We start from the raw sequence: 57,671 nt of genomic DNA on the forward strand, positions 1-57,671 counted from the left end.
CTGGTTGCTGAAGTTGGCAAACCTAAGTGGGATTGGCAGCCAGAAGTGGTTAATGCTGACCTGCAAGCTCGCATTGCGGCTAAATCTGAAGCGCTGCTGGGCGACGCTTACCGTATCACCGACAAGCAAGAGCGTTACGCTCGCGTTGACGCCATCAAAGATGAAGTTACCGCTGCACTGCTTGCCGAAGACGAAACCTTGGACGCTGGTGAGATCTCCGATCTGCTGGGCGCTATCGAGAAAAACGTCGTACGTAGCCGCGTTCTGAGTGGCGCACCGCGTATCGATGGTCGTGAAAAAGACATGATCCGTGGTCTTGATGTTCGTACTGGCGTACTGCCACGTACTCACGGCTCTTCACTGTTTACTCGTGGTGAGACTCAGGCACTGGTTACCGCAACGCTGGGGACTACCCGTGATGCGCAGAGCCTGGACGAACTGATGGGTGCCAAAACTGACACCTTCCTGTTCCACTACAACTTCCCTCCGTACTCCGTGGGTGAAACAGGTATGGTCGGTTCGCCTAAGCGTCGCGAAATCGGTCACGGCCGTCTTGCCAAGCGTGGCGTACTGGCAGTAATGCCTAAGTTTGAAGATTTCCCATACACCGTTCGCGTTGTATCTGAAATCACCGAATCTAACGGTTCATCTTCCATGGCTTCCGTTTGTGGCGCATCACTGGCCCTGATGGACGCAGGTGTGCCGATTAAAGCCGCCGTTGCGGGTATCGCGATGGGTCTGGTTAAAGAAGGCGAAAACTTTGTCGTTCTGTCCGACATCCTGGGTGACGAAGACCACCTTGGTGATATGGACTTCAAAGTAGCAGGCAGCAGCGAAGGTATCACTGCACTGCAAATGGATATTAAAATTGAAGGTATCACCCGCGAAATCATGCAGGCTGCTCTGAGCCAGGCCAAAGGTGCACGTCTGCACATTCTGGGCGTGATGAACCAGGCAATCAGCGAATCTCGCGGCGATATCTCACAGTTCGCTCCACGTATTCACACCATCAAAATTAACGCTGACAAGATCAAAGACGTCATCGGTAAAGGTGGTTCTGTAATCCGTGCACTGACTGAAGAAACCGGCACCACTATCGAAATCGAAGACGACGGTACTGTTAAAATTTCTGCAACCGACGGCGAAAAAGCGAAACACGCTATCCGTCGTATTGAAGAAATTACCGCCGAAATCGAAGTTGGCCGCATCTACCAGGGTAAAGTTACCCGTATCGTTGACTTTGGCGCGTTCGTTGCCATCGGTGGCGGTAAAGAAGGTCTGGTTCACATCTCTCAAATCGCTGACAAGCGCGTAGAGAAAGTGACTGACTATCTGACGATGGGTCAGGAAGTTCCGGTTAAGGTTCTGGAAGTTGATCGTCAGGGCCGTGTGCGCTTGAGCATTAAAGAAGCGACCACCCCATCTGAAGAATCGGCAACTCCAGCTGCAGAGTAATCTGTAACCTGTAGTTTACAGTCTCCCGGTCATCGGGCCGGGAGCTGTTCGTATCATGAGTGCAGGACGTACTTATGCTAAGCAAGCGGATAACAGGAAGTTTGTCCAATGTTTGTCTTCGGGAGTTGAAATGAAGCCTTTCTTGCGCTGTTGTTATGTTGCGACAACACTTTTGTTGGCAGGATGCAGCAACCATGATTGGCGCAAAAACGAAGTCCTGGCGATCCCGCTGCAGCCAACTTTGCAGCAGGAAGTGATTCTGGCGCGTATGGAACAAATACTTGCCAGCAGATCATTAACAGATGATGAACGCGCACAGCTGTTATATGAGCGCGGTGTGCTGTATGATAGTCTCGGGCTAAGAGCACTGGCGCGAAATGATTTCTCACAAGCGCTGTCTATTCGTCCTGATATGCCAGAAGTTTTTAACTACCTGGGGATTTACCTAACGCAGGCCGGCAACTACGATGCCGCCTATGAAGCGTTTGATTCTGTACTAGAGCTTGATCCAACTTACAATTACGCGCGTTTGAATCGCGGTATCGCACTGTATTACGGTGGCAGATATTCGCTAGCGCAGGATGATTTGCAGGCGTTTTATCGAGACGATCCAAATGATCCCTTCCGTTCGTTATGGCTGTATCTTGTGGAAAGAGAAATCAATCCAAAGAATGCCGAAGTAGCGCTCCAAGAGCGTTATGACAAAGCGGACAGAGGGCAATGGGGATGGAATATCGTCGAATTCTACCTTGGCAAAATCAGCGAATCCACGCTGATGGACCGCCTGAAGGCAGAAGCAACGGATAACACTTCGCTCGCTGAGCATCTCAGTGAAACTGACTTCTATTTAGGTAAGCACTACCTAAGTCTGGGGGACAAGGACAGCGCTTCTGCACTGTTCAAACTGACGGTAGCTAACAACGTTCATAATTTTGTTGAGCACCGCTATGCATTGTTGGAATTGGCGCTTTTGGGCCAAGAGCAAGACGACCTATCAGAATCGGACCAGCAATAGCTGACGAAACCAATCAGCCTGATTAACCATGGCGCTATGCCATTTTTAATCGCCTTAACGGGCGAGGGTTGCTTTGTTCGTTTTATAAACTAATTTGAGCCGGTTCACACTTTTCAATGAAAATGACTGAAAATTTTCTCGACGAGTTATGTAGACTGGCTGCCATTATTAATGAGGCACGTGTACATGACTACTGAGCTTGAAACCTCTTTTGCTGACCTGGGGCTGTCTGCTCCTATCATTTCTGCCCTGACCGATCTGGGCTACGAAAAACCATCACCGATTCAGGCCGAATGTATTCCTCACCTGTTGAGCGGTCGTGATGTTCTGGGTATGGCCCAGACCGGTAGTGGTAAAACTGCAGCATTCTCGCTGCCACTGTTGCACAACATTGATGCTTCCCTGAAAGCACCACAGATTCTTGTTTTGGCACCCACCCGCGAACTGGCGGTTCAGGTTGCTGAAGCGATGACCGATTTCTCTAAACACATGCACGGCGTGAACGTTGTTGCATTGTACGGCGGCCAACGCTATGACGTGCAGCTGCGCGCACTGCGTCAGGGTCCACAAGTTGTTGTGGGTACGCCTGGTCGTCTGCTGGACCACCTGAAACGCGGCACCCTGAACCTCTCTAACCTGAGCGGCCTGGTGCTGGACGAAGCCGATGAAATGCTGCGTATGGGCTTCATCGAAGACGTAGAAACCATCATGGCGCAGATCCCGGCTGAACATCAGACCGCGCTGTTCTCTGCAACCATGCCAGAAGCGATTCGTCGTATTACGCGTCGCTTCATGAAAGATCCACAGGAAGTTCGCATCCAGTCAAGCATCACCACGCGTCCGGACATCAGCCAGAGCTACTGGTCTGTGTACGGTATGCGTAAAAACGAAGCACTGGTTCGTTTCCTGGAAGCAGAAGATTTTGACGCAGCTATCATCTTTGTTCGCACCAAAAACGCGACCCTGGAAGTGGCTGAAGCGCTGGAGCGTAGCGGTTATAGCTCTGCGGCACTGAACGGCGACATGAACCAGGCCCTGCGTGAGCAGACTCTGGAACGTCTGAAAGACGGTCGTCTGGATATTCTGATTGCAACCGACGTGGCAGCACGTGGTCTGGACGTTGAACGTATCAGCCTGGTTGTGAACTACGATATCCCTATGGATTCAGAATCCTACGTTCACCGTATCGGCCGTACTGGTCGTGCTGGCCGTGCAGGTCGCGCGCTGTTGTTCGTTGAGAACCGCGAACGTCGTCTGCTGCGCAACGTAGAACGCACCATGAAGCTGACTATTCCAGAAGTGGAATTGCCAACTGCAGAAGTTCTGGGTCAACGTCGTCTGGCCAAGTTCGCCGCCAAAGTTCAGCAGCAGCTGGAAAGCAGCGATCTGGACCTGTACCGTGGACTGCTGGCTAAACTTCAGCCTGAAGAAGAGCTGGATATTGAAACTCTGGCTGCAGCACTGCTGAAAATGGCTCAGGGCGAACGTCCTCTGATCGTTGCCGCTGATCCCGTATTCAAAAGCCGTCCACCACGTCGTGAGTTCGAAGAGCGCGGTGACCGCAATGACCGTCGTCCAGCACGTGATGGCGATCGTCCTGCGCCGCGTGAAGGCGATCGTCCACGTCGTGAGCGTCGTGACGCGGGTGAAATGGAACTGTATCGCATTGAAGTGGGCCGTGATGATGGCGTTGAAGTTCGCCACATCGTGGGTGCTATCGCTAACGAAGGCGATATCAGCAGCCGTTACATCGGTAACATCAAGCTGTTCTCTTCACACTCAACTATCGAGCTGCCAAAAGGTATGCCGGGCGAAATTCTGTCTCATTTCACCCGTACTCGCATCCTGAATAAGCCGATGAACATGCAGTTGCTGGGCGATGCACAGCCTCAGTCAGCACGTCGTGAGCGTCCGGCTGGTGCCGCTGGTGAGCGTCGTGGTAATGGTGCTCCGCGTTCTTCTTTCAGCGGTGAGCGTCGTGAAGGTGGCCGTGGCCGTCCTTTCAACGGCGAACGTCGTGAAGGTGGTAACTCTGCTGCTGGCGAACGTCGTCCGCCAAGCCGCGCACCACGTCGTACTACTGACGCATAATCTGTCTGACCCTCGGGTCATCGGTAGATGAGCAATAAAAAACCAGCCCTCGGGCTGGTTTTTTTATGGGCGCAAAACCTCAGTATCAGTCGATGCGTGCCGGTTTCACCAGTTCGCCCTGCAGCTGCGAGACAATTTCAAAGGAGTGTAAACGGGCCTGATGGTCAAAGATCTGGCCATTAATCATCAGCTCATCCGCTTCTGTCTCACGCAGAATGGCCTGCAGGCCCTGACGAATACTCTCTTTATTACCCACCACCGACAGGCGCAGCGCCTGATCCACACCGAAACGCTCCTGGGCAGACCAAAGGCTCTCAATATTATCAACCGGAGCAGGCAATTTCCCCGGCTTACCGCGACGTAAATTGATGAACTGCTGCTGATTAGAGGTAAACATGCGGCGTGCCTCTTCGTCGGTATCGGCGGCGATAGCGTTGAGGCACACCATGGCATGAGGCTTTTGCAGCTGGGCAGAAGGCTGGAATTTACTCCGGTAAATCGCCAGCGCCTGATAGAGCATATCCGGGGCAAAATGTGAGGCGAAAGCGAAAGGCAGGCCTAATGCAGCGGCAAGCTGAGCACTGTAAAGGCTTGAGCCCAGCAGCCAGATTGGCACATGCAGCCCCTGTCCTGGCACTGCTTGTACAGGTTGCTCCGGTTGAACATCGCCGAAATAGTATTGCAGTTCCTGCACGTCCTGCGGGAAGTTATCAATCTCACCTGACATATGTCGACGCAGGGCAATCATGGTGCGCTGATCGGTGCCCGGCGCGCGTCCCAGACCCAGATCGATACGGCCTGGATACAGCGTCGCCAGCGTCCCGAACTGTTCAGCGATCACCAGCGGGGAGTGGTTTGGCAGCATAACACCACCGGATCCAACGCGGATCGTCTTGGTTCCTCCGGCAATGTGGCCGATAAGCACTGAGGTCGCGGCGCTAGCGATGCCGGTCATATTATGGTGCTCGGCTAACCAGTAGCGTTGATAGCCCCATTTTTCAGCGTGTTGTGCCAGCTCCAGTGAGGACTGGAATGCGTCGGCGGGCGTCTTGCCTTGGGGAACGGGCGCGAGATCGAGCACAGAAAAAGGCACAGCAATGTTTTTGGCGACAGCTTCAGACATATTTTTTCACCTTGTTATCTCTGACAAAATTTTGATATTTGTCAGCTAATCATAAAATCAGTATTCACCATTTATCGCTGCCTGAATACGCTATTTGAGCGGTAAAGCGTCCTGCGTCAGGTCGTTGTGAAGTAATCGTCACAATCCAATGCCTTATAAACCCTTAAAATATGTGCTAGAAATAGCTTTATTAAATAGATTAAAAGGTAAGAGAAAATATGAATAAAAGGATATTGCTGACCTTACTGCTCGTTGCTGTGGTTATTTCTCTTGCCGTCTTATTTCGCGCTAGCAATCAGTCACTTTTATTACAGGGAGAGGTCGACGCACCCGAGGTTATCGTTGCGTCGAAAGCCAAGGGGCGGATCGTTGAACGTCACGTTCAACGCGGCGATGATGTGAAAGCAGGCCAACTGTTGATAACTCTCGACAGCCCCGAGCTCATGGCACAGTTGCGATCGTTACAAGCGTCGCGCGATCAGGCCAAGGCGCAGCTCGATCTCTCGCTTAACGGTACCCGTGAAGAGAGTATTCGCAACCTGAAAGCAGCGCTGGCCCAGGCGCAGGCCGCCTACGCCAATGCGCGTGACCTCTACAATCGTAATGCCAGCGTCGCGGCGAAAGGCTATATTTCTGCTTCGGATCTCGAAGATTCGCGTGAAGCCCGCGATAGCGCCTATCAGCAGGTTCAAGCCGCGAAAGCTAACCTCGACGAAGGCGTAAATGGCGATCGTATTGAACAGCGCGAGGTGTATGCCGCCGAGCTGCGAGCTGCGGAAGAGAATCTGTTAGAGCTGAAGGCACAAACCGACGATCTTCAGGTAAGAGCGCCGGTGGATGGCGAAGTCGGACCGATTCCGACAGAAGTCGGTGAACTTGAGAGCGCGGACAGCCCACTGTTGACGCTGGTCCAACTGCCTCAGGCCTATTTCGTTTTCAATCTGCGAGAAGATATTCTGGCCGGCATTCGTAAAGGCGACAAAATTTCGCTGCGCGTGCCGGGGATTGGCAATAAACAGGTTGAAGCGGAAATCCGCTACATTGCACCGCTGGGCGATTACGCCACCAAACGCGCAACGCGCGCTACCGGCGACTTCGATTTAAAAACTTTCGAAGTTCGGCTCTATCCGCTGCAGCCGGTGGAAGGATCAAGGCAGGGGATGAGCGCGCTTTGGCAGTGGAAAGCGAGCCACTGATGGCACACGCAACTCATCGCGCCAAAGCCGCATGGCGCTGCTTCAGCCGATCCTTTACCCGTGAGGCGAACCACGCTTTTCGCCAACCGGTGATCCACTGGCTGTGCTGGTGCTTTCCGCTGATCCTGTTTACGCTGATTGCCAGTAATTTTTCTGAGGGTACGCTGCTGGATCTCCCGGTGTCAGTGGTGGACAGCGACCACAGCAAGCTATCGCAAGAGTTGATCCGCAAGCTCGACGCAGGTTCGCACGCGCACGTCGAGGCCTATGCGGGCGGACTTCCGGAGGCGGAATATCGGCTGCGTACCGCGCAGGACTACGCGCTGCTGTACATACCGCCGCGCTTTGAGGCCGACGTGCTCGCAGGACGCCAGCCGAGCGCCGTGCTGTATTACAATGCCTTGTTTTACGGCGCGGGCCTCTATTCTACTCAGGATTTTAGCGTACTGATAACCGAGCTGAACAATAGCTATCGCAGCATTATCGCCGCAGAAATCGGTAAAACTGTGCCTTCGCTTGCCAGTGTCGATCTCTCTTACGGCAGCCTGTTTAACGCCAGCGGCAGCTACATCTATTACCAGCAGTTCGCCGCAACCATCCATCTGCTGCAATTGTTCACCGTCACCTGTATGATTTACGTGATGGCGCGGAGCCAGGCGCTCCTTGCTGCCCCCTCGTTCACCTTCGGACTGCTCGGCAAGCTTGCGCCCTATACGCTGTGCTTTACCACGCTGCTGATGGTCGAAATTGCCTTGCTGGTCGGCGTGTTTGATGCGCGAGTCAGCGGCAATCCTCTGGACATGCTGCTTATCGCCTTCTTCTACGTCATTGCGGCGCAAAGCCTGGGGCTGTTGCTGTTCACCTTCACGAGCACCACTATCTCCGCCTACTCTATGATGGCTATTTTCGTGGGACTGGCGCTGACCTTCTCGGGTATGGCGGTACCCGAACTGTCGATGCCGCTGCCTGCGCGCATAATTTCCGAAATCGAGCCGTTGACCCATGCCCTAAACGCCATGTTCGACGTTTTCCTGCGCCAGGTCCCAGGCGTGCGTATCGTCAGCGTGTGCGCCATATTGTTGGTATATCCACTGATTACCGGCCTGTTGGTGCACAGCAAACTGTATATGCGCCTGAAGAAGCAGGAGCCGGGAAAATGACCACGCGCGAAGGGCTTTCAATTTACTGGCATACCTTCACGCACTCCCTGCACGGGATGCTTGAAAAGCCGATGTGGATGATGCTGCTTATCTCGCTGTGCCTGATGAGTACCGTGTACGCCAATCGCACCGTGTGGGATCTGCCGGTGGCGGTCATCGATCAGGACCACAGCAGCGCCAGCCGTCTGCTGACCCGCGACCTTGATGCAACCTCAAAGATTAAAACGGTAAGCTATGACAGCATTCCCGAGGCGCGTCGTGACCTGGGTGAGCGCAAGCTGTTTGCTGTGGTTATCATGCCCATCGATCTTGAAAAGAAGATTCTGGCGGGTGAAGACATTGTTATTCCGGTTTATGGCGATGCAACCAACCGTTTGGCCAATGGGCAGATCCAGCAAGACGTTGTCGCGGCCTATCAGAGCCTGCTGTCGCAGTATAATACGCAACTTCTTCTGGCAAGCGGGTTCAGCAATCGGCAGGCCAACGTGCTGCTCACGCCTATTGTTGGCCAGACGCTGGACCTGTTTAACCCAGGAATCAGCTTCGCGGCGATCGTTTTCCCCGGACTGCTGGTGATGCTCTTGCAGCACTCTTTGTTGATAGCCAGTGTCAGGGTCAACATTACCCTGAAAAGTGCGCCCGACGGCAAACCCGCAATCCCGGCATTTCTCGGCGGCCTGTCGGCGCTAATCCCGATTTGGCTGTTTCTGTCGATCGTGCTGTTTGTGCTGTGGCCGTGGGTGCTTGGGTACCGGCAAACCGCCAGCATTGCTGAAATTATCCTGCTGACCTTCCCGTTTTTACTGGCCGTGCTTGGCCTCGGTAAGTTTGTGACCGAGTGCCTGCGTACCGTCGAAATGATTTATCTGACGCTGTCTTTTATTACCATGCCGGTGTTTTACATTTCCGGCACCCTCTGGCCGCTACAGGCACAGCCCGGCTGGGTACGCGTCGTCTCCTCAATGCTGCCGTCGACCTGGTCGACAAAAGCGATTGCCGGCGTTAACCAGATGGGCCTGCCTTTCCACGAAGTGGGTGGGGATATCCTGATGCTGCTGTTGCTGTGCGCGTTCTATACGCTGCTCGGCATCGGGCTCGGTTTCCTGCGTGACAGCGGTCGCCTGCGGACGCTGCTGCACCGTAAGAAACCGCTGCGAAACGACTGATCTGCTTACTCGACAAGCGCTAGCCCGGCAATGTTCTGCCAATAGCCGTTGCAGTCTTCGCGTGGGCTAAGCGCCAGCGGATTAAGGCCGCGCTCGTTGGCACGAAAATCGGCTAACACGTCGAGTGTTTCCGGGCCTTGTGGAGAGATTCGGACAATATCGACCAGGCCCTGCATCGCGACCAGGTCATTGCCGAGGTTGTAGCAGGCACCGCTCTGTGTCTGGATCCCGTTGAGCACAAACACCTGCTGATTCTCCTGTGACATGACTTTTCGGCCCCGCGGATACTTCACGCAGCAGGTTTCGCAGTCGTCCTTGGCGCGGTTCTCGGCGCGGGCGGTAAAACAGCGGGCGGAATAAGCCAGCGGCAGATGCCCGTAGGCCAATACCTCGACCTCAAACTTGTCACGGATGCCAAGCGACTGACACTGCGCCAGCATATTGGCCAGCCAGTCACGTGACAGTTCGACCGGCATGCACCAGCGAACCATGCCCTGCCGATGCAGTATCTTCAGCGTGACGGCGTTGTAGCAGTTGAGCGCATGACCGGCAACAAAAGGCAGTTTGCGCTCAGCCGCCATATTTACGGTGCCGATATCGTTCGCTTCCAGCAAAAACTCGCCGTTTTCGACGTATCGCTTAAGCTCTGTCAGTTCTGACGGTGCCTGCAAAAGCGCCAGCGTTGAGAGAACCACCTGCTTGCCGCTGGCGCTCAGCTGTTTTGCCAGGTCGAGCCAGTCACCGACCTTCATCTCTCGTCGTTTGGTACAAACGTTTTCACCCAGGTAAATAATGTCGGCCTCACTGCCTTGGGCAGCCTGATAAAACGCCTCCACCTGCGCTTTCTGCCAGTAGTACTGGATGGTTCCTAATGAGTATTTCATGATATCGCCTTAATCATTGCCATTTCCGGTGGTAGGCCCCAAGAGTGGTCTGGGTGCCTTCGGACAGTTACCCCAGCTCGGTCATCCAGGCATGTTCACTGATAAAACCCTGCGGATCGCGCTGACAGCGGTCGATGGCAGCGCGCCATATCCGCGTTACCTGGCTGACATAGGCTGGGCTACGCTGGCGACCCTCGATTTTTACCGAGGCTACGTTGGCTGCGAACAGTTCGGGCAGCAGTTCGAGTGTATTAAGGCTGGTGGGCTCTTCAAGCGCGTGGTAGCACACGTCGTCCACCCGATAACGCCCCTTGCATAGCGTCGGATAACCGGCATTTTCCCCAGGTTCGTAGCGGTCGATGAGCACGTTATTCAGCCGTGACTCCATGCCCTGTGGCGTTTGCTGCCAGCGAACAAAGCGGGCGGGCGAGCAGGCTCCCGAGGTATTCGGGGATTCGCCGGTGAGGTAGGAAGACAGGAAGCATCGCCCTTCGGCCATGATGCACAGGCTGCCAAAGGCGAACACTTCCAGCGGAACCACGCTGCTGCGTGAGAGCTGGCGGACCTGATGCATCGACAGTACGCGCGGCAGCACCACGCGTGCGACGTCGAAGTGATTTTTATAGAATGCAATGGCCTGCTCATTAGTGGCCGAAGCCTGTACCGACACGTGACGTTCGACGCTGGGATAGCGGGTTGCTGCGTAGTCGAGCATCGCGATATCGGCCAGAATCAGCGCGTCGGCCCCCAGCTGCGCCGCCATATCTACGGCACGCTCCCAGCGCTGATAACCGTCGGGATGAGCGAAAGTGTTGATAGCAATATGCAGCTTGCGTCGGCGGCGATGAACGTACTCTACGGCTTCCTGTAATTTCTTCTCGGTAAAGTTCAGACCGGCAAAATGTCGGGCGTTGGTATCGTCTTTCAAACCGATATAAACCGCATCGGCACCATTATCGATCGCTGCCTTTAGCGCTGGCAGATTACCTGCCGGGCAAAGTAACTCCATAGTTATCTCCTGCTAAAACGGCTAGAGGGATGGCACGGTGTGCAACCCAATCGAGGCTCATTTTAGATAAGCTCAAACGGCAATATTTTGATTTAAGGCAGCTTATCCGCGGTTGAATGAAAGCCATTTACGGCAGAGGTTGTGTAAGGGATATTTCTGGTGCACTATTTTTGTAGGGCAATATTGATTTAGGCTGCGTTACAAAACTGCCGATATGGCAAAATGACCCGTTTTCAGCGCAATATTGTTCAGAAGACAGTTACCTAAAGGAGAAGTGCCAGTGTTGCAAAAACTACGAGCACGTATGGTGCGTCAAGGGCCGTCACTGTTAAGTGTACCGTTGAAATTTACCCCTTTTGCACTTAAGCGCCAGGTTCTGCAACAGGTGCTGTGCTGGCAATTTCAGGAGGCGCTGTCTGAAGGGGAACTCGATTTTCTGACCGGCCGTTGGCTGAAAATCGATATTACCGATCTCGGCCTACAGTGGCTAATGACCGTCGATAACGGCAGGCTGCGCGTAAGCCAACAGGGTGAGGCTGACGTAAGCTTTAGCGGCGACGCTAACGACCTGATCCTGGTTGCGGCGCGTAGGGAAGACCCCGATACGCTGTTCTTCAAGCGGCGTCTGCGAATTGAAGGGGATACTGAATTGGGCCTGAACGTTAAAAACCTGATGGACTCCATCGAACTCGACAGCATGCCCGCTTTACTGCGTCAGGGGCTTGAACGCCTGGCGACGTTTATTGAGGCTGGGCGCATTGAGACCGGCAGACAAGAGGACGGTGAGTTAGGCTCTCCGGCAGTATCATCATGTTAATTAGAGTTGAAATCCCGGTCGATGCTGCGGGCATCGATAACCTCCTGCGCAAGGCTTTTGGGCGTGATGACGAGGCCGATTTGGTGCAGCGTCTACGTGAAGACGGCCTGCTGACGCTGGGCGTCGTGGCAACGGATGATGAAGGGGGGGTCGTAGGTTATGCCGCATTCACCCCGGTCGACGTACAGGGTGAAGACCGCCAATGGGTTGGGCTGGGACCGCTGGCGGTAGAGGAATCTCTGCGCCGTCTGGGATTGGGCGAAAAGCTGGTATACGAAGGGCTGGATTCGCTCAATGAATTCGGTTACGCCGCCGTTGTCGTGCTCGGTGCGCCCGAGTACTACGGCCGATTTGGATTCAAACCCGCAGCGCAGTTTAATCTTCACTGCCGCTGGCCTGACTCCGCTGAGGCGTTCCAGCTTTATGTGCTGGCCGACGATGCTCTTGAAGGCGCAAACGGGCTGGTGGAGTATCCTCCTCATTTTAATCACAATTAAGTGAAAAAAGTCATTTAAGCTCTAAGAGCACTATTTCAAACAGGCTGATGTTCATACATCGGCCTTTTTTTATGAATAAATCGTGCTAATTTTAAAAAATAGCTTTATTTGCTAATGGAATGTAAAAAAATAAAGAATTAAGTAAGCGCAGATATGGGTGATAATTAATCGAATGAGTGAGTTACATTCGGAGGATATGTTTCCAACTCGCTGCGTAAAGGTAAAAATAAATGCAGTCTTAAAGCAGTTTTAGCACAAAAAATCCAAACTGCTGTTATTTAAAGCAATAATGCTCAACGTTGTGTTACATATTTAATTATATTGTTTTAAATAATCAAATGCAGGTCACAGAATATTACTCTGCGTGGAATAATATTGTCTTTACTGAAGTTTAAAACTGAACTTTAAGAATTATAAGGAATCTAAAGTGGCCAATTACTCCCCCCGTCGTTTTAAAAAGTTGTATCTGGCTTGTTCTGTTGGACTGCTTTTTAGCTCTGCCCAAGTATTGGCCGCAGATATGGGTCCATTCTCACCCGACTCTCCCTGGATGTTTGGTGACTGGGGCGGTGAACGTACTGCTCTGAAAGAACAAGGTATTGATTTCCAAACAAACTACACGTCTGAGACAGGCAGCAACTTCTCGGGCGGTTATGATAAGCATACCACCGCACGCTATTCCGACCAGTGGCAGCTTGGGGTCGATCTTGACCTCGACAAGTTGTTGAACTGGAAAGACACCGAATTCCAGATGACCCTGACCAACCGTAATGGGCGCAACATCTCCAACGACACCGTTGGCGATCCGCGTACCGGCACACTGTCTTCTTCTCAGGAAGTTTGGGGCCGTGGTCAAACCACGCGTCTGACCCAGTTCTGGATCCGTCAAGGATACTTCAACGACACCCTCGATGTTAAAGCCGGTCGTGTGACCGTGGGTGAAGACTTCGACTCGCTAAACAGCAACTTCCAGAACCTTGCGCTGGGTAGTGGCCAGGCGGGTAACTGGCGCGGTGACCGTTGGTATAACTGGCCTGTTTCCCAGTGGGGCGGTCGCATCAAGCTGAACTTTACCCCTGAAATTTATACCGAAGTCGGTATCTATAATCAGAACCCTAAAAACTATGACACCGGTAACGGCTTCCGTCTGGATACTTCAGGTTCAATCGGTAACCTGATCCCGGTCGAAGTAGGCTGGAAACCAACGCTGGGTCCAGACAAGCTGCCGGGTAAATACGCGCTGGGTGCTTACTACAGCTCGACTAAGGGTGACGTTTACAGCAGCGGTTCTATCGTAAACGGTAGCGAACAGTACAGCCGTGATGCCCACGCTTACGGCGGCTACGTGCTGGTGCAGCAACAGTTGACCTCGGTGGCTGGTGACAACACCCGTGGCCTGACGCTGACCGTACAAGGCGTGATGAACGACAAGAAAACCTCGAAAACTGACAACTATCAGTCTGTCGCGGTCACCTACAAAGGGATTTTCGACTCACGTCCTAAAGACGAGCTTGGCTTTGGCGTAGGCCGTATCCACGTGAACAGTGATTACACCGCGACTCAGCGCGATCAGGATGCTGCCAACGGTGTTGATAACTACAACAACCCAACCTATCTGCCAGTGCAGAGCGGTTCTGAAGTTAACTACGAACTGTACTACGGTATTCAGGCGACAAACTGGCTGACAATCCGTCCTAACCTGCAGTACGTTTCTGCCCCAGGCGCAGTGAGCCAGGTTAAAGATGCGTTTATCGGCGGCGTGATGGTTAACCTTGCTCTGTAATCGATATCGATAGACAACGTGTTACTGAAACGGGGCGCATCAAGCGCCCCGTTTTTTATGATGACTTCAGCCCGCCAGATAATCGGTAATGCTTTGCGGACCGTCCTGCACCAGCCGCTCTTTCTGCTTCTTACTCAATTGCTTAACCTGATACTCCAGCTTTGATGCCAGTGAACGATCGCCCGCGACGCAGTGAAAAACCAACCTGAGTTCACCTTTTCCACGCAGGGATTTCGCCCCCTTGCCATTTTGATGCTGTTGCAGACGGCGCGCCACGTCGGTCGTTATTCCGGTATAAAGCATACCCGTCGCGGTACGCAGTATATAGAGATACCAGTCATTGGCGGGCGGAGTATGAGGCAGGCTTTCCACGATAATTAAGCTACTCTGGTTCGTCACAAAATATTCAGCAGATTAACCCACAGCCATACCAATAAGTGAAGCAAAAACGCATGTTTAGCAACAGCGCAGACTGTTACTTGCCGGTCATCGCGCTAAAATAGAGCGAATTTTTCGCCAGGAGGCGGGTATGAACGATCCCGATGATGTAAAACTTATTAGTCGTTATCTTAGCAAAAACCACGTGCTTGCACTCTGTGCTCACGCGGAGGGCGACATCTGGAGCGCCAACTGCTTTTATGTGACGGACGTCGAACGTATGTGCCTGTATTTCATGACTGAGCTGAAGACACGCCATGGTTCACTGATGCATAAAAACCCTCAGGTCGTGGGCACTATTGCCACCCAGCCTAAGACTATCGCGCTTATCAAAGGCATTCAGTACAGCGGTACCGCGACGCTGCTTGAAGGGGAAGAGGATAAAGTCGGTCGCGCGCTCTACTGCAAACATTTCCCGGTAGCCATCGCCATGAAAGCGCCGGTTTGGCAGCTACAGTTGAATGAAATCAAGATGACAGACAATACGCTAGGCTTTGGTAAAAAGCTGATGTGGAAGAGGGAAATATGATCAAATTGAAGCCGCTGAGTTATTTCAAAGCCGTCTTTGAACACGGGTCAATCTCGGCAGCTTCAGAGGTGTTGTTCATCGCCCAGCCGCCGTTGAGCAAGGCGCTGCATCAGCTTGAGGACGAGTGGGGTGTAAAGCTGTTTGATAGGTCTAGTCGCGGCATGGCGCCTACCGAGGAAGGCATGTATCTCTATCGACGCGCCAGCGACCTGTTACAGCTTGCGACTGAAATCGATGAAGAGATGCAGGCGTTCGGTGAGGGCTCGCGTGGCGTGGTGCGCATTGGCACGGTTTCGATGGGCATTCCGAAGGTTGCGGCGGTGGTGAAACTGCTCAAGTCTGAACATCCGCAGCTGACCTTCTCGTTGCATCAGGGGGATACCGGTTACCTGGAGGAGCTGCTTGAACGGCGGCGCATCGACCTCGCGTTGGTGCACCTGCCGCTTACCACCAGCGATGAAGAGCTGTCTATTCAGCCGCTGGCGCGTTCGTGCTTTCGCGTCATGTGTCTCCCCGAGTCTTCTCTGGCACAGCATAAAACCGTGACCCTCGAGCAGCTTGCCGATTGTCCGTTGATACTAATGCGTCGCAAGTCGGGTTTCGGGGTATATGACAACGTGATGCAGTTTTTCAGCAAGGCGGGGCTAAAACCGCAGGTATTGGCGGATGCCTCAGATGTGCCGATGATGAAATATCTGGTCGAGCAGGGAATGGGCGTAGGACTGCTGCCGGTGCTGTCTGGTGAGAGTGAGTGGGACAACCTGCTTACGCTGCCCGTGCCGGAACTTGAGAGTGTTGCCGACGATCTGGTGTTGATTTACCGTTCGCACCATGAATTTAGCACCATGCTGCGAACGGTCATTAAGGCTTTTACGCCTTAGTCATTAACCCTTAGTTTTCAATTCGGGAATGGCCGGCATCACGCCAAAATTCGCCATATCAGCCGGAGAGAATTTAAAGTTTGGGTTGTACTTCTTCGGATCGGTAATGAAGTCCGGTTCCGTACTGCGCCAGGTGAAGAAACAGGTTGGGCAATGGAACACCGTCCAGGCACCCTCGACCGGAGAATGACTCAGCGCCTCCGGGCCATTGGATTCACAGCGCGGACAAATTTCAGGATGTTGTTTCATGCGGCTTCCTTAGCTGTTGTTGACCTTGGAGGAGTCTTTTGCCTGAGACAGGCTGTTAACCTGCATCATATTGTGCAGCTTCTCAACCCAGTCATCGGTGGTAATAGGATCGCGCAGCTCCTGCGAGAAGTGCCCGTGTTCTTCCGGTGCTTTTGGCGTAGTGGCGTCAATGATCACTTTGCTGGTCATTCCGGCGGGTTGTGAAGCCGGATCAAGCGGCAGAATGGACAGCCCAGGCACCGTCACCAGGTCGTACTCAGGGTTAAACTTGGTCGACATTGCCCACATCACCTGCGGCAGGTTGAAGGGGTCGATAGTCTCATCCACCACAATCACCATCTTGGCGTAACCCAAACCGTGCGGAGTGGTCAGCACGCGCATACCCACGCCCTTCGCAAAGCCGCCGAAGCGCGTCTTGGTGGAAACAATCACCACCAGTCCGTGGGTATAAAGCGCATTGACCGCGACGACTTCCGGGAACGCTTCTTTCAGCTGCACGTAAAGCGGTGCACAGGTGTTGATGCCCATCATGTAGTCGATTTCGGTCCACGGCATGCCGAGGTACAGATGCTCGAACAGCGGATTTTTACGGTGTGACACCTTGGTGATTTCGACGACCGGCATCTGACGGCCACCGGAATAGTGCCCGGTGAATTCACCAAACGGACCTTCTGCTTCGCGAACACGGGAAAGAATGCGGCCCTCGAGTACGAATTCGGAACCCCAAGGGACGTCCAGCCCGGTTAAGGCTGTTTTCACAATGGGATATGGCGTGCCGTTGAGTGCTCCGGCCATCGCATATTCCGACTGATTGTAAAGGATGGGCATAGCACCGACGGTGCTTATCATCGGGTCGTTGCCGATAGTGATGGCAATCGGCAGGTCTACGCCCAGCTCTTCGGCGCGTTGCAGGTGAATCGCAATGTCATGTGCGGGGACCGGTTGCAGGCCGAGGTGTTTTTTGCCTTTGACTTCAATGCGGTAGATGCCTACGTTCTGACTGTCTTCGTTTTCTTTCCCTTCCAGAGAAGGGTCACGCGAGACTACGCTGGCTTTATCGATGTAGAAGCCGCCGTCACCGTGGTTAAGTCTGAACAGCGGCAGGATATCGAACAGGTTAATGTCGTCCTCAATCACCACTTCCTGCCACGGCGCGCTGTCACGATGCTCAACTTCACCGGGATAATTCTGATAGCGCCGAACAAACTCGAAAAACTGCTGTTTCAGCGGGGTGTTTTTCGGCATGTCCATGGCGATTGCCAAATTTGGCCAGGATCCGTGGACGTTCATGGCAATGCGTGCGTCATGATATCCAAGGATATTTTCGAACAATAACGCCGGTGACTTGTCGCCCAGTTTTGCGGCAGCGCAGGCGGCGGCAGAGATATCGGGTTCAGGTTTTACCTGTTCTTCAATTCTCAGCAGCTGCTGCTGTTCGTCGAGCGCATCAAGATAACTGCGTAAATCATGGAATGGCATGGTTATTACTCCTTATGACCCAGTCCTTCCCAGCGTTTGGCTGCCGGGTGAGACAGATGAAATTGGTCGAGAATCCTTACGGCGAGATGATCCAGAATTTGCGAAATTGACTCGGGATTGTTGTAGAAAGCGGGAGTCGGCGGGAAGATAACGGCGCCCATATTGCTGAGGTGCAGCATGTTCTCTAGGTGGATAGAGTTAAGAGGCGTCTCTCGGGTGACCATCAACAGCGTTCTGCGTTCTTTCAGCATCACGTCGGCGGCGCGGGCAATCAGGTTCTCGGCAAAGCCCATGCGGATAGCGGCCAGCGTCTTCATGCTGCACGGCACGATAACCATGCCTTCAACCTGAAACGATCCGCTCGACACGGTCGCACCCTGATTGCGCGGATCGTGAACCACGTCGGCCATGGCACAGAGATCGCGATAGCTCATGCCGCATTCCTGCTGGAGCGTGGTTTTTGCCCACTGCGAGACAATCAGATGGATTTCCACCTCCATTTCGCGCAGAAACTGCAGCACGCGAACCGCCAAAGGTGCGCCGGTGGCGCCCGTTACCCCAACAATAATTCTCTTCATGGTTCCTCCCGCTTTTTTTTCATTATCTGGGGGAGGAGGGGATTGGAAAATGACTTAAAAGGAAGGGGGGTATAGCTTTTATGTATACGCATTCAAGCGGAGGGATTACGCATTTTTTGCCCAATCGCTCGGGCGGGAGAGGAGGAAAAGACGCTATTGTTTATGCTAATGTATAAGCAAAAACGCCTGATTTTCCCCCGAGGATCGCGCGATTACAGATACTTCTCCACAAAGCTGTCCAAATCCCTGAATTCTGGCATTCTCTCCTGCAACGTCTCATGGCTCCAGTTCCACCACTGGCTGCGCTCGATCCTTTCGATCAGCGAGTCTTCAAAACGCATGCCGATCTTTTTGGCCGCTACGCCCGCGACTATTTAGAAAGGTTCAACGTCTTTGGTCACCACCGCCGAGGATCCTATGACCGCGCCATTGCCTACGGTGACCCCGGGCATGATCACCGCGTTATGGCCAATCCAGACATCATGGCCCACGGTGACTGCGTGTTCACGGCGCCAGTTAAAGAAGTCGTTATCGTCTTCGCCTAATCCATAGGCCGAACTGCGATAGGTGAAATGGTGCTGGGCGATGCGCTGATAGGTAGGGTGGTTGCCTGGATTGATGCGCACATAGGTGGCAATCGAAACAAATTTACCTATCGTGGCATAGTGAATCTGGTTATGGCCGGCGGTATAGGAGTAATCACCGACCTCGACTTCTTCAAAGACCGCGTCGTCGCCCAGATGTACGTACTGGCCTAAACGAGTCTGTTTGAGCTCGACGTTGTTGCCTATTTTCGGGTCACTCGGCGTTGCGTTTGCAAGCGTCATAAAGCGTTATCCTGTGCGCAGACAATGGGGTGTTCTGGAGGCGGAAAGGTGCAGACCGCCTGTTCGGTAAGCAGCGTGAGCAGATCGGCCAGAGTGTCTTGCAGGCGTCCATCGTTGTTCAGCCGACGGCATTCGGCAGGCAGGCCGTGCTGATACTCGGCAGCACGTTGCAGGCGCTGCTGAATCTCCAGCGGCGTTTCGCGGCCGCGCAGCGCGAGCCGTTCGGCGAGCACCTCGCCCGAAACGTGCAGATAAACCGGCAGCAGCGCCGCGCCATAGCGAGCCACGGCCTCGGCCAGGTGCGCCCGAGAACCGTTCACGACCACGGTGAACCCACGCTGCATCCACAGATCAATCTCGATTCCGAGCGCATAGTGAGTCTGATGCGCCTGCCAGTCGAGTGCGAACAGCCGGTGGGCCTTACGCTGCTGAAACTCATCCAGACTGAGCGCGATGTGATTCTCCGCACCGGCGTGCGCCGGGCGGGTAATGTAGCGATGTGCCACCAGCAACCCGAGCGGGGTTATATTTCGCAGTGCGTCCAGCAGGCTGTCTTTGCCCGATCCCGATGCACCCATGACGTAAACAAGCTTAGCCATCAGAATACCTGTATTCCCTGACGCCAGACGTTTTGCACATAGTGATGATGGTCATGCGCTCTTGCCAACACCAGATCGGCGCGCTTACCTTCTGCAATCACTCCTCTGTCCTGCAATCCCAAGGCTTTCGCCGGATTACGCGTGACCAATGCCACCGCCTGCGACAGGCTAAAGGCATTGTCCTCATCGTTGGCGATGCGGAACAATGCGTCCATCAGGCTGGCGGGATAATAGTCTGAAGAAAGAATATCAAGCAGGCCCAGCGACGCCAGATGTTTTGCCGCCACGTTGCCAGAATGCGAGCCGCCGCGCACGATATTTGGCGCCCCCATCAACACTTGCAGTCCTTCTGCGTGCGAGGCCCGAGCAGCGTCTTCGGTGGTTGGGAATTCGGCAATCACGCTGCCCAACGCTTTGGATTCATTGACGTGTTCTGCCGTCGCATCGTCATGACTCGCCAGGGCAATACCTCTCTCGCGGCAGTGCGCGGCAATCGCCATGCGGTTTGGCTGTGCCCAACGCAGCGAGTTGGCGATTTGCGCGGCCTGAAACTCTTCCATCTGCTCGTCGTTAAGCTGATATTTTCCCTGATAGTATTCACGATACTTTTGCGGCGTCGCAAATTGGCGCTGGCCCGGCGAGTGGTCCATCAATGAGACCAGCGAGACGCCCGGCTTGTGCATCAGCTCTTCGAACAGCGGCAGCGTGGAGGAGTGCGGCAGTTCACAGCGCAGATGCAAGCGGTGCTCGGCGCGGTTCAATCCGGCCTGTTGGCTGTTGATCACTGCGTCGATCATCTTTTGCAGATTCTCGAGCCGATGGCCACCGTCGCGCACGTCGCCGACCGCAACGGCGTCGAGCACTGTCGTTATCCCGCTCGCCACCATCAGCGCATCATGGCTGCTCATTGCCGAATGCGCTGGCCAGTCAACCTTCGGACGCGGTGTGAAAAACTTATCCAGATTGTCGGTATGCAGCTCGACAAAACCGGGCATCAGCCAGCCGCCTTCAGCGTCGAGCGCCTGCGGCAGATGACTCGGATTATCGGTAAAAGACCTAATCACGCCCTCTTGGATCTCAATCGATCCCCTGACGGTTTCTTCGGGCAGAACCAGATTGACGTTATTGATAATCATGCCAAATTCTCCGCATTAGCCTGTTCTGGGGTCATCACGTGAAGCCGGTCAGCCACGCGCTCACGCACATCTTCATCGTGGAAAATACCCACCACGGCGGCACCGCGCGCCTTGGCTTTTTCAATCAGTGTCACCACCGCTGCACGATTGGTCGCATCCAGCGAAGCGGTAGGTTCGTCGAGCAGCAGCACCGGATAATCAACGATAAAGCCGCGTGCAATATTGACTCGCTGTTGCTCACCTCCTGAGAAGGTTGACGGTGCGAGCTGCCACAGGCGCTCCGGCACGTTCAGATGCTGCAATAGTTCACCGGCGCGTTGCTCGGCCTCCGCCTTGCCAATGCCCAATTCAACCAGCGGCTGCATCACCAGATTCAGCGCACTGATGCGCGGAATGACGCGCAGGAACTGGCTGACCCAGCCCAGGGTGTGGCGGCGCACGTCGAGAATTTCTCGGGCCTGCGCGCTAACCATATCGACCCACTGCTCTTGATGTTTCACCCAGATATGGCCGCTGTCCGGCAGATAATTGCCGTAGAGTGAGCGCAGGAGAGTCGATTTTCCGCTGCCCGAACGGCCGTGCAGCACCACGCATTCCCCTGCGTTAACCTCGAGGCTGACGTTGTGAAACACCGGCAGTTTTATCCCTTGCTGGTTATGTAATACGAAAGTCTTACTTAATTTTTCGACCCGGAGTCTGGTTGTCATAGTGTTATCACTCTCTTGGGGTTCCTAGGATAAAACGGATGAAACGAGTAGCTGGGTATAAGGGTGATGTGGGTCATCGAGCACCCGATCGGTCAACCCGCTTTCTACGACCTGGCCTTGCTTCATCACCAGCAGGCGGTGGGCCAGCAGACGTGCTACGCCCAGGTCGTGGGTCACAATCACTACCGCCAGCTGCATCTCGACCACCAGCGTGCGCAGCAAGTCCAGCAGGCGTGCCTGTACGGATACGTCTAGCCCGCCGGTCGGCTCATCCATAAACACCAAACGAGGATGGGTCACTAGATTGCGGGCGATTTGCAAACGCTGTTGCATACCGCCCGAGAAGGTGGTCGGCAGGTCATCGAGGCGTGAAATCGGGATCTCGACGTCTTCCAGCCACTTGCCGGCTTCCTGACGAATGCGGGCATAGTTGCGTTCACCGATAGCCATCAGGCGTTCGCCGATATTGCCTCCGGCAGACACCTGGCGACGCAGGCCGTCCATCGGATGCTGGTGAACTACGCCCCAGTCGGTACGCAGCAGGCGACGACGATCGCTTTCCGGCATCTGATAAAGCGACTGCGCGGGCTGCACGCCGTTGTTGTAAATCACCTGACCCTGCTGAGGGGCCAGGCGCGCGGAGATGCTCTGTAACAGCGTGGTTTTACCCGAGCCGGACTCGCCGACAATGCCCAGCACTTCGCCGGGATAGAGCTGAAACGACACGTCGCTGAAGCCTTTTCCCGGCGCATAAAGGTGGGTCAGGTTCTCTACGGAAAGCAGCGGCGTGGCAGAAGCGTTGACCGGATTCATTGTTTATTGGCCTCTTTTAAAGATGCGGCGTCGAGCTGCTGAGCGCAGTAGTCGGTGTCAGAGCAGACGAACATGCGGTTGCCGAGATCGTCGAGCACCACTTCATCGAGATAGCTGTCGTGCGATCCGCAGAGAGCGCACGGCTGATCCCATTGCTGCACCGTGAAGGGGTGATCCTCAAAGTCCAGGCTTTCGACCTGGGTAAACGGCGGCAGCGCGTAGATACGTTTTTCGCGTCCCGCGCCGAACAGTTGCAGGGCGGGCATCATGTGCATCTTCGGGTTGTCGAATTTCGGAATAGGTGACGGATCCATCACGTAGCGATTGTTGACCTTCACCGGATAGGCATAGGTGGTCGCGATGTGGCCGAAGCGGGCGATGTCTTCATAAAGCTTCACCTGCATAACGCCGTACTCTTCGAGCGCATGCATTTTTCGCGTCTCGGTTTCACGCGGCTCGATAAAGCGCAACGGCTCGGGGATCGGCACCTGAAAAATCAGGATCTGATCTTCCTGCAGCGGTGTTTCAGGAATTCGGTGGCGGGTCTGGATAAGCGTCGCCTCGGTGGTTTTTTCGGTCGTCTCGACGCCGGCGACATTTTTAAAGAAACGGCGGATCGACACGGCGTTGGTGGTATCGTCGGCCCCCTGATCGATGACCTTCAGCACGTCCTCCTGACCTATCACGCTGGCAGTAATCTGAATACCGCCGGTGCCCCAGCCGTAAGGCATCGGCATCTCACGACCGGCGAACGGCACCTGATAGCCGGGGATCGCCACGGCCTTCAAAATAGCTCGGCGGATCATGCGCTTGGTTTGCTCGTCTAGATAACCCTGGTTATAGCCGGTTGCGGTTGCAGCATTATTATTTTTCATTGGAGAGATCCTTGCCATTGGCCGCTTCGTGCTGTTTGCGCAGGCGCTGCAACAGCTCCAGTTCAGCCTGGAAATCGACGTAGTGAGGGAGCTTCAGGTGCGAGACAAACCCTGCGGCCTCGACGTTATCGGCGTGGGACAGCACAAACTCTTCATCCTGCGCCGGGCTGCGGACCTGCTCATCGTATTCGGGGGCCTGTAGTGCGCGGTCAACCAGCGACATCGACATGGCCTTGCGTTCGGCGCGGCCAAACACCAGCCCATACCCACGGGTGAAGTGCGGTGGTCGATCTTCTGGGGTAATAAAGCCGTTCACCATCTCGCATTCTGTCAGCAGGATCTCGCCGATATCGATAGCAAAGCCCAGCTCTTCCGGCACGATTTCGACCGTCAGCCAGCCGGTGCGAATTTCGCCGGCGAAAGGGTGGGTGCGGCCATAGCCACGCTGGGTGGAATAACTCAGCGACAGCAGAAAACCTTCGTCGCCGCGCACCAACTGCTGCAAACGTGCGGCGCGGGTGGCCGGATAGACAGGCGGCGTGCGGGTAATGTCGTCCGGCTCGCTGCCGTCGTCTTGCTCAGTGACCGCCAACTGTTGATTGGCCAACAGGTCAAACACGTGTCCGCAGGATTCGGGGAGCGTCTCGTCGGCGTTGGGGGCGACGGGATCCAATCCTTCGGCCAGCAGAGCGAAGTCCAGCAGGCGGTGGGTGTAGTCATAGGTCGGGCCTAGCACTTGTCCGCCCGGCAGGTCTTTATAAATCGCCGATACGCGGCGTTCGAGGCGCATATTGGCGGTATTCAGCGGCTGACTGATGGCCAGACGCGGCAGCGTGGTGCGGTAGGCGCGCAGCAGGAAGATGGCCTCAACCAGATCCCCTGACGACTGTTTAATAGCCAGTGCAGCCAACTGGGGATCGTAAATTCCGCCCTCGCTCATGACGCGATCGACGGCCAAGCCAAGCTGTTGCTCAATTTGTTCGGCGTTGATTTCAGTGACCTGAGTGTCACCGCGGCGCTGGTGTGCCAGCAGTTCGTGAGCGGCCTCGATGGCCTTCTCGCCCCCTTTAACGGCAACGTACATTAGCAGGCCTCCACGCGGGTCGTGCGCGGCAAGGCAAGCAGCTGCTCACCGCAGGTAAACATAAAGTCCAGCCCCAGCGGGAAGCGGTGTGGACGATTGAGTAAATATTGGGTGACGGCGTCGGGCAGCTGCACCGAGATAACGCGTGACTGTTCAATCCCCGGGCCCAGCAAGCGCAGCGGCTTGCCACCTTCCAGCGACTCAACCTGCACGATGACGCTGGTGGCCAGCTCAGGCGACATTTCATCACCGCACGGGAAGGCCAACAGCGTGGCGCTGTCGAGCGAACCCTCCGCCAGCGCAAAGCTAACGCTGCTCGGGTCTTCGGTCAGTACGGCACCGGTGTGGAATCGCAAATTCTGACGCAGCACGTCGTCGTTGAGCCGTGGGCTTATCCACAGCGGCGTATCTTGATCGATAAGCGTCAGCAGCACGCAGGCGCTGGCAGAATCCAGCACGCCGAAGCCGGACATTTCCGGCAGCGCGACAATCGAGCCGGGTTCGCTTAACGCTTTGAGGATACGACGGAAACTAAACTGGGCATCGGCGACCGGATGCTTAAAACTTGCAACGAGTGACATAGTTACTCTCCCCTAACCAGAGTGAAGAAGTCGACGCGGCTGGACGCAATTTCGCGGGCACGCTGTTCGCGACGCGCCTGCTGGCTGGCGGCCAGTGGCGCAATGACGCGTTTATGGAGCAGCTCCTCCATACCGGAGACCTGTAGCAGCGCATCAATCACGGCGCAGAGCTCGGCGTGGGCCTTGTCGCGACCGCGAACATAGCTGTAGCCGTAGACGCCGGAGGCAAGCTGGATAACGGCGCGGGTGACGGTCATGTCGCCCATCACGAAGCGTTTTCCGGTGCCACCCATCCGGGCCTGTAGCTGCGTCAGGCCGGTTTCAGCCGGGCGCAGGCGTTCAAAGGTAGGGCTGAGATTGAGCGGCTTCCAGTGTTCAAGCAGCTCCGACGGCTGGCTGTGGGCCAGCACCGACATCCAGCGTTGACGGTTTTCTAAGGCGTCCATTAGTGCTCCATGGTGAGTTCAATCATGTCAGCACGCGTCAGGCTGACGGAGTATTCCGCTACGCTGCCGTTGCTGTCACAGGTGTTAATGGTGCGCACGCAAAGCAGCGGTGCCTGCGGGACAATTTCCAGCAGTTTGCTTTCTTTGGCCTGCGCGCGGCGGGCATTGATACGTGTCGTGCGGCGGCTCAGACGCTGATTGATTTCGGTGCGGATAAAGTCATGCAGCGAACCGTTTTGGAAATTCTGGAGGATGGGCCACCAGCCGAGATCTGGCAGGTAGTGGTCAATCACGCAGACAGGCACATTGTTAACGCGACGCAGAGTGCGCAGATGAATAACCGTTTCACCCTCCTGACGCCCCAGGGCGGTCGCAACGTGATCGGTCGCCGGACGGAGCACCGCCAACAGCCTTTCGCTGGTGGGATGACTTCCCTGATCCAGCAGGTTTTGGCTGAAGCGTGCCTGCGAGTGCAGCGGATAATCATAAGGGCGCATCAACACCAGTGTGCCGATACCCTGACGGCGCTGAAGCCAGCCGCGATCGACCAGTTCATCGACCGCACGCCGCAGCGTATGGCGGTTAACCTGAAAACGTTCGGCGAGCTGGTTTTCCGGAGGCAGATAGTCACCGCAGCGGTAAGTGCTACGCAACTCCTGCTCGAGCTGAGCGGCTATCTGCTGGTAACGCGTTGGGTAGCTGGTCGGATGTCTAGATAGGTCTATCACAATGAATACCTCGCTGCCTGAATGTCAGCGCGTAGGTCAGGAGCAGAAACGTGCTCTGCCGGGCGACCGCGGGGGTGATGTAAAGACTGTCTGATTGAGTCAAAAATTTGCATGGTGTCAACCTCGGTTCGACGTTGGCACCATCTTGGAGGGGGAAAATGACAGTTCGGTGAAGCAGGAGTTGCAGGTTGATGAACAATGCGGGACGGCGACGGGAATAAATAGCCAAGTCGTTGATGCAGCGATCGTTAGGCTGAAGAGAATGGATCTTTCGTCCATCCTCAACGATTTTAAGCGGCAGTTTTAACGTAAAAAGTGGATCACCTGGTTGCTGCTACCGCGCCAGACAAGGGAAGGATCGTGCAGATCCTGCACAAATTTCCCGTCGACAAGCACGTTGACTCGAGCGATCGTCCGCCGCTGATCGCCGCTGAGCTCGTCGAGGCGATAACCGGTCCACATCCAAACGTTTTTTCCCGGACACTCGTCGCTTATGCGCTGCAAAAGATGGTCGACAGCCGACAGATTTTGCGGATGCAGCGGATCCCCGCCCGAGAGCGACAGACCCTGACGCGGGATGACCTTATCCTGTAAATCAGTGACTATGCGGTCTTCTATCTCGGGCGTGAAAAGCTGGCCTGAGGTGAGTCGCCAGGTGCTCTTGTTATAACAGCCACGGCACTGATGCACGCACCCGGAGACAAACAGCGTACAACGGGTGCCCGGCCCGTTGACGACGTCTAGCGGATAATAGGCGTGATAGTTCATGCGATTAACCGAGCTGCCCATTATCGAGATGCTTTACGCGGCGCTTAACCTCTTCCTGCTTACCGGCGTTGAAAGGACGCGCATCCGGGCTGCCGAGATAGCCGCACACCCGACGTGTGACCGACACCCTCGAGGCATCGTGATTGCCGCATTTCGGACAGGTAAATCCTTTGCTGGTACAGGAAAACTCGCCGGTAAAACCGCAATCGTAGCATTCGTCTATTGGCGTATTCGTGCCGTAATAGGGGACGCGGGTATAGCTGTAGTCCCAAACGTCTTCGAGCGCGCGCAGGTTGTGCTGCAGGTTGGGGTATTCGCCGTAGCAGATGAATCCGCCGTTGCTGACCGGGGGATAAGGCGCCTCGAAATCCAGCTTCTCATACGGATTGACCTTCTTCTCTACGTCGAGGTGGAAGCTGTTGGTGTAATAGCCTTTGTCGGTCACGCCTGGGATCATGCCGAATTCTGCGGTATCGAGTCGGCAGAACCGATCGCACAGGTTTTCGCTCGGCGTACTGTAGAGGCTGAAGCCGTAGCCGGTTTCCTGCTTCCAGGCCTCGGTGGCCGCCTTCAGTCGGGCAACAATTGACACGGCTTTGTCGCGCAGTGCAGCGTTATCAAACAGATGCGCTTGGCCGCCATACAGCGCAGTGATAGTTTCGTGCACGCCGATATAACCCAGCGAGATGGAGGCCCGCCCGTTTTTGAAGATTTCGCTGATGTCATCATCGGCTTTCAAGCGCACGCCGCAGGCACCCTCCATATAAAGGATCGGCGCGACGCGGGCTTTTACCCCGTCGAGTCGGGCGATACGGGTCATCAACGCTTTTTTGGCCAGCAGCAGACGCTGGTCGAGTAAATCCCAAAAGGCAGGTTCATTGCCTTTGGCTTCCAGCGCGATGCGCGGCAGGTTCAGGCTTATCACGCCAATGTTGTTGCGCCCGTCATGAACCTCTTCGCCGTGCTCCTGGTAAACGCCGAGAAAGCTGCGGCAGCCCATCGGGGTTTTAAACGAACCGGTGACCTTAACCACCTGATCGTAATTAAGAATATCGGGATACATACGCTTGCTGGCGCATTCGAGGGCGAGCTGTTTGATGTCATAATTGGCGTCGGCCGCCTTATGATTTATGCCGTCGCGAATGGCGAAAACCAATTTGGGAAACACGGCCGTTTTACGATTTTTTCCTAATCCGGCGATACGGTTGCGCAGAATCGATTTTTGAATCAGCCGCGCTTGCCAACAGGTACCCAGACCAAAGCCAAAGGTCACAAACGGCGTCTGGCCGTTGGCGGTGTGAAGCGTATTAACCTCATATTCCAGCGACTGAAAGGCGTCGTAGCACTCTTTTTCTGTGAGCTGGTGGGCGTAGGCTTCAACGTCGGAAATAGCCCACTGCGTTGCCGTTTTTCTATGCTTCTCAAAACTTTGCGTGACAAAGGGCGCTAGAATTTCGTCGATACGGTTGATGGTGGTTCCGCCGTAAATGTGGCTGGCAACCTGAGCGATAATCTGTGCCGTGACGGCGGTCGCGGTGGAGATGGACTTCGGCGTATCGATTTCCGCGTTGCCCATTTTAAAACCTTTATTCAACATGCCTTTGAGGTCGATGAGCATGCAGTTGAACATCGGGAAAAACGGTGAGTAGTCGAGATCGTGATAATGAATTTCGCCGCGCTCGTGGGCCAGCACCACGTCACGAGGCAGAATATGCTGACGCGCATAGTGTTTCGCTACAATCCCCGCCAGCAGGTCGCGCTGTGTGGGAATGACTTTGCTGTCCTTATTGGCGTTTTCATTAAGCAACGCGAGATTACTTTGCTCCACCAGTCCACGGATCTCCTGATTGAGACGGCTGCGCAATTCACGTTTGATGTCCCGGTCGTGGCGATACTCGATGTAGGCGCGCGCCAGCGGCTTATAGGGGCCTGCCATCAGCTGGTTTTCAACCGCTTCCTGAATCTCATGGATGTCGATGCGATGTTTACCGCGCAGAGTCTCTGTCACCTCACTCGCCACGCGGGTGCAATATGCCATATCGTCGACGTTAACGGCGGCCGCCGCACGTTGCACCGCCTGCATGATCAACTGCCCGTCAAACAGCACCTGACAGCCATCGCGCTTGATGACCAGCAGGCCTGAGTTCTCAAGTTTCAAAATAGAAGCCCCTTCGATTAAAACGCTATATATAGATTAATAACGACAATATACACGCTACATATAGATTTATTCCCGGGCTTAATGGGGCATTTTTTGACTTGAGACAAGGAAATTTGTTATCGGAAATCTGCTGCTGAGAGCGCTTCAATCTGCTGCAAGTCCTGTCGATTTACTTCGCACAGAGTTAAAGCTTTTTCGATCTGTGGATAAAACCTACGCATTGCGGTGAAGGCAAAGCGACAGGCCGGGCGACCGCGAGGGTGCTTTAGAGGGTTTAAGGAAGGTTTAGTGATGGTTTAGATATGGTTAATGTTATCAGGAGTATGATTCGCGCACTTAATTGATTGAGATCAGTTCAGTTCGCGGCGTTTGCGCGACAATCCGCATCGCCGTTTATTAACCTACCGAGAAAAATTTTATGGATCCCGACCCCGACGCAGTAAGTCCGTCTTGATCCGGTAAGCACCTGCCTTTTCGCTGCGGCTTACCGGACAACATTTGGTAAGCAGCAGCCTGCTCTCTCTGATTGCATGCTCTGTTTTTTACACCCTTTGCCATGCCCACGGTGATTTTGTCGTGGGCGCAAGAAAGGTAAGAGCTATGTTTAAAACTATGACTCAACGACTGATCCACGTGTTCAGCCGTACTTTGCCGCTACGTCTTATCCGCCGTTCTCCGATGCTGGAAAATGCCCAGCCAAACGGCGGCAAAGACTTGCCGCCTTCTATTGTTCAACATTGCCAACACTGCGCGCGCGCCAGTGCCGAGCAGCTTTACGCCCAATTCAACAGCCATTTCGAGGGGCTGACAGAGCTTGAAGCGGCGGCCATTCGTGAACGCGTTGGCCCGAATCAGACCAACGACCAGCAACCGATGCCGTGGTGGCAACACCTGTGGATTTGCTATCGCAACCCGTTCAACCTTCTGCTGACGATTCTGGCAGCAGTTTCATACGCCACTGAAGATATGAAGGCCACGCTGGTCATTGGCAGTATGGTGGTTATCTCTACCCTGATGCGCTTTGTTCAGGAGGCGCGCTCCAATAAAGCCGCCGATGCGCTAAAGGCCATGGTCAGCAATACGGCTACCGTGCTTCGCAGCGATACTCAAACCGGGCAAAGCCGCACCGTTGAATTACCTATCAATCAGCTTGTTCCCGGCGACCTGGTGAAACTCTCTGCGGGCGATATGATCCCGGCCGACCTGCGTATCCTGTCCGCCAAAGACCTGTTCATCAGCCAGGCGGCGTTGACCGGAGAGTCGCTGCCCGTTGAGAAGCAGGCCAATAGCCGCATGCCGGTTGACTGCGATCCTCTTGAGCAGGATACGCTGTGCTTTATGGGCACCAACGTTATCAGCGGTACGGCGTTGGCAATGGTTATCTCTACCGGTGCGCAGACCTGGTTTGGTCAGCTTGCCGAGCGCGTCATGAAGCAAGACGACCAGCCGAACGCCTTCCAGCGCGGCATCAGCAAAGTCAGCTGGCTGCTGATCCGCTTTATGATGGTGATGACGCCAGTGGTGCTGCTGATCAACGGCTATACCAAGGGTGACTGGTGGGAGGCGGCGTTATTCTCGCTGTCGGTGGCCGTAGGTCTGACGCCAGAGATGCTGCCGATGATTGTCACCTCGACGCTGGCAAAGGGAGCCGTCAAACTTTCTCGTCAAAAAGTCATTGTTAAACATCTGGATGCCATTCAGAACTTTGGTGCGATGGATATTCTGTGCACCGACAAGACCGGCACCCTGACGCAGGACAAAATCATTCTTGAGCGCCATACCGACGTATTGGGTACGCCATGTAATGATGTGCTGCATCTGGCGTGGCTCAACAGCCATTATCAAACTGGGTTGAAGAACCTGCTCGATGTCGCAGTGCTTGAGGGCGCTGAGGCGGTTGAAATGGAACAGAGACAGAATCGCTATATCAAAATCGACGAGATTCCGTTCGACTTTGACCGTCGCCGTATGTCTGTGGTGGTGTCAGAGGCTGCTGATTATCATCGTTTGATCTGTAAAGGCGCGCTGGAAGAGATCCTGTCGATTTGTACGCTGGTAAAGCTCAACGATGAAACTGTCCCCTTGACCGCGCAGCTGCTGAGCCGTATTCGCGGTATCACGGATGACCTTAATCAGCAGGGTCTGCGGGTGGTTGCGGTCGCGCATAAAGTCATACCTGCACGCACCCACGATTACGCGGTAGCGGATGAATCGAGCCTGATCCTTGCCGGTTACATCGCGTTCCTCGATCCACCAAAAGAGAGTACGGCACCGGCTTTAAAAGCCTTGCAGCGTAAAGGTGTGACCGTCAAGATCCTGACCGGTGACAACCCGCTGGTCGCGAGAAAAGTCTGTAAGGACGTAGGGCTCGAAGTTGACAATATTTTGACTGGCAGCGACGTTGAGAAATTGAGTGACGCTGAGCTGGCTGAGGTGGCAAGAAATACTCGCGTATTTGCCAAGCTGGCACCGCTGCACAAGGAGCGTATTGTGCGCGTACTGCGTGAGCAAGGGCACGTGGTCGGCTTTATGGGAGATGGCATTAACGATGCTCCCGCGCTGCGTGCCGCTGACATCGGCATTTCGGTTGATTCTGCCGTCGATATCGCCAAAGAGGCGGCCGATATCATCCTGCTGGAAAAAAGCCTGATGGTGTTAGAGCAGGGCGTGACAGAAGGGCGTCGCACTTTTGCCAACATGCTTAAGTACATCAAGATGACCGCCAGCTCAAACTTCGGTAATGTTTTCAGCGTATTGGTTGCGAGCGCCTTCCTGCCGTTCCTGCCTATGCTGCCGTTGCATCTGCTGGTGCAGAACCTGATTTATGATGTGTCGCAGGTTGCTATTCCTTTCGATAACGTCGACGAGGAGCAACTGTCTAAACCCCAGCGCTGGAACGCCGGCGATATTGGGCGTTTTATGGTGTTCTTCGGTCCTATCAGCTCAGTGTTTGATATTCTCACCTTCTCGCTGATGTGGTGGGTGTTCAAGGCGAATACGCCTGAGATGCAGACTCTGTTCCAGTCCGGCTGGTTCATCGAAGGCCTGCTGTCGCAGACGCTGATTGTACATATGATCCGCACCCGTAAAGTGCCATTTATTCAAAGCCGGGCTTCGTTGCCACTGTGTATCATGACGCTGCTGGTAGTGATTACCGGTATCGGGATTATCTTCTCGCCGGTGGCCGGGTTCCTGCAACTTCAGGCACTGCCGCTCAGCTACTTCCCATGGCTGATTGTGATTCTGGCGGCCTACATGGTGATGACCCAGGGCGTTAAAGGCTGGTTTGTGCGTCGTTACGGCTGGCAGTAAAATTTTGATGTAACAAAGCCCCCACGGTTAGCCAACTGCGGGGGCTTTTTTTACAGGCGACTTAAGCGCTCGGCCAGCATCTCCAGCAGGCGAGGATTATCGACTTCGGTCATAACATCAATATTGGTTGAATCATCGTCGAGGTGACGAGGCTTAACGGCAACCAGCGTCTGACCTCGGTGCTGGTCATCCTGATAGCTCACGCTGATTTTTCCCGCTATGCCTGTAAACAGGCTAGGATCGATAAGCCAGGCAATGACGCAAGGGTCGTGCAGGCAAGGATCGCTAACCCCATAGTTGCGCAGCATGGCCGTTGCGGTCTTCAGTAAAGGATTCACCTGCTCTAGGGCATCAAGATAAGGGGCGTTTATCTTGGCTTGCAGGGTGACATCAAGGCCAAACATCACCTGAGGAATACCCGCGCTCAGCACCACGTGTGCGGCCCAAGGGTCAACGTAGATATTGAATTCAGCAGTCGGGGAGACATTGCCCGGACAGAAAGCCGCACCGCCCATAAATACCAGCCGTTTTATCTTCGGAACAATGGTCGGGTCTTTGATAATCGCCAGCGCAATGTTGGTCATCGGGCCGATAGGGCAGAGCGTGATTTGGCCCGGTTCGGCGTGCAGGGTATGGATGATGAAGTCGACGGCGTGCTGAGGTTCCAGGCTAAAGGCAGGCTGAGGAAGCTTCACGTTCCCAAGCCCGTCATTACCGTGAACCGTGGTATGGATGCACTCGGCTTCAAGCATTGGGCGTGTGCATCCGGCATAGACCGGGATGTCTTCTCGGCCCGCAAGGGTACAAATGCGACGCGCATTATAGGAGGTTCTTTCGAGCGAAACGTTGCCTGAAACCGTCGTGATACCGACCAGTTCAATCTCTTCTGGCGAGGCCAGGGCCAGCAAAATAGCCACCGCGTCATCAATGCCGGGATCGCAGTCGAGAATGATTTTATGTTGTGCCATGAGCCACCTTGCATAAGTTGTATGAACGCCTTGCTGCGCGTTAAGGCTATAAAATTAGACGCCTTATCGCGCACTGGCAACGCGTTTTATGCTACCACCGGTAGAGATTAAAACGCTGTTCGTTCAGCCAGACTGTGGCCTGGCTCATGAGTTTAGCGTCGCCCTGTAGGTTGGGGTTATTCAGCAACCATCGAAAAATAACTCTGATTCATCTCAACGCCGTCGGTTTAGAGTCGGTATGCGCTTGGGGTGTGTTGAGAAATAAAGTCGACCCTAATGCCGGTAATGCCGTTAGCCAAGACCTCTTTAATCTTTTCAACAGACTGATTAATAGTGAGGTTGGGCTGCTTTGAGAGTCTAAGGGCTGTGATGGCGTGTTTACGATACTGGTCGGTTCCTGGCGCCTGTTTTAAATCCGCTGAGGCTTTTCTTGCCCCTGTCGGAGACCCTTGCATTTTCTCAGTGATATTTTGAATAGCCCCTCGCTGGCTTGCCTGGCAAAGCGGGAAGTGCGCCCTATCGAGAGGGGCTTTAGCGGCAGGTTCAGGTGTGAGACTGCTGTGTTTCCAATTGCTCATAAATGTCCCGATACGATTTTTATCCCTTTCAAGTTCAGAATAAAGGCGCCTTAGGCTTTTTGTACTGGGGTATCCGTTGTTACATTAAGCGAGATGATATTTATACGATTGTGAGAACGTAGTCGACAGGTCATGGCGGCCACCAAATTTAAAAGTTATTTTTATATTAAATATTTTTTAATTATCGCAGTCGGTGTCATCACGCATGTCTTGAAGTGGCTGATGGGTCGTTAAATCCGATGTCGATTATCGGAGGGAGTGGCGCTTGTCTCTTAAGTCGGGCGAGTTGGCTGAGTCGGTTTTTTGCTGTGTTAAGTTGATCTATCTGTGCATCAAGGGGGTTCGACAAGCTTTGGGTATCTGCTTTGTTTATTTTAAATATATCACGCTTTATCTTTTCGATTTTTGCATCAGCATCAGCTAGCAGTTTTTGATAGTTAACAATGGCGCAAGCACCGTTTAATGCCTTTGGCTGCTGAGGATTCGTTTCATAGGTGAGGGCATCAATTTGATAATCATCTATCTTGTCATAGATGTATTCATCATCACTATGTGCATAGCCAGACTCTTCTGACTCTGATGCTATTTTCTCGTGAAATTGACGGTATTCTTTTTTCTCATAAGAATAGTTGTCAGCATAACGTGTTTTTTCGGCATGGGTAGGATGATCCTCAACGAACTTTTTGAATGAAAGTTCTTCAATTTTTTGTTTGATCGATTTCAGTGAGTTTTCCGATAAAATAGCTGATGTCTTAGCATTAACCTGCGGCAGGCGCTGGGTAATATCGAAAAATCCGCAGATCTCATCACTCACTGGAGGATAGTCCGGATGAGAAAAACCAGCATCAGGTCGATTAGCAATAAACTGTATGTTAGCTTGACGAGGAAATAACGTTTTTTTTATTTCCGCAATGGTCTCATCGATGGAGTATTTCTTTTCTACAGATTTGGCAATGGCTATCCCCGCTTTCTTCTTCACCTCCCTGCTAAAAGGTTGAGTAAGCGTTTGAATTTTTTTGAAGGCTGAAATTATAGGTTCAACGGTCAACTTTCCTAATTCTTGTTTCATAATAAAGTTGTTGGCTGCCATATATTTTTCACGCTCATCGTAAAGCGGAAGTTTGTTAAAGTCGTTACTGTTATATATTCGGTCGAATATTTTATTTATTTTTTCATTGCCGTTTTTCATTATAATCTTCTCGTTGATGCGAAGATTATAAGGAGATTGAATGTTATTATTCAGTGAGTTAGCGATCTGCTTGTTTATCATCGCTATCTTTCGTTCGCTAAAGTTAACCTGTAGGTGTCTAAGTTCGAGTAAATCAGAGTAGGTTTTACTGTGATTAACAAAGTTATTTTTTATTTTTATAACTCCAAACAAATGACCAAAGTTATTTTTAACCGCAGTAACATTCTTTATGAAATTTTTAATATTTCTCGTGGATGGATTGTTTTTTATCTTATTGATTAAGTCAATAGAGCGAGACTCCATGCCTGCGATAGCGCTTGTCATTTCATAACCCTTAATATAATGCAGACCATTCTGCGATGCTAGCGTAGGATGATTTTAGGTTCTATCAATAATCGCTTAAGTGATTATTGATAGGGTTAACCCGAATTTTATGGCGGGATATTACTCGTTGATGAAATTTCTAGATGTAAAAACAGGGGCGATTTTTAGAGTCGTAGTATATTTCTCCCTCTACGAGTTTAGAATTTCCATAACGGAGGATGGGAGATTTATCCGGCGCATCAATACTGCCGTCCGCAATTCGTGGCGTATCAGAGTAATTCACCTGACTCATTCTTCCATAAATTAACGCATTTAATTTTTTCCGGTAGTTTTCGTCATTTTTACCGCGAACGCTTTCTTGATAGGGATGAAGAGGTTTTTCGACCACAGGCACCACCGTCTTGGGTTCGGTGATAACGTAGTCTTGACGTATGACAGAAAAAATTCCTAGCGTGTTGCTATTATTTGAGGCCCGAAGAAAATTTTTTTCCACGTTGAAATCTTCATTCTCGAAGGCTTTATCAAACCTCACGGTATAACCTTTTCCTAGTAACTCGTTTTCGATAGATGCAAGTGTTTCATTAACGTCAAGAGCATCCATTTTTGCATACTGTAATGCCATTTGTGCTTTAGTATAAATATTGTCATTGGGAGGGTAGACTGTCACATAGTTAGCTTTAAAATGATTAATATCTTCTTTGGTATTTTCAATGACTGGTATGATTTCGTTATGCTTCAGTGATTTATAAAAAGATTTGCATCTTGCTTTATTGATTATGTTTCTCTGTTTTTTACTAAATACATTTGATATGTTACTTCCTTTTTCCTTAAAACCATTCTTATAGAGTTTTTCCAGGATATCACAAGTCTGATTGTGACTTTTGAAGTCTTCACCGGATCTACCGATGTGAAGAAAACGGCTGAATGAGTTATTCACACCGCTGATATTTTTTATAAAACATTTTATATCTTTAGTTGATGGCTTTTGGCTCTCCGATATTCTATCGAATAAAACTTTTGAAGGTACTCTAAATTTTAAGAATGATGAAATATTCATTTTATCCTCTTTAAATTATAACTCTCGTTCCCGTTATATTTATCAATATTAAGTGCTTAAACTATCATAAACCGCTTAGTTTGGCGTGAAAAAGTCACGACCATCACAGCCTAGATCGTTATCTTTATATTTATAAGATTAAACATTAAGCCTTGCTGTCTTTATTCTTATCTTCACTAGAATTGTAGAGCTGAATAAAACCCAGTTCATTAAGCGATTGATAGAAATGATCGGTAGCGGTTGTGGCTATATCATCATAGATTGTATTACCGTCATAGATAGCATTATCATCATAGATATCATCCTCTATCTTTTCGATTTTTGACTCGCTATTGTCATTGTCAGGAATAATCTCGTAAAAACGATTATAAGTGTTATTGCCGGAAATTCCCTGATAAACAGCATCATTATCCATGGCAACGGAGTTTGATAAGATAACACTATTATACTTTTCAAGTAGAGTACTTTGAGCAGAAATATTCGAAGGCTGAGGGGATAAGGAAAATAACCTCATACTTGACGCATCGAGCTTAGCCAATGTTTTAACTGTAAGCTGTTCATTTTTTAAAGGGTTGAATTCTTTAGAACTATCTAATGAGATGTTTTTTTTAGGCTGAAATTTATCTTCATGAGCCAGAGCGACAAAGCTTTTAGTGTCATAGGCAGTAAAGTTCGTTGGGATTTTTTTTTGCAAACTACCATCTTTTACACTAATAGCCTTAGTTTGATAATGCGCGATCGCATCTTTTATTTTTTTTATTCTATTTTCAATGTCGATTGGAGATTCTTTACTTTTATTAATTGCTTTTATCTTATCTTCAAGTTTTTGTAGTGCAGTGATTTTTTTCTCTGGAGTGTTAAGTGCAGCGTTGCTGGTAACCCCAAATAGTCGACTTATTTTGTTATCAACGCTATTGATATTTTTTATGATGTTTTTAACTTTTGCATGAGTCGGCATCGTTTTCAAATTATTAATTTTGGCAAGTGCCCAAGCCGTAGAAATAATGGATATTTTTAACATGTTATTCCCTTTTGAAAAATAGTAGCAACTTTACGATCCTAATCAAAAAGGGTTTTTTAAACTCTCACTTATCGATGATTTCACCCTCTGTGATGGTGAGAGTTTTTTAATAACAAGAATATAAGGCCGCTTGTTTTAAGCGACCTCACTTTTTACAAAATTAAGCTTTATCCTTTCTGGCGTTGACCCAGGCATTAATAATAAGCGTCAGGGCCAGTATGCTGGCAACCACGCCTAACGAGATTCCTACGGGAATGTGGATAACGTCGAGCAACAGCATCTTCGTGCCGATGAAGATAAGGATCACCGCCAAGCCATATTTAAGCATCGAAAAGCGTTCAGCTACGTTTGCCAGCAGGAAGTACATGGCGCGCAGGCCGAGAATGGCAAACAGGTTAGAGGTCAGCACGATGAACGGATCGGTGGTGACCGCAAAAATAGCCGGAATGCTGTCGACGGCAAAAATGACGTCGCTGAGTTCCACCATGATAAGCACCAGGACCAGCGGCGTGGCATAAAGCAGGCCATTGCGGCGGATGAAGAACTTCTCCCCGGAGAGCTCGTCGGTCATACGCAAATGTCCGCGCAGCCAGCGGACTAGTGGCTTATCGCCAATCGCGCCGTCGTCCTCTTTGGCAATGGCCATTTTAATCCCGGTGAACAGCAGAAATGCGCCGAACAGGTAGAGGATCCAGCTGAATTCTGCCACCAGCCAACTGCCCGCGAAGATCATGCCGGTACGCAGGACGATGGCACCTAACACGCCGTAGACCAGCACGCGGCGCTGTAGACTGGCAGGGACGCTGAAATAGCTGAATAGCATCAGCCAGACGAAGACGTTATCAACCGCCAGGGCTTTCTCGATGAGATAGCCCGTCAGGAAGGCTAAGGCCTGTTTGTCTGCCACCTCGCGGCCAAACTCGCCGTTGAGATACCACCAAAAACCAAAGTTAAACAGCAGCGACAATCCGACCCACAGCAGCGACCAGAGTGCAGCGCTTTTCATTGTCATGCTCTGCGCACCTTTACGGCCTTGCAGCAGCATATCCACCGCCAGCATTATCACTACCACGACGGCAAACGATCCCCACAGTACGGGATTTCCTACGGAATTCATCATCATGCAACCCTCTAAAAAGCAAAAACGGCCAACGTCAGAAGACGTTAGCCGCTCTTATTGAGCTATAAGCAAACCTCGCCTTCCGGCAAGGTCTCACTTACAACCCGATTTATTCAGCATGCCAGATATTGATCTATGGCCTGAATAAAAGGTTGCTCGGTAACCGGGTGTCTCCACCGTAATGACGATTAACCGACCTGGAAGTTACTCCCCTTTGCACTACGAAAATAATTCTAAATGTTTCTAATGTCAATAACGCTGAAACATTTCCGTACTTATCCTGCCATCGCGCGCTGCTTACCCAGTGACTCGACGAAGGCGAGCAGCAGCCCCTGACTCAGCGGCGTATCGCTGACCTTTTGCAGCTTCGCAGCGTAATCCACGCTGTCATCTGGCGCCTGTTGGTCAAGCCACGGCAGGTAGGTCTTCATTATTGCCGCGCTAAACTCCGGGTGGAACTGCGTGCTAAAGGCGTTAGGCCCATAGCGCAGGATCTGGTGTGGATCGTGAGAGGATCGTGCCAGAACCGTGGCGCAGGTTGGTGGCGTCAGCACGGTTTGCAGATGAATTAGGTTGGCGTTGAAGCGAGAAGGTAATGAAGACACCAACGCATCTTTTTCCCCTGCCGGCAGCAGCTCGATTTCTTCGGTCCCGACCTCGATACCCTGCGGGTGATAATCCACCGTTCCGCCGAGCGCATAAGCCATCAATTGGTGGCCATAGCAGGCACCAAGCATCGGTAAATCGATAAGCATTGCCTGGCGGATCCAGTCGGCTGCATCCTCACTCCAGTCCAGATGCTCTGTCACCATGCTGCGTGAACCGGTGATTACCGCGCCCGCGTAATGCTGCGGCGGAAGGGGGCGCTCACCGGCCTGCAAATCAATAATCACGACCTGCTGGGTATCGATATTGCCCTGGCGGATAAACATCTGCGGAAAATTACCGTGCACGGCGCGGATGGGATCGGGGGCTTGACCGGTTTGCAGAATAAGCAACGGTTTCAGCGGGGATTGACTCATGCTAACTCCTTAAATTTTGTCATCGGCAGGAAAGTGCACACCGGTCTGGCGACGGATTTCGGTTAATAATTTGGCCGTGATACGCGACACTTCGAGACCCGGATGGCCGTAGAACTGGCTCTCTACCAGCGTGGCGAAGGTCTCTGCCTCGTAAAGCATGCTGTTAATATGCTGTGGCTGAGTGAGATCCAGCTTCTGCCCACCGCGTGGCGTATAGCTCAGGGTCTGGCACTCAGAAAGTTTTTCAATCTGTAGCGTGCCTTCTTCACCCTGAATCTCGCTTGGCAGCCAGGAGTCGCTGACCTTGGAGTGGTTAATGACCACCTCGAAATCCCCGTACTCGGTATTTTTGTAGCGCATCAGCACGGTTCCCTGCGCATCGACGCCGCTTTCAAGCAAGGTGGCGCTGGCGTAAACAGAGGCAGGTTCACCAAACAGGGCCACGGTACTGGCGAGACAGTAATAGCCGATGTCCATAATCGAGCCGTTGGAGAATGCCGGGTTAAATGTATTGGGATTCTCACCGGCCAGATAGCGCTGGTAACGTGATGAATACTGACAGTAATTCAGGATAACCTTACGCAGCGGCCCCATTCTTCCCAGCGTGCTTTTCATATGCAGGAAGTTGGGCAGATAAGCGGTTTTGAAAGCTTCAAACAGCACTACGCCATTCTCGGTGGCACAGCGAATTACCTGCTCGGCTTCTTTCAGCGTTGAGGACAACGGCTTCTCGCAAATGACATGTTTCTTATGATTGAGAAACAGCAAAGTTTGCTCGCAGTGCAGCGAGTTAGGGCTTGCGATATAAACCGCATCAATCTCATCGGAGGCCGCTAGCGCTTCCAATGAGTCAAAATAGTGTTCAACAGGGTAGTCGTGACCTAGCGCTTTGGCGCCTTCCAGCGTGCGTGAATAAACCGCTGTCAGCCTAAGCTTGCCGCTTTCGTGTGCGGCGTCGATAAAGCTTTTGGTTATCCAGTTAGTGCCCACCACGGCAAAGCGAATCATGTTTTACTCCCTTATTATTTACCTGAGGAAAATATGAGAAATAGCTGAGAAAGATATGAGGAAATCCTATTGCTACACATACAGTTTGCCAAAGAGATCAAGATGCGTGAGATACATTCGGGTATCAAACTCAAGCTGATGATAATCGGGCGTCATGTGGCAGCACAGGCTATAAAACGCCTTGTTGTGTTCTTTTTCTTTCAGATGTGCGAGTTCGTGAACCACTATCATGCGCAAAAATGCCTCGGGGGCACTTTTGAATACCGTCGCGACGCGGATTTCCGCCTTGGCTTTCAGCTTGCCGCCCTGAATGCGAGAAATCGCCGTGTGCAGCCCTAACGCGTGACGCATAACGTGGATCTTATTGTCATACGCGACTTTGCTCAGCGGAGAAGAGCTGCGCAAATATTGATTCTTTAAATCCAGCGTATATTGATAGAGGGCTTTATCATTGGTCAGATCATGCGGTTCAGGATAGCGGCTGAGCAACACGCTGCCGAGACGCTTTTGCTCGATCAGCTGGTTCACCTGCGCCTTGAGGTGTTCGGGGTATCCTTGCAGATAGGTCAATTCTGGCATAACTGTTTGCTTTGGCTCTCTTTAATGAAGGAAAAACCCGCAAGCAATCTACCCGTGAATGACCCGCGGGCAGCAAGGGGTGACAGATAATCCCTTTTTAACTGAAAAAACATTTTACTGATAGCGCAATTTAAGGGATAAACAGCGCAAATTGAATTATGAGGAGGGCCAATGAGCCATTTTGAACTGGGTACACTGCAACTAGAACTGGTGCGTTATCCGCTACAGGAAGAATCCACCACGTTGCAGGCATGGGAAGCGGCAGATGAGTATTTGCTGCAAACCCTGACCACCGACACACTCAATGGCCGTCCCGTGCTGATTTTCAACGACAGCTTTGGCACTCTGGCCTGCGCGCTGCATGAGTTCTCACCCGTGAGCGTGGGTGATTCCTTTATGAGCGAGCTTTCAACGCGTTATAACCTGCGTTTGAACGGCATGGACGACTCTCTGGTCACGACTCAGAGCAGTCTTGCGCCACTGCCTCAGGCACCGGGTCTGGTTGTCATTAAAGTTCCTAAAACGCTGGCACTGCTTGAGCAACAGCTACGCGCCCTGCGTGAAGTGGTGACGCCGGATACGCAGATTATCGCCGGTGCGAAAGCGCGTGATATTCACACCTCCACGCTGCAACTGTTTGAAAAGATCCTTGGCCCGACACGCACCAGCCTTGCCTGGAAGAAAGCGCGTCTGATCCACTGTCAGCCAGAAAGCGACATGCAGCCTGCCGAGCCGGTCACCACCGAATGGGCGCTGGATGATAGCGAAATGCGTATCACCAACCACGCCAACGTGTTCTCGCGTACCGGCCTGGACATCGGTGCCCGTTTCTTTATGCAGCATTTGCCGGAAGGTATTGAAGGGCGCATCGCCGATCTGGGCTGCGGCAATGGCGTTATCGGCATTACCGCACTGGCGCTGAACCCTGAAGCGGAAATGCTGTTTGTCGATGAGTCATATATGGCCGTCGAATCTAGCCGCGCCAACGTTGCCAATAATCTGCCGCAGGACCTCGACCGCTGCGAATTTGAGGTCAATAACATGCTGTCAGGCGTCGAACGCGAGACGCTGCACGCCGTGTTATGCAATCCGCCTTTCCATCAGGGCACCGTCATCAGTGATGATACTGCGTGGCGCATGTTCTGTGACGCCAAGCGTTGCCTGCTGCCGGGTGGCGAGCTGCGTATCGTTGGCAACCGTCATCTGGACTACTACCAGAAACTGCGTCGCCTGTTCGGCAACTGTACCACCATCGCCACTAACCAGAAGTTTGTTATCCTGCGTGCGGTGAAAACCAACGCCGGTTACTAACGGTTAAATCGCGAGTCCCAAACGGGTGCCCTGATCGATTGCGCGACGGGCATCCAGTTCTACCGCGATATCCGCCCCCCCAATCAGATGCACGACTTTTCCTGCTACAAGCAAGGGTTCAGCAAGGCTGCGCTGCGGCTCCTGACCCGCGCAAATAATCACGTTATCCACTTCCAGACAGTAAGCCTCTCCCTCACGCGTAAAGTGTAACCCTCGCTCGTCAATACGTTGGTAGGTTACGCCGTTAATCATCTGCACACCGCGGGCCAACAGGCTGGCACGATGGATCCAGCCTGTCGTTTTGCCCAGACCGGCACCGACCTTGCTGGCCTTGCGCTGTAAAAGGGTGATGTCTCGCCCAGACGGTAAAGAGTGAGGGCCGCTGGCCGACAATCCGCCGCGCTGTTGAAGACTCGAGTCGATTCCCCATTCTTGGTTGAATGCCTCAACGTTTAGGCTGGATGAGGATTCCGCATGGCTGAGGTATTCGGCGGTATCAAATCCAATGCCCCCCGCGCCGATGATGGCTACGCGTTTACCGACCGGTTTTTTATCACGCAGAACGTCGAGATAGGTCAGCACGCTTGGATGTTTGATACCCTCGATGTCCGGCAGGCGTGGCAAAATTCCGCAGGCGAGAACGACCTCGTCATAGTCTTCGAGCGCACGGACATCGACTCTTTCGCCGAGCCTCTGCTGTACCTTGAGCAGTTCGAGCTGACGAGTGAAATAGCGCAGCGTCTGGTAAAACTCCTCTTTGCCGGGGATCTGTTTGGCGATATTAAATTGGCCGCCTATCTCCTGCTGGGCGTCAAAGAGCGTGACGTGATGCCCCCGCTGAGCTGCCGTAGTGGCGAAAGCCAGACCCGCCGGCCCAGCGCCCACTACGGCAAGACGTTTAGGTCGTGTGGTTGCGATAATCGGCATCTCAGTTTCGCGGCAGGCGCGCGGGTTGACCAGACAGGAGGTCAGCTCACCGACAAAAATCTGATCGAGGCAGGCCTGATTACAGCCGATACAGGTATTTATTTCATCCGCGCGGCCCTCGGCGGCTTTCTGCATAAAGGCTGCATCGGCGAGGAACGGGCGGGCCATCGAAACCATATCTGCCGCGCCCTGTGCCAATAATGTCTCTGCGACCTGAGGGTCGTTGATGCGGTTGGTGGTAATCAGCGGAATGCTGACCTTACCCATCAGCCGTTGCGTCACCCAGCTAAAGCCTGCACGTGGGACGCGGGTGGCGATGGTCGGGACACGCGCCTCATGCCAACCAATTCCAGTGTTGATAAGGGTGGCACCAGCACGCTCGATTTCTACTGCCAGCTGTTCTGTTTCTTGCCAGCTTGAGCCGTCTTCAACCAGGTCGAGCATCGACAGACGATAGATAATAATGAAGTCCGAGCCGCAGGCCGCGCGAACGCGGCTCACCGCTTCAATGGCGAAGCGCATCCGCTTCTCGAAGCTGCCGCCCCACGCGTCGTTGCGCTGATTGGTGCGTGCGGTTAAAAATTCATTAATCAGATAGCCCTCTGACCCCATGACCTCCACACCATCATAGCCTGCCTGTTGGGCAAGACTGGCGCAGTGAGCAAAGTCGTCGAGGGTCTGTTCTATCTCTTCTTCGCTAAGCGCATGGGGTGAAAAGCGATTGATAGGAGCCTGTATTGCCGAAGGAGCGACGAGGGTAGGTTGGTAGCTGTAGCGCCCGGCGTGGAGAATTTGCAGGGCAATTTTCCCGCCCGCGGCATGCACTGCTTCGGTTACCGTCTGGTGATGGGCAATCTGTGAAACGTCGTTGAGCACCGATCCGCCCTGATACACCACGCCCTGCACGTTGGGGGCTATCCCTCCGGTGACTATAAGGCCCACTCCCGCTGCCGCGCGCTCGGCATAAAAGGCCGCAAGCCGCTCTGGGCCGTTTTCCATCTCCTCAAGCCCGGTATGCATCGAACCCATCAGAACGCGATTTTTGAGCTGGGTAAAACCCAGATTGAGAGGAGCAAAAAGATGGGGATAGGGAACGGATTGATTATTCATAACGTACTCCATCAAGAAATTCCGCTACCGCCGTAAATTTGATTAATTCACACAAGTGGTCGGATGAGATGAAGTTAAATCTAACGCGTGGTGCGTGGCTTTCAAACTGAGGCTGCAATGATTGTGATAGGGGTCATAAATTATTGTCGAACGGCGGTTAAAGGTGCGTCGCCTCCCGACACAATTTGTCGGGAGGCGGTGAACGTTAGCTGGGCCTATTACTTAAGCTGGAAGCTGTTTTCTTTAACATTTACCGAATCCAGACCGATAAATACGTTAAATTTCCCTGGCTCCGACGCCCATTTTAGCTGGTTGTCGAAGAAGCGAAGATCCTTCTCGCGAAGCGTAAAGGTGACACGTTTTTCTTCACCCGGCTGTAAATCGATTTTCTCAAAACCTTTCAGTTCTTTAACAGGACGACTTATCGAAGCTGTGACGTCGCGAATATAGAGTTGAACTGTCGTTGCTCCTGCTACTTTACCAGTATTCTTCACCGTGACGCTGGCCCTGATTTCCCCCGTTTTAGACAGCGTGGTTGACGAAAGGCTGACGTTTGAAACGCTGAAATCGGTGTAACTCAAGCCATAGCCAAACGGGAAAAGCGGGCCATTGGGAATATCGAAATAACGGGAAGTATATTTGTCTGGCTTCTGCGGATTAAACGGACGACCAGTATTTAGCATGCTGTTATAAATAGGAATTTGTCCGACGGCGCGTGGGAAGGTCATCGGCAGTTTGCCCGATGGATTATAGTCGCCAAACAGAACGTCGGCGATGGCATGCCCGCCTTCTGTGCCGCTATACCAGGTTTCTAACATCGCATTTGAGATGTCGTTTTCCCAGCTTAAGGTTAATGGACGACCATTCATCAATACCAGAACCAGCGGTTTACCGGTCGCCTTAAGGGCCTTGAGCAAGTCTATCTGTGCCTGTGGGATATCGATTTCCGTGCGGCTTGAGGCCTCGCTAGACATTCCCTGAGACTCCCCAACCACGGCAACCACCACGTCGGCCTTGTCGGCAGTTTTCACCGCTTCGTCAATCATCTGTTGCGGCGTACGCGGATCGTTGGTTATCGCTTTATCATAGGAGTTCAGGAAGTCATAAATGTTTTTATCATTGGTGATGTTCGAGCCGCGAGCGTAAAGCAGGGTGGCTTTATCACCCAGTGCATCCTGCATGCCTTTGAGCACCGTGACCGACTGCTTCGCTACGCCTGCCGCAGACCAACTGCCCATCATGTCACGCTGGCTGTCTGCCAGAGGGCCAATCAGCGCGAGGGTGCCTTTTTTCTGCAACGGCAGGGTGTGGTTATCATTTTTAAGCAACACCAACGAAGTGCGGGCCACTTCTCGAGCCTCGTTGCGATGCAAACGGCTCTCTGCATTGGTATCAACAGGGTCGGTAGAAGCCGGACCAAGATGACGATACGGGTCTGCAAACAGGCCCATGTCCCATTTGGCGGTTAATACATCCCGCACTGCGCGGTCGATATCCTGCTGTGAAACCAGCCCATCTTTCAGCAGGCCCTTGAGATATTTGCCGTACATGTCGTCGGCCATATCCATATCGACTCCGGCCTTGAGGGCCATGGCTGCTGCCTGACGGTCGTTTTCCGCCACACCGTGTTTCACCAGACCACCGATTGCGCCGTGATCACTGACCGTGAGGCCTTTAAAATTCCACTGGTTGCGCAGAACGTCTTTCAACAGCCAGGCGTTTGAGGTTGCGGGAACACCGTTTACGGAGTTGAGTGCAACCATCACGCCGTCTGCGCCAGCGTCGATTGCTGCTTTATAAGGAGGCATATAGTCGTTAAACATACGCGACAGGCTCATGTCTACCGTGTTGTATTCACGACCGCCTTCGACGGCACCATACAGCGCGTAATGTTTCACGTTTGCCATCACGCTTTCTGGTCCGGACGCATCGTCGCCCTGATAGGCTTTAACGGTGACATAGGCCATGCGCGAGGTAAGAAACGTGTCCTCGCCGAAGCCTTCCGACACTCGCCCCCAGCGTGGGTCACGGGTGATGTCGACCATCGGTGAGAAGGTCATATTCAAGCCGTCGGCGGCAGCTTCCTCAGCGGAAATATGTGCGCTAAGCGCCACGGTATTCATGTCCCAGCTTGAGGCTAAACCCAGGCTAATTGGGAAAACGGTACGCTGACCGTGAACGACGTCATAGGCATAGAACGGGGGGATTTTTAATCGGCTGAACTGTACCTGGTCCTGCATGCGGCGAATATCGGGCTTTGTCACGGTGTTGAATACACCGCCGACCTTGCCGGCTCTGATATCAGCCATAATCTTTTCTTTTGGATTATCGGGCCCGACGCTTACCAGATTAAGCTGCCCTATTTTTTCGTCCAGCGTCATTTTTTTCATCAGGCCGGAAATAAAGGCGTCACGTGCTTTGACCTGCAACTGTGGAATTCCCGAGGATTCTGGACGCGTTGTCGGGCTTTGGGCATAAAGCGGAGCGCTCAACGTCAAAAAGAGTGCGCTAATAATATGATGCGTTTTCATTAATTATCCCTTGTCCCATCGTCAGCGTATGGGTAAAGCTCATAAAAACATACAGATAAAGTTTTTTATACATTAGGCATAATGCGTAGAGAGAATCTAATACGGTAATTCGCGCTTTAGCAATTAATATATTTGATTAACAAAGGAAAAATTGTTTTCTGTCGAGGCGACTCGCAAATTTTGGCAAGGGGATGGCGCATTAAAGAGGCAATAAAAGAGCAGGGCAGGGAGGTCAATAAGGGAAAGAGCAAACGGCATCAGCGAAGAAGAGCGCGCGATGCCGCACTAGCAAATTAGAAAAATAAAAATCTATATATCAAGGCATTGGCCAGTTAGTCGGGGTCTGGCTCATAATGTCGATGAACACATGTTTGGAGGTCATCCAGAACTGAGTCACGGCCTCAATACTGAAGGTCATTCCCATTAATCCCATCACAAACCAACAGGTCATAGAGAGGCCCAGGCCGCTACACATGAACGCCAGAGTGTTCTTACTGGTTTGACGGCAAACCACATTTAATTGGCTGGCGAAAAACATCATAAGTGCGCTCAGTAATTCCCAGCGCATCATCATGAATCCAGTAGTCAGGGTATTCATCGAATGGGTTCCTATAATGCAGTCAATCTTTTACGCTTACGAAACAACATATTTTCAGAGCAACGCACTGAATCTAAATAGGTAATAGTAGAAAATTGGAAAAGTTAAATGATGTAAAGTGTGATTCAGGTCACATTCTATCATTGGATTTCGATTTTGTGCAAAAAACAATCTGGAATATTAACCCTCACAAATCGCATAAAAGTTATAAAAATATTCAGCCTTATGCGATTTTAACGAAAATTTAACTTTTCGCCCCATGGCCTCTCCGACTGCTTTGAGGGTTTTGGCCTCTTTATGCACAGATTGATTGGCTTAGCGCTGTGAGCAAAGCTGAAACACTTTTTTCCTTAAAACAGTAGAAATATTAATGCAAAATTTTTTGTTTGGCCGGTTTAGCGCCAAATCCGAACATTTTTGACATTAACTCATAAGAGTTTTTGGAGTTGTTTCTAGCTGCAAAAGCTTTACTAAGAAAAATCCTATCACTACTCTGCGGCGATAATTGTTGCTTTTATGTAAAGTTGAGTCGAAAAGCAACATTCTGGGTTCATCTCGTTAGGGTTAAGTTTTCCAAAATCAACAAGTGGCGATATAAAAAATGGTCATAAGCGTGATTTATGGTTTTTTACTTCTTAATTGAAATTAACAAAATAAACCCTATTCATGATGTGCGGGTAATTTTATATTTTTATGTGCCGTTAGGATGACTCTTTATATTTAAGGGAACTATGAAAAACTTGGTCTTAATGGAACCCCATTCCTTTACCTGCATGGCCATCAGAACGTTAATTCCTGAAGACATTAAAATTCGGGGGGCGTTAAAAGGTTTCCCACCGTTACAGTCTATGCTTGATGCAGAAATGATCGACGTTATCGTCATGGAAATATATGATACAAACCTATTTCCTATGGATGGTATAGACTTTATACGGCGTAACTCTCAGCATTGGAACAACGTCACACTGATCGTCTTTACGGATGTTGATAATATTTTTCTTATCAAAGAGTTAATGAAGTGCAAGGCGCGTGTTTTGATCTCGAAAAAGGACGATATTTCCGAGATAAGGCATGCTATCAATAAAGGGATTTCCGGTGATTATTATTGCAGCCCCAATCTGCTGGCTATCGTTAATGCCGATAATAACGAGCTGTCATTAACCTCAAGCGAACTAAGGGTAATGTCGCTGTTATTAAATAATAGTACCCCAGTGGAAATATCCGAACACCTGGGCGTGAGCTATAAAACCGTACAAACACACAAAAGAAATGTGATGCAGAAATTAGGTGCTCGCAATAGTTTTGGATTGATGAAAATAGGTTATCAATACAAAATCAAACTCTAAAGCGGCTATTTTTTGTCATTTGACTGTCACGTTCTCTCAATAAACTCCTGCCATCTTTTCCCATCATCAGGAGTTTTACCTTGCGTAATTTCGTCGCCGTTCTCGCCTTCCTTATTTTCGGGGCAGCATTCAACGTAAATGCTGCCGACGAAGCCAAACCGTTTATCACCGCCAAAGAGGTAGATTTGACTCAGTATCTGCCTGCACCTCCGGCGGATGATTCAGCGCAAACCAAGGCAGAAATCGCCGAACTTCTGGCGATTCAGGCGAAACGTACCCCTGAGCAAGAGAAGGCCGCTATCGCTGATGCACAGGAAAATGTGTGGCGCTTTGCCGACGTGATGGGGCCAAATTTCGATGCAGCCAGGCTCCCAAAATTGAGTGCTTTTTTTGACCGCATCGTTTCGACCGAAGACGTGGTGGACGATCGCGCTAAAAAATATTTCCATCGCCCACGTCCCTACATGCTTAACGATGAGATCCATCCGTTGCTGAAAAAATCCAGTTCTGGCTCGTGGCCGTCAGGTCATTCGACGTTAGGGTATCTGATGGCGACGGTGTTAGGAGATATGGTTCCTGAAAAACGCAACGCGCTGTTTGCACGTGCGTCCGATTATGCTGAAAACCGTCTGATTGCTGGGTTCCACTATCGCTCAGATACCGTGATGAGCCGCACGGGTGCTGCACTCATTGCACAGAAAATGTTTGAGCAGCCGGACTTCAATCGCGAGTATGACGCGGCGAAAGCCGAGCTTCAGGCCGAGATGTCGAAGCAATAATTAGCGTGATGCTGCCTGGCGGACATAGAAAGAAGCGAGATAATTATCTTTTATTGGGTTTGCTAAGCAGCCGACATTCTCTACACTGGTGGAAGTCTTGTTACTGCCTCCAGGGTTAGATATGGAAAACGCCTTCAAACTAATGGACTCACCGGTGGGCGTATTGACGCTTGTTGCCAGAGGCCGTCGTCTAGCCGCTGTGCTTTGGGAGCACGAGCGTGAAAACCGCGTCAGGTTAGGCAGCTTAATCCAGGACAACCACTCGCCCATACTCCTGAAAACGGAACTACAGCTCAATGAGTACTTTTCTGGTAAACGTACACAGTTCGAGCTGGATTTAGATTTTCAGGGAACTCCGTTCCAAAAACAGGTCTGGCAGGCCTTGCTCGCGATCCCTTTTGGTGAAACACGCAGCTATGGGCAAATTGCGCTGGCCCTTGGTAACCCTAAATCGGTGCGCGCAGTCGGCGCGGCGAACGGGCGTAATCCTATTTCAATTATTGCTCCCTGCCATCGAGTGATTGGCGCATCAGGGGCTTTGACAGGATTTGCCGGTGGGCTTGAAGCAAAGTCATTTCTGCTGGCGCTCGAAGGCCACAACCTTGGTACATCGGCAGCGACAGCGAAGTCTTTGCTCAGCCGCCAGGCTGAATTACCTTTCTAACCTTACCCACATCCCTTACTGAGTCACTGCGTTTTCTTTCCACGTTTTGCTGAAATTATCCTTAATATTGCCCTATTCTGAAGGTCAATTTGTAACGATAAGTCCTTACTGTTTCATTATTGAAAGGGCCATTTCGTCTCGCTCTTTCAGAGTGTTTAATGAGGCTAATGAAACAAAAGTCGGCTTCCCTTATAGACATTGTGTCAACGTTTTTTGATCTAGATTAAGCAAGCAATAGAAAAACAGGTTTTTTCCTATCGTTTATGACTATGAATTTTGTTTAACTTGCGGGGTCGATGATAACGACGAGGAACTGTAAGGTTAAGAATGAAAATGAAAGTGGGGAAGTTTTGCTAAGTAAGTTACAAAAAAAGTGAAATTAACTACTGATTTCGTTTTATTTTCCTTAACAATTAAGTCAATGTGTCGATAATGGGTAATTCACATTCTGTTTCTATATCGCAAGCCGTCCCTCGTCTTAGAGGTGCCGGTTTTTCGCTGTGTATAGATAGAAAGTTTGTTGTGGTCAGTGAGCAATAACCAAAGGGTAAATAAGCATATTTACTGGTTTTGGTTAAAAAAACGGAATAATCGCCCAGCGATTAACGGGCTAGAAGCCCACAGTGCTCTGGTAGCTGATAAGCCAAGGCGGTAGCGTGGGTCATTTTCAAGCGATTTCACGTGCCACTGGTTGAAAAATCTATAACCCCTACAGCCCCCTGTGGCATTATCAGCCGTGCAACCATTAAATTTGGTTATGCTGTCTGAACCTCAACAGAATGAACTAGCCGACTTATACACTCTATAAACGTTGCGCTATTTTCCCATATCGACATTACGGATGGGTCTGTCCATCCTAAATTGACCATAAACCGTCATCATCGGCAAAGGAGAGGGATTACCCTGATGGAAAAAACAATGGCAGTAAAACCAGCTCGTTCTAAAACTCGCTTTCTAGGATTATGTATCGGGCTTGCCTTATTACCATTAGGCAGTGCGTTTGCCAACGGATTGCTTCTTCCTGACAACGATTTACGGTCTGATTTAACCTGGTTGGCTGACCGTGGCGTTATACAGTTAAGTTTGACCACCTGGCCACTTAGCCAGGACGCCGTCGAACAGGCATTGAAAAAAGCCCATCCTTCTTATTCTTCTGAGCAACTCGCGATTGAAAGGGTTCAGGAACGCCTGCGCAGCCTGAAATCCGATGTTCATATTACCGGTTACGCTTCAACCGACAAGCCAGGCACTCCACAGGGATTCGCACAGACACCTACGGCCGATAATAAACTGTCTTTGGCAGCAAACCAGAGCGGAGATTGGTGGGACGTACATCTGCAGGCCAACTGGGAAGGTGACGAGCAAATCGGTTCCCCTTCACACGTTAACCTTAATAACAGCTACGGTGCTGTAAAAATTTGGGACCAGTGGCTTTCATTCGGTCAGACTCCACAATGGTGGGGACCGGGTTATGAAGGGAGCCTGATTCGTTCCGATGCTGCACGACCGCTAACCGGTTTTATGCTGCAACGTGATAGTCAGGATGCACCGAAAACCTGGTGGATGAACTGGGTCGGTCCTTGGCAATATCAAATCTCCGCGGCGCAGGAGGCACAGTATACCGCCGTTCCTCATACCAAAATTATTGGCGCCCGATTGAGCATTTCTCCCTGGCGTTCTTTGGAGTTAGGAGCTTCACGTATTATTCAATGGGGTGGCCAGGGGCGTCCTGAATCGTTGGATAACTTCTGGGATGCGGCAATTGGTAATGATAATACCGCACCTAATGACCCTAATGAGCCAGGTAACCAGCTGGCTGGTTTCGACTTCAAATATAAACTCGAGCCAACATTAGGTATCCCAGTCAGCTTCTATGGTCAGATGATCGGTGAAGATGAGTCCGGCAAACTGCCTTCGGCAAATATGTATTTGGTGGGTGTTGAAGGTCACCATAGCTGGAATAAAGATGCTATTAACTGGTATCTCGAAGGTCACGATACGCGTACCGACAGATCAAGAACAGGCTACAGTTATACCCACCACATTTATACCGACGGTTATTACCAGCAGGGCTATCCACTGGGTGATGCAATGGGCGGCGATGGACAGCTTCTTGCGGCTAAAACCGAGTTAGTGACGGAAGACAACCAGCGTTGGAGTATTCGTCTTGCGTATGCCAAGGTTAACCCTGAAAGCGAAGCTATCAACCATGCCTTCCCGCATGCCGACACCCTTAAGGGTGTACAGCTCGGTTGGGGGGGAGACGTTTATCGCTCTGTACGTTTGAACCTTGGACTTTGGTATACCGATGCTAACCACAGTGACAGCAATGATGTGGGTGCAAGTGCGCAGTTGGATGTCCCTTTAAACCTCTAATCAGCCGAATTGCATAACGCGTGCGGAAATTAAAATAGGGGATGAGGGTAGTGCGTCCTTTCCTTAACTTGACTCTAACTATTGAATTAACTCAATGACAAAAAAATATGCAATCAAGTTGACAGCAGTGGCTGTTTTTGTGGGATTACTCAGTGGGTGTACTGTGGTTCCGGGACAGGGTATAAACAGCCTGCGCAAAAATGTGGTAGAGCTGCCGGACAGCGATGCAGACTGGAATCAGAAGATTAACGTCTATCCAATGACGCCGAGTATCGTGCAGAAAATGCGCCCAAATCCGATTATTTCCAGACCTAATCCTCAGCTTGACGCCTTGCTGAACAACTATGAGTATCGTATCGGGATTGGCGATGTTTTAGATGTCACTGTTTGGGACCACCCAGAGCTGACAACGCCTGCGGGTCAATATCGTAGTGCCGCTGACACAGGTAACTGGGTCGGAGAAGATGGGGATATTTTCTATCCTTACATCGGTAAGGTTCACGTAGCAGGCAAAACTATCGGCGAAGTGCGTAGTGAGATAGCGAGCCGACTGGTTACCTACATCGAGAGCCCGCAGGTAGACGTGAGCGTGGCAGCATTCCGTTCGCAGAAGGCCTATATTTCGGGTGAAGTTTCAAAATCGGGTCAATTACCGATCAGTAATATTCCGCTTACAGTTATTGATGCAATTAATGATGCGGGCGGATTGGCGACGGATGCAGACTGGCGTAATGCCGTGCTGACTCACGACGGCAAAGACCAGACTATTAACCTATATGCACTATTGCAGAAGGGCGACCTGACGCAGAACCACCTGATGTATCCAGGTGATATTCTGTACGTACCACGCAACGATAATCTGAAAGTGTTCGTAATGGGGGAAGTTGTCAAGCAAGGCACCCAGATTATGGACCGCAGTGGCATGACATTGGCTGAAGCGCTGGGTAATTCCAACGGTGTTAGCCAGGTTGAGTCTGATGCATCCGGCATATTTGTTATTCGCCAGATCAGAGGGGGGGATAAAGATGGGCATATTGCCAATATTTATCAGCTGAATGCGAAAGACGCATCTGCAATGGTTATGGCATCGCAGTTTGAACTTAAACCATACGATATTGTTTATGTGACTACTGCTCCAGTTGTTCGCTGGAACCGCGTTATTTCACAATTGGTCCCAACAATTACCGGAACTTACTATTCAGTACAGACTGCGCAATACATTAAGAACTGGGAATGATGAATGTTTAATTCGGTTTTGGTTATTTGTACCGGTAATATTTGCCGTTCGCCAACGGCAGAGAGGCGGTTGCGCCAATTATTACCGGATAAAAAGATTGATTCAGCAGGGGTCGGCGCATTAGTCGGCCATGAGGCCGATCAACAGGCCTCGTTAACTGCTGAAAAGCATGGGCTTTCTCTTGAAGGACACAGCGGGCGGCAGTTCAGCGCCCAGCTGGCCAGACAGTATGACCTGATCCTGGTGATGGAACGATCTCACGTTGAGCAGGTCACCCAGCAGGCTACAGAAGCTCGCGGAAAAACCCTTTTATTAGGGCACTGGCTAAATAAAAAAGAGATCCCCGATCCATATCGCCAGAGCGAGGAAGCTTTCGAATATGTATATCAGTTAATTGATCAAGCTTGCCAGAGCTGGTCAGCGAAACTGGGTGGCTAACTTTTAGGAATTTATTGCATGTCTTCTGTTATTTCCAATAAACCGGCAACTCCGGACTCCGATGAGATAGATCTGGGGCGTCTCATCGGTGAATTAATCGATCACCGTAAATTAATTATCAGCGTTACTGCGGTATTTACCGTTCTGGCAATTATCTACGCGCTTTTTGCTACTCCAATTTATCAGTCTGATGCAATGATTCAGGTTGAGCAAAAACAGGGTAATGCTCTGATTAATAGTCTTAGCCAAATGTTGCCTGATAGCCAACCACAGTCCACGCCCGAGATTGCCCTGCTGCAATCTCGTATGGTGATTGGTAAAACGGTTGATGATCTGAATCTTCAGGCTGATATTGAGCAGAAGTATTTCCCGGTGTTTGGCCGCGGCTGGGCACGAATGATGGGGGAAAAACCGGGTCAGTTAGCAATCAATAGGCTCTATCTAGCCAGTGTTGATGGAAAAACTCCAACTGTAACCCTGACAGTTGATGATGAGATTAATTATCATATTTCTGGAAAAATCCTTCAGCATGACCTCAAGGGGAGGGTTGGTGAACTTCTAACAGATCAAGGTGTTTCTTTGTTAGTTAATAAAATGAACGCCAAGGCGGGAACGCAGTTCATTATTAATTATCAGACACGTCTAGACGCTATAAATGCATTACAGAAAACTTTCTTAGTTGCTGATATGGGTAAGGATACAGGTATTCTGAATCTGACATTGGCAGGTGCCGACCCTCAACAAATCAAAGATATTCTTAACAGCATTAGCGAAAATTATTTAGCACAGAATATTGCGCGTCAGGCGGCACAAGATGCAAAAAGTCTTGAGTTTCTGTCAAAGCAATTACCTAAAGTCCGTAGCGATTTAGATACAGCGGAAGACAAGTTGAACGCGTATCGTCGAAAAAGTGACTCGGTTGATTTATCTCTTGAAACCAAATCAGCGTTAGATCAGATAGTTAATGTTGATAATCAACTCAATGAATTGACCTTCCGCGAAGCAGAAATATCTCAGTTGTACACCAAAAGCCATCCAACTTATAAAGCGTTGCTTGAAAAACGTGACGTGCTTGAGCAAGAGAAAGAGAAGCTAAATAAGCGCGTTTCTGGCATGCCTGCAACCCAACAGGAAGTGTTACGTTTAAGTCGTGATGTTGATTCTGGTCGTGCAATCTATATGCAATTGCTTAATCGCCAGCAGGAGCTAAGCATTGCTGAATCCAGTGCAATTGGAAATGTGCGCATCATTGATGATGCTGTAACCCAGCCTAAGCCCATTAAGCCGAAGAAAACGCTTGTTGTGTTGGCTGGAATGATATTGGGAGGGTTCCTGTCGGTTGGCCTGGTGCTCTTGAGAGTCTTCCTGCGTCGTGGTATCGATTCACCTGAACAGCTCGAAGAACTGGGTATCAACGTATATGCCAGTGTACCAGTGTCAGAATGGCTCAATAAACAAAACGTTGCTAAAACAGGCAAACTCAAGACCCGTAAGCAGGTTGAGTGGGGGAGTTTCCTGGCGCTTGAGAACCCGGCTGACTTGGCCATTGAAGCAATTCGCGGTCTGCGTACCAGCCTGCACTTTGCGATGATGGAAGCATCAAATAATATTCTGATGATTTCCGGCGCAAGCCCTAATGCGGGTAAAACGTTTATCAGCAGTAACCTTGCTGCGATACTCGCGCAGGGCGAACAGCGTATTCTGTTTATCGATGCAGATATGCGTAAAGGTTACACCCACAAACTGTTTAATACAGGTTTTGAGAACGGCTTATCCGACCTTTTGGCGGGTAAGACAACGGCTGAACAGTGCATTAAAAAACTTCCTGCGGTGAATTTTGACTTTATTTCCCGTGGTCAGCTTCCTCCAAACCCGGTTGAGCTTTTGATGCATCCGCGTTTCAAGCAGTTACTTGAGTGGGCTTCCGAGAATTACGACCTTGTTATGATTGACACACCGCCGATTCTTGCGGTGACCGACGCGGCGGTAGTAGGTCGTTACGCAGGAACCACTTTATTGGTTGCTCGTTTCGAACAGAATACCGCGAAAGAAATTGAAGTTAGCGTAAAGCGCTTTGAACAAAGTGGCGTTGAAGTTAAAGGCTGCATCCTCAATGGCGTCGTTAAGAAAGCAAGCAGTTATTACGGCTATGGCTACAGCCACTATGGTTATAGCTACAGTGATAAAAAAGACTAAATAGCGCTTACCGGGTCTGATGCCAGTCAGGCCCGACTTATAACCTGTCAATTTCCTTCTCTCGTTTTGCTTTTTCTCCTTTGTGAGGACCCACATCATGCGTTTTGCCAGAAATTTATGGGTGACTTGTGCCCTGGCGCTGTCTGATTTTATCAGCTTCGCTCTTTCGCTATATATTGCGATTGGAATATTGGAGCTGACGTTAAACCACTATGACGTTCAGGTTCCTGAAAACCAAATTGAAGGGTGGATTGCTCTTCACTGGCTATTAGCCTGCTGCATGGTTATTTGGTGCGGTGTACGTTTGCGCCACTATTTTTATCGCAAAACCTTTTGGTTCGAATTAAAAGAAATTCTTCGTACTTTACTTATTTTTGCGATCGTTGAAATCGCAGTTATTGCTTTTGCAAAATGGTATTTCTCACGTTATTTATGGGTGCTGACCTGGGCGCTGGTGCTTCTTCTGGTACCTACTGCTCGTATGCTGACCAAAGTCGTGTTGGACAAACTGGGTATCTGGCAGCGCGATACCATGATTATTGGTAGCGGTAAGAATGCGGTAGAAGCTTACAAGGCAATTAGCGATGAAACCAACATGGGACTGCGTGTTATAGGTTTTATTTCCGATAAGCCTTCCGAGCTGCCAGACGATCGTCTCGAAGGTCTTCCGGTTATTCATAGCAATGCTAAATGGCTTGAAAATGGCATTGATAAAAGAATGCAGTTTATTGTTGCGGTCGAAAATGATGAGGGTGAGATTCGCAATTCCTGGTTACGTGAGTTGATGATTAAAGGTTATCGCTACGTTTCGGTGATTCCAACACTGAGGGGAATGCCGTTAGACAGCACAGATATGTCGTTTATCTTTAGTCATGAAGTCATGATTTTCCGTGTGCATCAGAATT

Annotated in this window: 53 protein-coding genes and 1 pseudogene (2 of these 54 cut by a window edge); 22 read left to right on the top strand and 32 right to left on the bottom strand. The window is 51.4% G+C overall.

Translation table 11 applies throughout. The annotated features are described in order from the left end of the window. The 4 genes from pnp to O1V65_RS21005 form a co-directional block, all read left to right on the top strand. Positions 1–1,455: the 3' portion of a polyribonucleotide nucleotidyltransferase gene (gene pnp / locus O1V65_RS20995; protein ID WP_084913030.1), read on the top strand. It extends 663 nt beyond the left edge of the window; the window shows 1,455 of its 2,118 coding nt (coding positions 664–2,118); its start codon lies off the left edge, out of view; its stop codon occupies positions 1,453–1,455. Positions 1,456–1,585: 130 nt separating this feature from the next. Continuing rightward, positions 1,586–2,470, top strand: coding sequence for a lipoprotein NlpI (nlpI, locus tag O1V65_RS21000; RefSeq protein WP_017494418.1), 885 nt, complete (start codon positions 1,586–1,588; stop codon positions 2,468–2,470). Between the two features lie 122 nt (positions 2,471–2,592). After that, entirely contained in the window at positions 2,593–2,667 is a 75-nt protein-coding gene (gene yrbN / locus O1V65_RS23185) for a protein YrbN (RefSeq protein ID WP_223499600.1), read from the top strand. Then, a complete protein-coding gene (locus O1V65_RS21005) occupies positions 2,657–4,561 on the top strand; it encodes a DEAD/DEAH family ATP-dependent RNA helicase (protein ID WP_017494419.1) in 1,905 nt (634 codons plus the stop codon). The genes yrbN and O1V65_RS21005 overlap by 11 nt, the downstream gene beginning before the upstream one ends. Before the next feature lie 85 nt (positions 4,562–4,646). On the opposite strand, the gene O1V65_RS21010 is transcribed toward O1V65_RS21005, so the two are convergent. Next, complete coding sequence (locus O1V65_RS21010) at positions 4,647–5,684, bottom strand: luciferase-like monooxygenase (RefSeq protein WP_084913031.1); 1,038 nt, start codon at positions 5,682–5,684, stop codon at positions 4,647–4,649. A gap of 218 nt (positions 5,685–5,902) precedes the next feature. Here O1V65_RS21010 and O1V65_RS21015 point away from each other — a divergent pair, with 218 nt between their 5' ends. The 3 genes from O1V65_RS21015 to O1V65_RS21025 are packed head-to-tail and all read left to right on the top strand — an operon-like array spanning position 5,903 to position 9,206. Then, positions 5,903–6,880, top strand: a complete 978-nt coding sequence (locus O1V65_RS21015) for an HlyD family secretion protein (RefSeq protein WP_269129994.1) — start codon at positions 5,903–5,905, stop codon at positions 6,878–6,880. Then, positions 6,880–8,040: an ABC transporter permease gene (locus O1V65_RS21020; RefSeq protein ID WP_269129995.1), complete on the top strand. Its 1,161-nt coding sequence runs from the start codon at positions 6,880–6,882 to the stop codon at positions 8,038–8,040. The genes O1V65_RS21015 and O1V65_RS21020 overlap by 1 nt, the downstream gene beginning before the upstream one ends. Continuing rightward, positions 8,037–9,206, top strand: coding sequence for an ABC transporter permease (locus tag O1V65_RS21025; RefSeq protein WP_269129996.1), 1,170 nt, complete (start codon positions 8,037–8,039; stop codon positions 9,204–9,206). The genes O1V65_RS21020 and O1V65_RS21025 overlap by 4 nt, the downstream gene beginning before the upstream one ends. Positions 9,207–9,211: 5 nt before the next feature. On the opposite strand, the gene O1V65_RS21030 is transcribed toward O1V65_RS21025, so the two are convergent. Further along, complete coding sequence (locus O1V65_RS21030; RefSeq protein ID WP_227990193.1) at positions 9,212–10,090, bottom strand: U32 family peptidase; 879 nt, start codon at positions 10,088–10,090, stop codon at positions 9,212–9,214. A 67-nt stretch (positions 10,091–10,157) separates the two neighbouring features. Then, positions 10,158–11,099, bottom strand: coding sequence for a ubiquinone anaerobic biosynthesis protein UbiU (gene ubiU, locus O1V65_RS21035; protein WP_269129997.1), 942 nt, complete (start codon positions 11,097–11,099; stop codon positions 10,158–10,160). A 280-nt stretch (positions 11,100–11,379) separates the two neighbouring features. On the opposite strand from ubiU, the gene ubiT reads away from it, so the two are divergent. From ubiT to O1V65_RS21050, 3 genes are all read left to right on the top strand, one after another. Next, positions 11,380–11,916: a ubiquinone anaerobic biosynthesis accessory factor UbiT gene (ubiT, locus tag O1V65_RS21040; RefSeq protein WP_026110835.1), complete on the top strand. Its 537-nt coding sequence runs from the start codon at positions 11,380–11,382 to the stop codon at positions 11,914–11,916. Next, entirely contained in the window at positions 11,910–12,413 is a 504-nt protein-coding gene (locus O1V65_RS21045) for a GNAT family N-acetyltransferase (protein ID WP_165428806.1), read from the top strand. The genes ubiT and O1V65_RS21045 overlap by 7 nt, the downstream gene beginning before the upstream one ends. A gap of 427 nt (positions 12,414–12,840) precedes the next feature. Beyond that, positions 12,841–14,196 carry a carbohydrate porin gene (locus tag O1V65_RS21050; protein WP_017494157.1) on the top strand — a complete coding sequence of 452 codons (1,356 nt, stop codon included), beginning with the start codon at positions 12,841–12,843 and terminating at the stop codon, positions 14,194–14,196. A 66-nt stretch (positions 14,197–14,262) separates the two neighbouring features. Here O1V65_RS21050 and O1V65_RS21055 read toward each other — a convergent pair whose 3' ends face one another. Continuing rightward, positions 14,263–14,559, bottom strand: a complete 297-nt coding sequence (locus tag O1V65_RS21055; protein WP_263973738.1) for a GIY-YIG nuclease family protein — start codon at positions 14,557–14,559, stop codon at positions 14,263–14,265. 166 nt (positions 14,560–14,725) lie between these two features. On the opposite strand from O1V65_RS21055, the gene O1V65_RS21060 reads away from it, so the two are divergent. After that, positions 14,726–15,163, top strand: coding sequence for a YhbP family protein (locus O1V65_RS21060; protein ID WP_017494159.1), 438 nt, complete (start codon positions 14,726–14,728; stop codon positions 15,161–15,163). Beyond that, positions 15,160–16,044, top strand: coding sequence for a LysR family transcriptional regulator (locus O1V65_RS21065; protein ID WP_269129998.1), 885 nt, complete (start codon positions 15,160–15,162; stop codon positions 16,042–16,044). Before O1V65_RS21060 ends, O1V65_RS21065 begins: the two co-directional genes overlap by 4 nt. A 3-nt stretch (positions 16,045–16,047) precedes the next feature. Here O1V65_RS21065 and O1V65_RS21070 read toward each other — a convergent pair whose 3' ends face one another. From O1V65_RS21070 to nrdD, 16 genes and pseudogenes are all read right to left on the bottom strand, one after another. Beyond that, entirely contained in the window at positions 16,048–16,293 is a 246-nt protein-coding gene (locus O1V65_RS21070; protein WP_017494161.1) for a non-oxidative hydroxyarylic acid decarboxylases subunit D, read from the bottom strand. 9 nt (positions 16,294–16,302) lie between these two features. After that, complete coding sequence (locus O1V65_RS21075; RefSeq protein ID WP_017494162.1) at positions 16,303–17,772, bottom strand: non-oxidative hydroxyarylic acid decarboxylases subunit C; 1,470 nt, start codon at positions 17,770–17,772, stop codon at positions 16,303–16,305. 5 nt (positions 17,773–17,777) lie between these two features. Then, positions 17,778–18,350: a UbiX family flavin prenyltransferase gene (locus O1V65_RS21080; RefSeq protein ID WP_017494163.1), complete on the bottom strand. Its 573-nt coding sequence runs from the start codon at positions 18,348–18,350 to the stop codon at positions 17,778–17,780. A gap of 212 nt (positions 18,351–18,562) precedes the next feature. Next, positions 18,563–18,691, bottom strand: coding sequence for a hypothetical protein (locus tag O1V65_RS23190; protein ID WP_269129999.1), 129 nt, complete (start codon positions 18,689–18,691; stop codon positions 18,563–18,565). 36 nt (positions 18,692–18,727) lie between these two features. After that, positions 18,728–18,841: pseudogene (locus tag O1V65_RS23195) on the bottom strand (DapH/DapD/GlmU-related protein); the annotation flags it as partial. Between the two features lie 332 nt (positions 18,842–19,173). Beyond that, positions 19,174–19,776, bottom strand: coding sequence for a ribose 1,5-bisphosphokinase (phnN, locus tag O1V65_RS21095; protein ID WP_269130001.1), 603 nt, complete (start codon positions 19,774–19,776; stop codon positions 19,174–19,176). Beyond that, complete coding sequence (gene phnM / locus O1V65_RS21100) at positions 19,776–20,912, bottom strand: alpha-D-ribose 1-methylphosphonate 5-triphosphate diphosphatase (RefSeq protein ID WP_269130002.1); 1,137 nt, start codon at positions 20,910–20,912, stop codon at positions 19,776–19,778. Before phnM ends, phnN begins: the two co-directional genes overlap by 1 nt. Then, entirely contained in the window at positions 20,909–21,619 is a 711-nt protein-coding gene (phnL, locus tag O1V65_RS21105) for a phosphonate C-P lyase system protein PhnL (protein ID WP_017494225.1), read from the bottom strand. The genes phnM and phnL overlap by 4 nt, the downstream gene beginning before the upstream one ends. 24 nt (positions 21,620–21,643) lie before the next feature. Beyond that, positions 21,644–22,432 (bottom strand): phosphonate C-P lyase system protein PhnK, encoded by a 789-nt coding sequence (gene phnK / locus O1V65_RS21110; RefSeq protein ID WP_017494226.1) that lies wholly within the window; start codon positions 22,430–22,432, stop codon positions 21,644–21,646. Further along, positions 22,429–23,307: an alpha-D-ribose 1-methylphosphonate 5-phosphate C-P-lyase PhnJ gene (locus O1V65_RS21115; protein ID WP_017494227.1), complete on the bottom strand. Its 879-nt coding sequence runs from the start codon at positions 23,305–23,307 to the stop codon at positions 22,429–22,431. The genes phnK and O1V65_RS21115 overlap by 4 nt, the downstream gene beginning before the upstream one ends. Then, positions 23,297–24,391 carry a carbon-phosphorus lyase complex subunit gene (locus O1V65_RS21120; protein WP_017494228.1) on the bottom strand — a complete coding sequence of 365 codons (1,095 nt, stop codon included), beginning with the start codon at positions 24,389–24,391 and terminating at the stop codon, positions 23,297–23,299. Before O1V65_RS21120 ends, O1V65_RS21115 begins: the two co-directional genes overlap by 11 nt. After that, positions 24,391–24,972 (bottom strand): phosphonate C-P lyase system protein PhnH, encoded by a 582-nt coding sequence (phnH, locus tag O1V65_RS21125; RefSeq protein ID WP_017494229.1) that lies wholly within the window; start codon positions 24,970–24,972, stop codon positions 24,391–24,393. Before phnH ends, O1V65_RS21120 begins: the two co-directional genes overlap by 1 nt. A 2-nt stretch (positions 24,973–24,974) precedes the next feature. Next, positions 24,975–25,418: a phosphonate C-P lyase system protein PhnG gene (phnG, locus tag O1V65_RS21130; protein WP_017494230.1), complete on the bottom strand. Its 444-nt coding sequence runs from the start codon at positions 25,416–25,418 to the stop codon at positions 24,975–24,977. After that, positions 25,418–26,143 (bottom strand): phosphonate metabolism transcriptional regulator PhnF, encoded by a 726-nt coding sequence (phnF, locus tag O1V65_RS21135; RefSeq protein WP_026110837.1) that lies wholly within the window; start codon positions 26,141–26,143, stop codon positions 25,418–25,420. Before phnF ends, phnG begins: the two co-directional genes overlap by 1 nt. A gap of 306 nt (positions 26,144–26,449) precedes the next feature. Next, on the bottom strand, positions 26,450–26,914 hold the full coding sequence (gene nrdG, locus O1V65_RS21140; protein ID WP_084913045.1) for an anaerobic ribonucleoside-triphosphate reductase-activating protein: 465 nt from the start codon (positions 26,912–26,914) through the stop codon (positions 26,450–26,452). A 4-nt stretch (positions 26,915–26,918) separates the two neighbouring features. Then, positions 26,919–29,051, bottom strand: coding sequence for an anaerobic ribonucleoside-triphosphate reductase (nrdD, locus tag O1V65_RS21145; protein WP_192504425.1), 2,133 nt, complete (start codon positions 29,049–29,051; stop codon positions 26,919–26,921). Between the two features lie 624 nt (positions 29,052–29,675). Here nrdD and mgtA point away from each other — a divergent pair. Further along, on the top strand, positions 29,676–32,387 hold the full coding sequence (gene mgtA, locus O1V65_RS21150; RefSeq protein ID WP_165428810.1) for a magnesium-translocating P-type ATPase: 2,712 nt from the start codon (positions 29,676–29,678) through the stop codon (positions 32,385–32,387). Positions 32,388–32,437: 50 nt separating this feature from the next. Here the strand turns inward: mgtA and O1V65_RS21155 are convergent, their stop codons facing one another. From O1V65_RS21155 to O1V65_RS21195, 9 genes are all read right to left on the bottom strand, one after another. Beyond that, entirely contained in the window at positions 32,438–33,355 is a 918-nt protein-coding gene (locus tag O1V65_RS21155) for a nucleoside hydrolase (RefSeq protein WP_084913040.1), read from the bottom strand. A 227-nt stretch (positions 33,356–33,582) separates the two neighbouring features. Continuing rightward, complete coding sequence (locus O1V65_RS21160) at positions 33,583–33,933, bottom strand: hypothetical protein (protein WP_017494104.1); 351 nt, start codon at positions 33,931–33,933, stop codon at positions 33,583–33,585. A gap of 199 nt (positions 33,934–34,132) precedes the next feature. Beyond that, positions 34,133–35,446, bottom strand: coding sequence for a hypothetical protein (locus O1V65_RS21165; RefSeq protein WP_269130003.1), 1,314 nt, complete (start codon positions 35,444–35,446; stop codon positions 34,133–34,135). Positions 35,447–35,585: 139 nt separating this feature from the next. Further along, entirely contained in the window at positions 35,586–36,503 is a 918-nt protein-coding gene (locus O1V65_RS21170; protein WP_269130004.1) for a hypothetical protein, read from the bottom strand. A gap of 145 nt (positions 36,504–36,648) precedes the next feature. After that, positions 36,649–37,524: a hypothetical protein gene (locus tag O1V65_RS21175; RefSeq protein ID WP_269130005.1), complete on the bottom strand. Its 876-nt coding sequence runs from the start codon at positions 37,522–37,524 to the stop codon at positions 36,649–36,651. A gap of 160 nt (positions 37,525–37,684) precedes the next feature. After that, on the bottom strand, positions 37,685–38,644 hold the full coding sequence (locus O1V65_RS21180; protein ID WP_017493076.1) for a TerC family protein: 960 nt from the start codon (positions 38,642–38,644) through the stop codon (positions 37,685–37,687). Positions 38,645–38,919: 275 nt separating this feature from the next. After that, positions 38,920–39,666 carry a glutamine amidotransferase gene (locus O1V65_RS21185; RefSeq protein ID WP_017493077.1) on the bottom strand — a complete coding sequence of 249 codons (747 nt, stop codon included), beginning with the start codon at positions 39,664–39,666 and terminating at the stop codon, positions 38,920–38,922. A 9-nt stretch (positions 39,667–39,675) separates the two neighbouring features. Next, on the bottom strand, positions 39,676–40,674 hold the full coding sequence (locus O1V65_RS21190) for a Gfo/Idh/MocA family protein (protein ID WP_017493078.1): 999 nt from the start codon (positions 40,672–40,674) through the stop codon (positions 39,676–39,678). Between the two features lie 72 nt (positions 40,675–40,746). After that, positions 40,747–41,253, bottom strand: a complete 507-nt coding sequence (locus O1V65_RS21195) for a M48 metallopeptidase family protein (RefSeq protein WP_017493079.1) — start codon at positions 41,251–41,253, stop codon at positions 40,747–40,749. Between the two features lie 171 nt (positions 41,254–41,424). Here O1V65_RS21195 and rlmG point away from each other — a divergent pair, with 171 nt between their 5' ends. Further along, complete coding sequence (gene rlmG, locus O1V65_RS21200; protein ID WP_017493080.1) at positions 41,425–42,564, top strand: 23S rRNA (guanine(1835)-N(2))-methyltransferase RlmG; 1,140 nt, start codon at positions 41,425–41,427, stop codon at positions 42,562–42,564. A 3-nt stretch (positions 42,565–42,567) separates the two neighbouring features. Here the strand turns inward: rlmG and O1V65_RS21205 are convergent, their stop codons facing one another. The 3 genes from O1V65_RS21205 to O1V65_RS21215 all read right to left on the bottom strand — a co-directional run bounded on the left by O1V65_RS21205 (position 42,568) and on the right by O1V65_RS21215 (position 47,730). Beyond that, positions 42,568–44,601 (bottom strand): oxidoreductase, encoded by a 2,034-nt coding sequence (locus O1V65_RS21205; RefSeq protein ID WP_269130006.1) that lies wholly within the window; start codon positions 44,599–44,601, stop codon positions 42,568–42,570. Between the two features lie 218 nt (positions 44,602–44,819). Beyond that, positions 44,820–47,132, bottom strand: coding sequence for a beta-glucosidase BglX (gene bglX / locus O1V65_RS21210; protein ID WP_017493082.1), 2,313 nt, complete (start codon positions 47,130–47,132; stop codon positions 44,820–44,822). A gap of 316 nt (positions 47,133–47,448) precedes the next feature. Then, positions 47,449–47,730: a YjcB family protein gene (locus O1V65_RS21215; RefSeq protein ID WP_017493083.1), complete on the bottom strand. Its 282-nt coding sequence runs from the start codon at positions 47,728–47,730 to the stop codon at positions 47,449–47,451. Positions 47,731–48,461: 731 nt separating this feature from the next. Between O1V65_RS21215 and O1V65_RS21220 the strand changes: the two genes are divergently transcribed. The 8 genes from O1V65_RS21220 to wbaP all read left to right on the top strand — a co-directional run. Next, the gene (locus O1V65_RS21220; RefSeq protein WP_017493084.1) at positions 48,462–49,076 is read left to right on the top strand and encodes a response regulator transcription factor; all 615 of its coding nucleotides are present in this window, start codon (positions 48,462–48,464) and stop codon (positions 49,074–49,076) included. 80 nt (positions 49,077–49,156) lie between these two features. Next, complete coding sequence (locus tag O1V65_RS21225) at positions 49,157–49,855, top strand: acid phosphatase (protein ID WP_017493085.1); 699 nt, start codon at positions 49,157–49,159, stop codon at positions 49,853–49,855. Between the two features lie 121 nt (positions 49,856–49,976). After that, entirely contained in the window at positions 49,977–50,519 is a 543-nt protein-coding gene (locus tag O1V65_RS21230; RefSeq protein ID WP_017493086.1) for a methylated-DNA--[protein]-cysteine S-methyltransferase, read from the top strand. A 918-nt stretch (positions 50,520–51,437) separates the two neighbouring features. Next, a complete protein-coding gene (locus tag O1V65_RS21235; protein WP_157388757.1) occupies positions 51,438–52,895 on the top strand; it encodes a capsule assembly Wzi family protein in 1,458 nt (485 codons plus the stop codon). Positions 52,896–52,989: 94 nt separating this feature from the next. Continuing rightward, positions 52,990–54,132: a polysaccharide export protein gene (locus O1V65_RS21240; RefSeq protein WP_269130007.1), complete on the top strand. Its 1,143-nt coding sequence runs from the start codon at positions 52,990–52,992 to the stop codon at positions 54,130–54,132. Between the two features lie 3 nt (positions 54,133–54,135). Continuing rightward, a complete protein-coding gene (locus O1V65_RS21245) occupies positions 54,136–54,570 on the top strand; it encodes an arsenate reductase/protein-tyrosine-phosphatase family protein (protein WP_017493089.1) in 435 nt (144 codons plus the stop codon). 18 nt (positions 54,571–54,588) lie between these two features. Beyond that, positions 54,589–56,766: a polysaccharide biosynthesis tyrosine autokinase gene (locus O1V65_RS21250; protein ID WP_227977636.1), complete on the top strand. Its 2,178-nt coding sequence runs from the start codon at positions 54,589–54,591 to the stop codon at positions 56,764–56,766. A gap of 97 nt (positions 56,767–56,863) precedes the next feature. Beyond that, on the top strand, positions 56,864–57,671 hold the 5' portion of the coding sequence (wbaP, locus tag O1V65_RS21255; RefSeq protein WP_017493091.1) for an undecaprenyl-phosphate galactose phosphotransferase WbaP. 620 nt of this gene lie beyond the right edge of the window; only the first 808 of its 1,428 coding nucleotides appear in the window; the start codon lies at positions 56,864–56,866; its stop codon lies beyond the right edge, outside the window.

This window comes from Rouxiella badensis (genome assembly GCF_026967515.2).
GTDB classification, from domain to species: domain Bacteria; phylum Pseudomonadota; class Gammaproteobacteria; order Enterobacterales; family Enterobacteriaceae; genus Rouxiella; species Rouxiella badensis.

Bases quoted from the DNA above. Each gene is read 5' to 3' on its own strand.
- nlpI (WP_017494418.1), top strand. From the start codon at position 1,586: ATGAAGCCTTTCTTGCGCTGTTGTTATGTTGCGACAACACTTTTGTTG.
- O1V65_RS21005 (WP_017494419.1), top strand. From the start codon at position 2,657: ATGACTACTGAGCTTGAAACCTCTTTTGCTGACCTGGGGCTGTCTGCT.
- O1V65_RS21010 (WP_084913031.1), bottom strand. From the start codon at position 5,684: ATGTCTGAAGCTGTCGCCAAAAACATTGCTGTGCCTTTTTCTGTGCTC.
- O1V65_RS21015 (WP_269129994.1), top strand. From the start codon at position 5,903: ATGAATAAAAGGATATTGCTGACCTTACTGCTCGTTGCTGTGGTTATT.
- O1V65_RS21020 (WP_269129995.1), top strand. From the start codon at position 6,880: ATGGCACACGCAACTCATCGCGCCAAAGCCGCATGGCGCTGCTTCAGC.
- O1V65_RS21025 (WP_269129996.1), top strand. From the start codon at position 8,037: ATGACCACGCGCGAAGGGCTTTCAATTTACTGGCATACCTTCACGCAC.
- O1V65_RS21030 (WP_227990193.1), bottom strand. From the start codon at position 10,090: ATGAAATACTCATTAGGAACCATCCAGTACTACTGGCAGAAAGCGCAG.
- ubiU (WP_269129997.1), bottom strand. From the start codon at position 11,099: ATGGAGTTACTTTGCCCGGCAGGTAATCTGCCAGCGCTAAAGGCAGCG.
- O1V65_RS21045 (WP_165428806.1), top strand. From the start codon at position 11,910: ATGTTAATTAGAGTTGAAATCCCGGTCGATGCTGCGGGCATCGATAAC.
- O1V65_RS21060 (WP_017494159.1), top strand. From the start codon at position 14,726: ATGAACGATCCCGATGATGTAAAACTTATTAGTCGTTATCTTAGCAAA.
- O1V65_RS21065 (WP_269129998.1), top strand. From the start codon at position 15,160: ATGATCAAATTGAAGCCGCTGAGTTATTTCAAAGCCGTCTTTGAACAC.
- O1V65_RS21070 (WP_017494161.1), bottom strand. From the start codon at position 16,293: ATGAAACAACATCCTGAAATTTGTCCGCGCTGTGAATCCAATGGCCCG.
- O1V65_RS21075 (WP_017494162.1), bottom strand. From the start codon at position 17,772: ATGCCATTCCATGATTTACGCAGTTATCTTGATGCGCTCGACGAACAG.
- O1V65_RS21080 (WP_017494163.1), bottom strand. From the start codon at position 18,350: ATGAAGAGAATTATTGTTGGGGTAACGGGCGCCACCGGCGCACCTTTG.
- O1V65_RS23190 (WP_269129999.1), bottom strand. From the start codon at position 18,691: ATGCGTTTTGAAGACTCGCTGATCGAAAGGATCGAGCGCAGCCAGTGG.
- phnN (WP_269130001.1), bottom strand. From the start codon at position 19,776: ATGGCTAAGCTTGTTTACGTCATGGGTGCATCGGGATCGGGCAAAGAC.
- phnM (WP_269130002.1), bottom strand. From the start codon at position 20,912: ATGATTATCAATAACGTCAATCTGGTTCTGCCCGAAGAAACCGTCAGG.
- phnL (WP_017494225.1), bottom strand. From the start codon at position 21,619: ATGACAACCAGACTCCGGGTCGAAAAATTAAGTAAGACTTTCGTATTA.
- phnK (WP_017494226.1), bottom strand. From the start codon at position 22,432: ATGAATCCGGTCAACGCTTCTGCCACGCCGCTGCTTTCCGTAGAGAAC.
- O1V65_RS21115 (WP_017494227.1), bottom strand. From the start codon at position 23,307: ATGAAAAATAATAATGCTGCAACCGCAACCGGCTATAACCAGGGTTAT.
- O1V65_RS21120 (WP_017494228.1), bottom strand. From the start codon at position 24,391: ATGTACGTTGCCGTTAAAGGGGGCGAGAAGGCCATCGAGGCCGCTCAC.
- phnH (WP_017494229.1), bottom strand. From the start codon at position 24,972: ATGTCACTCGTTGCAAGTTTTAAGCATCCGGTCGCCGATGCCCAGTTT.
- phnG (WP_017494230.1), bottom strand. From the start codon at position 25,418: ATGGACGCCTTAGAAAACCGTCAACGCTGGATGTCGGTGCTGGCCCAC.
- nrdG (WP_084913045.1), bottom strand. From the start codon at position 26,914: ATGAACTATCACGCCTATTATCCGCTAGACGTCGTCAACGGGCCGGGC.
- mgtA (WP_165428810.1), top strand. From the start codon at position 29,676: ATGTTTAAAACTATGACTCAACGACTGATCCACGTGTTCAGCCGTACT.
- O1V65_RS21155 (WP_084913040.1), bottom strand. From the start codon at position 33,355: ATGGCACAACATAAAATCATTCTCGACTGCGATCCCGGCATTGATGAC.
- O1V65_RS21160 (WP_017494104.1), bottom strand. From the start codon at position 33,933: ATGAGCAATTGGAAACACAGCAGTCTCACACCTGAACCTGCCGCTAAA.
- O1V65_RS21165 (WP_269130003.1), bottom strand. From the start codon at position 35,446: ATGACAAGCGCTATCGCAGGCATGGAGTCTCGCTCTATTGACTTAATC.
- O1V65_RS21170 (WP_269130004.1), bottom strand. From the start codon at position 36,503: ATGAATATTTCATCATTCTTAAAATTTAGAGTACCTTCAAAAGTTTTA.
- O1V65_RS21175 (WP_269130005.1), bottom strand. From the start codon at position 37,524: ATGTTAAAAATATCCATTATTTCTACGGCTTGGGCACTTGCCAAAATT.
- O1V65_RS21180 (WP_017493076.1), bottom strand. From the start codon at position 38,644: ATGATGAATTCCGTAGGAAATCCCGTACTGTGGGGATCGTTTGCCGTC.
- O1V65_RS21185 (WP_017493077.1), bottom strand. From the start codon at position 39,666: ATGAGTCAATCCCCGCTGAAACCGTTGCTTATTCTGCAAACCGGTCAA.
- O1V65_RS21190 (WP_017493078.1), bottom strand. From the start codon at position 40,674: ATGATTCGCTTTGCCGTGGTGGGCACTAACTGGATAACCAAAAGCTTT.
- O1V65_RS21195 (WP_017493079.1), bottom strand. From the start codon at position 41,253: ATGCCAGAATTGACCTATCTGCAAGGATACCCCGAACACCTCAAGGCG.
- rlmG (WP_017493080.1), top strand. From the start codon at position 41,425: ATGAGCCATTTTGAACTGGGTACACTGCAACTAGAACTGGTGCGTTAT.
- O1V65_RS21205 (WP_269130006.1), bottom strand. From the start codon at position 44,601: ATGAATAATCAATCCGTTCCCTATCCCCATCTTTTTGCTCCTCTCAAT.
- bglX (WP_017493082.1), bottom strand. From the start codon at position 47,132: ATGAAAACGCATCATATTATTAGCGCACTCTTTTTGACGTTGAGCGCT.
- O1V65_RS21215 (WP_017493083.1), bottom strand. From the start codon at position 47,730: ATGAATACCCTGACTACTGGATTCATGATGATGCGCTGGGAATTACTG.
- O1V65_RS21220 (WP_017493084.1), top strand. From the start codon at position 48,462: ATGAAAAACTTGGTCTTAATGGAACCCCATTCCTTTACCTGCATGGCC.
- O1V65_RS21230 (WP_017493086.1), top strand. From the start codon at position 49,977: ATGGAAAACGCCTTCAAACTAATGGACTCACCGGTGGGCGTATTGACG.
- O1V65_RS21235 (WP_157388757.1), top strand. From the start codon at position 51,438: ATGGCAGTAAAACCAGCTCGTTCTAAAACTCGCTTTCTAGGATTATGT.
- O1V65_RS21240 (WP_269130007.1), top strand. From the start codon at position 52,990: ATGACAAAAAAATATGCAATCAAGTTGACAGCAGTGGCTGTTTTTGTG.
- O1V65_RS21245 (WP_017493089.1), top strand. From the start codon at position 54,136: ATGTTTAATTCGGTTTTGGTTATTTGTACCGGTAATATTTGCCGTTCG.
- O1V65_RS21250 (WP_227977636.1), top strand. From the start codon at position 54,589: ATGTCTTCTGTTATTTCCAATAAACCGGCAACTCCGGACTCCGATGAG.